Here is a 51,178-nt window from a genome sequence, read left to right as displayed (position 1 = left end):
CTTCGCGAAGTCGGCGTCGGCCGGGATCGTGGGCGCGGTCCGGGCCGGGACGAGCTTGCCGACCGCTTCGCGCGACGCCGTCGCGTCGCGGGTGGAGCTGATCAACTGCCCACCGAGGCCGGCCGCACCGGCCCCCACCACTACCCCGGCCCCGCCGAGCAGGAACGCCCGCCGGGACGTGTCGGTCTTCGCTGAATCGGGCTCTCGCCACACGCGCGGCGCGATCCGGTGCAGCAGCAGGAACACCGCGATGCCCACGACGAAGCGCAATGGCACGCTCACCGGCGTGGACCTCTCCGGCGCCAAACACGACGCGAACACCAACACGACCGGAGCCGCTCACGACGCATCGACAAAGAGCGCACGGTGGTGAGGGCACCAGCCGAAGGGCGGCATCCAAGCCGCTTGCGCGGTCATTCGCGGTGACCCGAGCGGATCTCGATACGTCACCTGGATGGTGTGCCCGGCATTATCCGAATGGCGAGGAACGGACCGCACCGATTTCAGGTCCGTCCGTCGTTGCACTGAAGTCCAATCACGCCTGGTCGCCGAGTGCCGCGAGTCAAGGCTGGTCGCCCACCAGAGTGATTGCCTGCGCCTCGGGAACTCCCAGCATCAGCAGGCTCCTGATCGTCGCCGCTCGGACGCCGAGAGGCCCGTTCGGCAGGTCGCTGTCCGCGATGGCGAACACGACCTGGCTCAACAGGCCCGCCGGCAGGTGCTGTGCGAACACGTCGCTGTCCTGGCCCCGTTTCACCAGGTCGGCGAGGAGCTCGTCGACCGGTCCGAGCAGGCCGTGGATCGCCTCGCCGTACTCGCCGCGGCGCAGCGCCAGCAGCACTCGGTACCGGTGCGCCACCGGCCATAGGCGAGCGATGAATCCGACCCACGTCACATCCGCTTCCACGCCGGAGGCGTTGACCTCGGTGAGCACGCCTGTCATCTCGGTGACAGCCCGTTCCGTGAGTGTCCGGATCAGCTCGAGGCGCGGGGGAAAATGGCCGTAGACCGTGCGACGGACGACCCCGGCAGCGGAGGCGATGTCGCCCATTCCGGCGGCGGGGTTCTCCCCAGCACATCGAGGGCGACGTCGAGAGTGCGATCGCGGGTCTCGGTCATCGACCGGGCACGGGAGGCACGACAGCAGTGTTGCACACTGGTGTGCAGTGAAGTAGATTGCACACCAGTGTGCAACGACGCGTTGCGCCGCGAGGCTCAGGAGAAGAACGCATAGACCGCACCGGCCCTCGTCCGCCCGTTCACCGTCTCGATCCCGGAGCCGGAGATCGACGACCTGAAGCAGCGGCTGGCCAGAAACCCGCTGGCCGGACCCGGAAACCGTGGGCGACTGGTCCCAAGGGGTCCGGGTGGAGAACGCCAGATCCCTGATCGACTACTGGGAACACGACTACGACTGGCGGCGCTTCGAATCCGAGCTCAACCACGTCCCTCAGTTCCTGACCGAGATCGACGGGCTTGACATCCACTTCATCCACGTCAAGTCCGAGAACCCGGCGCCATGCCACTGCTGCTCACACGCGGATGGCCCGGCTCGATCGTCGAGTTCCTGAAACTGATCGGCCCGCTGACCGAGCCGGTGTCCTTCGGCGGAGACGCCGCCGATTCATTCGACGTCGTCATCCCGTCGCTCCCCGGGTTCGGGTTCTCGCAGAAGCCCGCCGAGACCGGGTGGACCGTATCGCGCATCGCCAGCGCTTGGGTCGAGCTGATGAAACGTCTCGGCTACCCGAGATGGGCCGCGCAAGGTGGTGAATGGGGCGCCGTCGTCACCACCGCCCTCGGGGCGGCGTCCAGATCGGACGGTTCCGGAACGAGCAGATCGTGGAGCGCTGGGGCAGCACGGACGAACTGGGCATCATGCGCCAGCTGGGAGTCACGTCCTAGAAGCTGCGCCGGTTCAGAGTTGCCGGTGGAGTCAGCCGCGCAGGGCGTAACGACGTTCCGCATACGCACGTGGGTGACGGTGGCTTCTCGGTCATGTACGCCGTGGCGACACGATCGCGCAGTGCCGGGTGGTCGCGTGGCTGCCGCTGGTGCGCTTGCCGACGTCCGGCGGACACTCCACAGTGGGCGCATGCAGCGGCGAGAATTCACAGCGGCGGAGTTGGAAGAGCTGGACCGGGACGTGGCCGAGCTGGCCTGGCGGTGGGCCCGGCGGTTGACCGGGATACCCGCCGAGCAGGCGCCGTTCGGGCCGGTCGACCCGCGGATCGGCGACGCGGACCGGGCGGGGGCGCACCTGGCCCGGCTCTACGTGCTCACCCGCCTGCGACAGAGTGCCGACGCCCGGTCGGACGCCGACGTCTTCTATGCGGGCCAGGCCGGGGCGGCGTACCCGGACATCGCAGCGGCCCTGGATCTGGGTTAGCCCCGCTAGCTGTTGCGGGTCACGACGTTGGTGACGACTGACGGGCCTGCAAGGAGGGGACGGGTCTTTCAGTGGCAGGACGAGAAGTGCGACCCGCTCCCAGCCGACGGCATCAGCATCTCAGCGCGCACCGTCGGACGGAACCTGCTGCAGCTCGGTCTGAACCGACGCCGGTTTCTCGATTCGACCGGTGGCCTGGAGGCGGTAGCGATGCTACGAGAGCTGAACGCCACGGCGCCCGCACCGATCCCCGACGACGCGCCGTTCGGGTTCGTCCCGGCCCGCTGGCGCGGCTGTCTGGAGACCGCGGCAGCGAACGGCGGCGCGACGCCCTACCGCGCTACTGGGAGCCGGAGATGGGACCCAACCTGGCGGCAGAGCACGGACTGGTGCGCACGGATCGTCAGGTATGTCTGATCTGCCAGATGCCCGGCTCGATCTGTTCCGAGCGTTCACGCATTTCGTCGGCCATGTCGTGTGGCCACTGGGTTTCCTCCGACCAGCGTGCGCCGAGAAAGGTGCCGTGGCGGGCGTGCGCGGACAGCAACACGGTGGCGTACTGATGACGGTTCGCACGCTGGTGAGGTAGGGAGCCGTCAGGGCCACCTCCGAGTTCTGTCCCGCGCAGGTCGGTGTCTCGCAAGATCGCCATGCCAAGGGTGTCCATGTCGCACAACTCGGCATCGGTGAGGTCGGCGCCGGTGAGGTCTGCGCCCTTGACACGGCAGCGGGTCAAGTCAGCGCCACTGAGGTTGGCACCGGTCAGCTTCACGCCCCGCAGGTCCGCCCGGGCCAAGAACGCGCCGTGCATGTCGACGGCGTGCAGATCCTGTTCGCGGAGATCCACACCGGGCAGGGAAATGCGTTCAAGATTCGCGTCGCGGAGGTTCGCGCCGCGCACGGTCGCCCTGGCGAGGTCGGCCGACGAGAGGTTCGTGCGGGTCAGGACCGCGTCGGTCAGGTTGGCTCCGACCGCGTGGACACGCTCGAGGTCCGCGCCGGTCAAGTCGGCGCGGGTCAGGTCAGCTTCGAACAGGTTGGCGGATTCGAGAACGATGTCCCGCAGATCGGCGTCTGACAGGTTGGCCCAACTCAGGCGTGCTCCTTGCAGGAACGCGCCGGTGAGGTGAGCGCGCCGAAGGCGGGCATGCTTCAGCTCCGCTCGAGGTAGGCGCACCTTCGGCCTGATCACCTTCCACCGGAGGCCGGGGCCGACACGTCGCAGGTACATACGCACCCCAGTACAGTACAAGTTCCCCGCCCGCCGCACGGTGCCCGAGCTCGAACTCGCCCTTCTGATGGCGCGCGGCGCCAGGTTCAGCAGCGCCTGGCCGACGTGGTCCATGTCCTGGTTTTCAGCAGTTACCTATCCGCGGTTCCCGATCTCTGAACTGAACCCTGCTCAGCGTCAGCCAGGTATCCTGGTCAGCTGAGCTTGAAGGCGAGGACAAGTCGTTCGGATCCACGTGCGACGACATGCCCCACCGCGCTGTTGCGGTCGTAGCGGCCGCCGAGGTCGCGATTGGCCGACCGCGCGCCACGTTGTCCTTGGCCGTTTCGCTCGGTTCAAGGGGCACCGCAGCGCGGAGACCAGGCCTTCGGCTACAGCGGCAGCGACCGCGTCCGGGTGGAACACCGGCCGGCCTCCGTTGTAGTCGCTGATGAACCCGGTGAGCGGCCGGCAGTGCGCCGAGCGTGGGTTCTCCTTGGCGGCTCTGGACGAAGCCCTCATCATCTTCAGGTGCGGCTGTTCGTCGTGGCGACCGAGCTGGCAGCCGGCGATGTCGACCAGCGGCGCCAACTCATCGACGTCGTGGATATCGAAGAACTGCAGCTTGCGCGCGGCCTCGTTACACCCCGTGCCCGCAGCAGTCCGACGACATCCGCGTAGCCCGCCCGAACGTCACCGCCGGCTCCGGCGCGGTGAAACCTGTCCCCGCAGGCGCAGAGTCAGGCGCGGCGTGAGAACATTGCAGCGTTCCGTCGAGCACATCCACGCCTTTCGGTGAAGCAGAACGCCGTGCTCGACCGGGCAAGTAACGCAGCAGCAAATCCCGACATGTTTGTCAGTTCGTCCGGCCTTGCAGATAGACTCGTGCAGAGCGGTTTCGACGACGATGTGAAACGTGAATTCACTCCCGAGGACAGTTGGTTCGTTCTTTCTCTCGGCACCGAACGTTCGCCGTCGGGCGTGTCGTCGGATTGCCAGTGCGCCACACAGTCCGACTATTGTAGCAATTATTGCCGGTCTGGGCTTGGCTGCACCTAGAAGTCCAGTGGGTGCGGGCACTTCTTGGTTTTCCCGTGCGACGGGTTGTGCCAGCAGCATAGGCCGACCAACAGGCCGACATGCTGGGAGTGGTCGCGTGAAGCGCCAGGACACGAGTGGCGATGCCGCTCACGTCAGCAATGATCAGCTGAGCCACTACGTGACCGCGGATTGTCGTCTCGACCCCACTGAGGTGGTCCAGCTCGAGGACCACCTCAGCAAGTGCTCGGAGTGCCGGAATCGAGTCGCCAGCACCGTCGAACGCGTGTCTCCCGGTACTGCAGACCTTCTGGCTAGCGTCTGGGGCGCGTGGACGCCGCAACCAATCCGGATCGCCACTAACCGCAACTGCGGAGACGCGACGCCTCTTCCAGGCACCGACTCAACTGCGTCCGGAAGAGGCGGTTTGGCGGCACGACGTGTACACCCGTGCGGGAAGGGGCCGTAGCTGCGACCGACGCGCCTCTACCAAAGCGAGACAAGGCATCTTCCCTGGTCAAGCCGGCCCTTGGGGCCTGCTAAACCTCGCCCGCTACGCCCGCTGGCGGTGCCCAGGACAGTCCGTCGACCCGGCCGGCCGCGCGTACTCGCCCTGGCCCTGGCCGGGCTGGTGGTGACGTCCACGGTGGTGCTCGCGGCCGAGGTGGCAGAGGTCGAGCGGCGGCAGCAGGCCCAGGCGCACGACCAGGTCGTTGCGCGGATCCTGCCGCGGACCCCGGCCAGCATGGTGAACTTTCTCGCCGAACGCGCCGCCCGCCCGCCGGACACACGTACACCTGCGCCTCACATCCGCCAGCGACCGCCACACAGTGGTCACCCAAACCCACGGCTGGTCGGCGTTCACCCACACCGACATGCTCACCCGCCTGCCAGGGGTGAACAAAGATCAATTACAGGCGTCGCTGGACAAGCTGGCCGACCACCTCGAACCCCGATGACCGAGTGTCAAAAATCTGAAGCAAAGCACGGCTGAGGAGAGGACCTTCAACGAGCTGCCTCAACTCCGTGCGGTTGGGACGCTGTTCTGCCGGCGGTGAACCGGCCCGGCCGGGCTCGATGATCACTACGGTCCGCTCTCATGGCCACGATCACGACGCGCACCGTCGAGTACCCGGCGAACGGCCTGACGATGGTCGGGCACCTTCCCCTCCCCGCTGGTGTCGACCGCCGACCCGCGGTCCTGATCGGGCCGGAGGTAACGGGGCTGAACGACTTCCGACGCCCTCGGGCCGACGCCCTCGCCGAGCTGGGGTACGTGGCGCTGGCCTTCGACATCCACGGCGGGCGCTGGCTCACCGAGCTCAGGAGATGCTGGCGCGTTGCACCCCGCTGCTGGCCGACCCCGACCGGCTGCGGGGGATCGGCCACGCGACGCTTGACGTGCTGCGCGCCGAAGCACGGACCAACCCTGATCGGGTCGACGCCATCGGTTACGACACCGAAGGCGCGATCGTGCTGGAACTCGGCCGCGCCGGGCTCGCGCTGCACGCGATCGCGACGGTCAATGCGCTGACGACGGGCCGGCCGGGCGAGGCGGCGCGCATCCGTTGCCCGGTGTGGGCGGGGGTCGGGTCGAAGGACCCGATCCAGCCGGCCGCGCAACGGGACGCGTTCGCCGCCAAGATGCAGGCCGCGGGTGTCGACTGGAGCATGGTGATCTACGGCGGCGCCCAGCACGCGTTTCATCACCCGCCGATGCGGCCGACCAGACCGTGCTCCCCGGCGTCGGCCACCGCCCGCAGCACGCGAGGCGGGCCTGGCGCGACATCGTCGCCCTGCTCGCCGACTGCCTGCCCCTACCGGCATAAGCCGGAGTAGCAGTGGCCCACCGTCTACCAATCTGAAATTGAGACGACTACAGCAGGTTCGAAGTATTGGCCCCTCCATCAGTTGACGGCGTTTTGCGCCATCGCTGATCACCGCACACGCTCCGCGCGACCGCCGGACCAGGGTCGGGTCACCCAGGCGCAGAGATCGTCCCGGGCACCGGTGGTCCGGGGGCAGCAGGCGGATCCTGACAGGAGCCCGTGGTGCGCCAGATGAACCGCCGCGAGTAGCCGGGTAAGGCTTATTGTGCCGACGTGCCTCGGAGGAACTGCCGGCTGGGAAGCATGAGGCCGACCAGTGAGAGCGCGATGAACGCGATCTGGTGAACGTGGTCCTTGCCCGGAGGCAGCCCGCCGAGCAGGTGAGCGAGCCAGAACAGTGGATAGAACCAGAGCGCGATCCACGCCCACCGTTCCCGGCGCCGATAGGGCACCAGGGCGAGGAGCCCGCCGAACAGGCCGACCCCGATCGAGGCGAGTCCGTCCGCGCGGTAGAGCAGCGCATCATCCGCCGGCGGCACAATCGCGACGACGATGCCGAAGCCCGCGATCCCCAGACTGACAGCGGCCAGGCTGATCCAGCCGACTCGCAACTCAACGCGCTCACGCCGCATCTGCCTAACCTACCGCCGCCAATCTGAGAACGCGCTGCGACGAGAGCTCGCACCCCAGCCCCGGCGCAACGCCTTTTTCAGGGAGCCGGTCCTCGCGCGGCGGACGACGGTGACCGATCCACTGAAGGTCGTGATGTTCCGGACGAGATGGCACGAACCCGCCTGGTGAACAGTTTCGCTTCGGTGTCGACATCTGGTGGCTTCTTCACTGTCACCGTGTATCAGTTCCGGATCGTTGGTGCAGTAGGCGGCCACAATGGGCCGAAGGGCGGAGCCGACGTCTTCCCAGTGGTCGGAGTCGGTGAACCGGACCCGCAGCGACTCCCGTTTACCGGCTCTCGGCCCGCGGTCCGGGATCACCGTCGCCGGGCACGCCGACGTGGGTGCGGAGGCCGAGGGCAGCAGCCCGACGTACTTGTCGAAGACGTCGCCGAGGTCGTTGCGGACCGGCCTGTAGTCCAGCCGCTGCTGCATGCCACCGAGCTGGAAGCTCTTGCCAGACGATAAGTGCCCGGCCAGGGCGAGGTTGAAGCTCATCCGGCTATCGAGCGCTGCACCGAAGTTCGCCATCGGCGCGGGCGATCGCCGTGGTCGCCGCCGTCCACGGGAACGCCCTGCGGTCGCTCTCTGCCGCGGTTCCGGGCTCGTTTGTGAAGATCCAGCCGGATCACCCTGGAAATCGGTATCCGCCAACGAGAACGATTCGGAGCGCACCCGATCGGGTTCAAGCAGTCGACACCTTTCCAACTGACTTGCAGCGCTGGCGGGCTGCGTCGACACGTTCGCGCGCCGGCCCGGACCAAGCTCGCCGCGGCAGTGCCTCGAACGCTCTGTGAAGAGACAGCTCGGACCTCGCTGCTGAAATTTGTTCATCTTTTGCCGGTAAACTGCCCAGGCTGGAACCACGTCCATGGAAGAATTGCTTGAACGGGTGGCCGGCGGAGACCAGTACGCCTTCGAGCGGTTGTACCGCGAATTCTTCGGTCTCGTCTTCCACACTGTCTTCGCGGTGGTGCAGGACCACGCACAGTCCGAAGAGGTCACTCAGGAGACGTTTCTCGAGCTCTGGGCGACGGCCGCCCGGTTCGACGGAACCCATGGCACGGGTGCGCGCTGGGTCACGATGATCGCGCGACGACGGGCCGTCGACCGGGTCCGGTCGGCCCAGGCGGCACGTGAGCGCGACACCCTGATCGCGCGCCAGGCACTGATCCCGACCGAACCGGACCCCAGCGAGCACGTGCTGGGCGGGGTCGAAGTCCGCCGGATCCGGGACGCTCTGGCCAAGCTGCCACCGGAGCAGCGAACTTTGCTGACGCAGGCCTATGTCGAGGAAGTGACTTACCGCGACATCGCCGTCACATTGGGAGTTTCGGTAAACACTGTGAAGTCACGTGTCCGGCTCGCGTCGGCCAAGCTCCGGATGCTGATCCAGCGCTGAACGCAGTTCATCTCAGGATGCCGGCGACGTTCACGCGATCCGCGCCAAGGTTGACGTAAACACCGGCCCACGCCCGGTCGGCGTCGGACGGCACGGCGCCGTCGCAGTAGTTCTTGCGCCCGTTGGCAGTGTAGTACCGCAGCAGCGGAAGGGTTTCGTCCGTGCGGATCCGATCCGGATCGCGGTAGCGCGCACCGGGCCCGGTCTGCTGGTGCTTCATGCAGCTGATCGACTGGTTGCCCTCGTTGTCGAACACCGGTCCGGGATCGGACGGGGCGGACGAACAAGAGACGACCGAGAAGCAGCAGGCCAAGGCGAGGATCGCGCGCATCGTCATCCGTTTCCCGTCGCGGCGCGGATAGCCAGGCCGAGCCCGACCACCAGCACCAATGTCGCGGTGAGCACCGGCATCCAGCCCGACAACCTGGCCGCCCGGGCACGCAGGCGGTCCATACGGCGCATAGTCTCCAGGCGGTCGCGTAGCCGGACCAGGAGCAGGCCGACGGCGGTCAGGGTGGCGGCCATGCCGAATCCGTAACCGAGGACCAGCAGTACGCCGAACCAGGTCCGGCCGAGCGCGACCGCGCCCAGCAGGACCACGAGTGCCGACGGGCTCGGGACCAACCCACCGGCGACACCCATCCCGATCAGCCCACCACGCCCGAAGCCGTGCCCATGTCCATGTCCATGTCCATGTCCATGTCCATGTCCATGTCCATGTCCATGCCGGTGGTCGTGTCCATGCCCGTGCCCGTGGTCGTGCGCATCGGCGACGGCTCCGGCAGTGACCAGCACCGGTTCCTCCTGGACCCGCTTCGAACGGTTGCGCACAGCGGACACCAGCAGCCAGACGCCGATGCCTGTCACCAACAGTCCACTCGCGACCCCGAGCCAGCCCAGCACGGACTCCCCCGCGAGTGCGCTCGATCCGCTGATGAGCAACCCCAGCACCAGCACCCCGGCGGTGTGGGTCACCGTCACCGTGGCGCCGACGACCAGTGCGTCGCGCGTCGAACCGCGTTTGCCCGCGAGGTAGGCGGCGATCAGCGTCTTGCCATGCCCGGGCAGCGCGGCGTGCGAGGCTCCCAGCACCAGCGACAGCAGCACGGCCAGCAGCCCGACGGCCGGGGTCAGGTCGTCGGCGCCGACGAGATCGGTGAAGGTCCGGGTGACCGTGCCGACCACCGCGTCCAACGGGCCCAGGTGCGGAGCGACGTCGGCCGCCGCGCCACCCCCGATGCCGGGTTCGACGCGCAGGGTGGCCTCGCGGACGTTCAGCGGGTTGGCCAGCAGGTCGTCGGGGTAGGCGCGCAGCTCGTTGCTGACACTGCTGGTCGGCAGCCCGTCGGCCGGGAGCCGGACGCCGTCGCCGACGGCGGTCATCTCGCGCCAGCCGATCCGGTCGGTGCGGAAGTCGTCGCGGATCGCCAGCGTCGCGGCACGGTCCAGCCGGGCGGATGCCGACATCGCGCAGGTGAGCCGGCTGGTCGGGAGCCCGGCTTGGCCCGGCGGGAACTCGAGGGTGCTGGACCGCAGCATCAACGCCACCGGCTGACCGTCGACCGTGACCGGCATGGCCGACATCAGCGCCGCGCAGTCACCGGCGGCGCGGGCACCCGCCTCCACGGCACTGATGACCCCGTCGTGATCGGTGTCGACGGACGACTTGTCCTGCACGGTCGGAATCTCGGCACTGTCCACAACGGACAAAAGATCAATACCGCCGGGACGCAACGTCAGGCCGTCGTAGTGGTTCACAGTGAAGTTCCCGAGCGGATGGGCCTGCGCGGCCGGCGCGGCGAACAGCGCGATCGCCAGCAACCCGAACAGGATGGCCACGAGCCGTTTCATCGAGCCGCCTTGAGCTGGTCGAGCCCCCGCCGGGCGTCCGGCGCGCCAACCGGGGAGAAGTACGGATTGATCTCGAGCGCCTCCGACAGTGCCGCGACAGCATCAGCCTTGCGGCCCAGGCCCGCGAGGACCATGCCGCGGTGGTAGGCGAAGACCGCGCTGCGCCCGCCAAGGGATGCGGCGCGGTCGATGTAGGGCAGCGCCTCGGCGTCCCGGCCGTTGAGGTGCAAGGCCCAGCCGAGCGCGTCGGCGACGAGCACGTTCTGACGGCGTCCCCACTCGGCTTGCGCGTGGCTCAGCGCTGCGGCCTTGTCGCCGCGGCTGGCGGCGACGGCGGAGGCGGTCAGGTCGTCAGTGACGCCGGCCGCGGCGAACAGCCGCTGCTGGCTGTCGAGCACCGCGTACTGCTGTTCGGCTTCCGGTTTGCGCCCAGCGGCGACAAGCAGGTCGGTGTACTCCTGCAGGTACTGCGGCAGCGGCACCCGGCCGACGATGTCACGGTAGCCCGCGACGGCCTCGTCGAGGTGTCCGCGCGCGGCGGCGACCTTGGCCTTGCCCTCCAGAAGCGAGACGTTCTGCGCGTCGACGGCCAGCCCTTGGTCGTACTCGCTCGCGGCGTCGTCAAGCCTGCCGGAGTTGAACGCGAGTTCGCCGAGGTAGTAGCGGCAGAACGCGACGTCGCTCGCACTGGTGGCGTCGGCGACCGCGCGTTGCAGAGCCTGCCGTGCGTCGTCGATGCGGCCGTGCAGTTCCAGGTCGTAGGAGGCACGGGTGAAGGAGGAGACGCCGGGCTTGTGGTCGAGCATCCGCTGGATCGCGTCGGTGGCCGCGTCAGCCTCGCCGAGCTGGGTCAGGGCGTCGGCGAGCACGCCGTAGGCCTCGGCGGTGTCGGGCAGCGCCGCTTCCGCGCGTTCGCCCCAGCTCTTCGCGGCGGCGAAGTCGTGCCGGGCGTTGGCGAGCGCACCCATACCGATCAGGGCCGCGCCGTTACCGTCGGGCTGCTGCTGCAGCGACTTCTCGAGCGCGCCTTGGGCCTTCGGGTAGTAGGCGGGGTCGGCGGTGATCCGGGCCTGTTCGACGTACGCAGTGCCGAGCTGCGCCCAGGTGAGTGGGTCCTGCGGGGTCCGGCGGAGCTTGTCCTGGGCGACGCTGATGCTGTGGGCCAGAGTGTCCTGCGGGACCGAGACCGGCACGGGCCCCGCGGCGGGCGCAGGTTGCCCGGCGGACAAGCTGGCGACGAGCGCCACCGCACCGGCGACCAGGACCACGACCGCCACGACGCGGCGCGAGCGGATGGAACGTTCGGACATCGGGACCTCACGGCCGGGAGCCGGGGGCAGGTGCCGAGCACCTGCCACCGGCATCGGTGGACTTATTCGACCGCGGTTGCGGGACGGCGGCGCAGCATCCACGCGCCGGACCCGAGCAGGACCGCGGCGGCCAGGCCGCCGAGGGCGGGCTTGACCGGGAAAGCGACGCCGGCGGCGGGACCGGCGGCTGCTCCCCCGGACGTGGCACCTCCGCCGACGGCCCCGCCTCCACCGCCACCCCCCGCGTTCACCGCGGAGTTGTGCGGCAGCGCGACGTACGGGAAGGCGCTCCCGAACGGCACGTCGTTGGCGTTGACCTTGTCCCCGGTCGCCAGGGCCGGGACGATGACGCCGGTCTGGGCGGCGCCTTCGAGGGTCTGGACCTCGATGTCGACGACGTCGTCGGTGAGCCGGCGTCCGTTGGGGAAGCCCTGCAGGTCACCGGCGAGCACGCCGAGCCTGTTGGGGTTCGCCGCGACCGGCACCGCGGTGTTGAGCCGCAGCATCTCCGACGGGGTGAACTTCCTGGCGTTGACGTCGGCGTTGTTCAGCTGCGAGTTGAGGTCCGCCTTGATCGGCCCACCGGCCTTGGTGGTGACGCCGGTCAGGAAGATCTCGGCCAGATCGTTGCGCGGTGTCGCAGGCGCCGGGAGCCCGTAGATGGCCTGGATCAGCTTGGGCACCTCGGGGTCGGTGACCCGGCTGACCAGATCCGGGACGTTGTGGTCCTGGTCCGGGGTGAGCGAGTTGAATTTGTCCTTGAGCCCGGCAGGCACCACGACCTCGTTGACCAGCGGGTTGCCCAGACGGGAGACCTGGACGTACGGGCCGAACTGGGTGTCCTTGCCCGGCGTCTTGATGCTCAGGGACTGGCGTTCGGTGTCGCTCCACACCCCGATCACCGGGTTGCGTGTCGCGTTGCCGTTCAGTGCGAGCGCGGATTTGGGGACCTGCAGCGCGATGGTGTTGACGTTGTAGCCGCGCAACGTGTCCTGTCCGACCTCGGACAGGTTGCCGCCGTAGAGCAGGTCGAACACCCGCAGGTCGAGGAAGAAGGGGTCGTCGGCCTGGCCGGCGAAACTCTTGCCGCCGCCGGGCAGGTTCGTCACGGCCTGGTCGCGCAGCGCACCGTAGTTCGGCATCGACGCGGGCCCCGTATTCGACGGTGCGGTCTTGCCCGAGCGCACCAGGTTCTTCGAGCGGCCGTACTTGTCGATAACGTCGAGGTTGTAGCTCTGGCGGAACAGCAGGTTCGGGTCGTCGAGCGAGGTGACCGGGCCGTTGTCGTAGAGGAACGTCGACTTGCCGCGGCGGTCGTCGGTCTTGAACGTCCACCGGTAGGTCAGGTCGGGCTTGGCGTCGCCGTCGCTGTCGATGTTGATGTCGTAGTGGGCGTCGGTGGCCCAGGGGTAGAAGTTCGGGCCGCCGTTGGGCTCCTCGAACGGGTACCAGTTGGCGACCAGCGTGACGGTGTCCGGCTTGTCCGGGCTGACGAAGGCGTAGACGTCGGTGTTGTCGACCGGCGGGTCGCCGGCGATGAGCGGCGCCTCGCGGTGGCTCGAGGCGGCGGCGAGATCGGTGCCCAGGCCGATCAGCGCGCTCGTGAGCACCACACTCCCCACCGCGAGCAGGGAGAGGCCCACACGCCGGGTCCGGCGGGACGGGAGCAGTACAGGCATGCAGCAGACCTTTCGCAGACGGCACCGTCGCCGGTGACGTTCCGGGTCGCTCCCGCCCGATGCGGAAACGGGGCCCTCGCTCGCCCGTTTTCCGGGCAAGCACAAACCATTCGGAGACGTCTGTGATCCGGTTCACTCCCGAACAGGTGAAGATTTCCAGTCTGATTCAGCTGCTTACCTGCTCAGACGAACATGTATTACCGGGCGTTGCTTTTGGTTTGTTCATCTGTCTAGGGTCGCAGGCGTTGCCGCTCAGCTGTGTTCCCCGAACTCGAGGCGGCCATGGACACCATCCCGAATTCCGTCCCTGCCGGGGGCCGCACGCTGTCCCGCCGCGACTGGAGGTCCATCGCGGGGATGGCCGCGGTCATCCTCGCTCTCAACGTGATCGCCTGGGGTGTGCTCGGACTCGTAGTAGCGCCACAGCACTACACGCTGGGATCGACTGGCGTGTTCGGTGCGGGCCTGGGTGTCACGGCGTTCACGCTCGGCATGCGGCACGCTTTCGACGCGGACCACATCGCCGCGATCGACAACACGACCCGCAAGCTCCTCGCCGAGGGAAACCGGCCGCTCTCGGTCGGCTTCTGGTTCTCCCTCGGGCATTCGACCGTCGTTTTCCTGTTGTGCCTGCTGCTGTCACTGGGAATCCGGGCGCTCGCGGGTCAGGTGACCGACGACGGATCGGCGTTGCACCAGGCGACGACGGTGATCGGCACGTCGACCTCCTGCGTCTTCCTGTACTTGATCGCGATCGTCAACCTCGTCGTCCTGGCGAGAATCCTGCGGGCCTTCCGCGACATGCGCCGCGGCGATTTCGACGAGGCCACGTTGGAACTGCAGCTGAACAAGCGGGGATTCATGAACAGAATCCTCGGTAGCGCGACTAAGGCCGTTCACAAGCCCTGGCACATCTACCCGATCGGTGTCCTCTTCGGACTCGGGTTCGACACCGCCACCGAGGTCGGCCTACTCGTCCTCGCCGCCGGTGCCGCAGCGTTTTCCCTGCCGTGGTACGCGATCCTGGTGCTGCCGATCCTGTTCGCGGCCGGGATGACCCTGTTCGACGCGGCGGACGGGTGCTTCATGAACTTCGCTTACGCATGGGCGTTCGCCAAACCGGTGCGGAAGATCTTCTACAACATCACCATCACCGCACTGTCCATCGCGATCGCCCTGATCATCGGTACGATCGAGCTGCTGTCCATCCTCGTACCCAAGCTTGGCATCACTTCCGGCCCGCTCGCGGCCATCGCCGGGGTTGACCTGGACCATGTCGGCTTCGTGATCGTCGGGCTCTTCGTCGTCACGTGGCTGGCAGCGCTCGCGATCTGGCACTTCTGGCACGTCGAGGAGAAGTGGTCACAACCCAGTCCGGACCGCGACGAGGCCTAACGGCTGACCATCGGCGGATGTCGGGCATCAGAGGACTTCAGCCAGTCAGGACGGTGCGTGGATCCAAGTGCAGGTCCCGGCACCGAACTCGTTCACGCCCTGTGGCTATCGCGAACCTCGCGCACCGCGGCGAGTCTGTTGAGCCGTTCCTGCCGCAGCGGGTGTCCGGACGGCGTGGCCGCGACCCCGCGCTCGGCGGCATCCACTGCGAGGTCAATGTCTGCACGATCGCCAGTGCGGTCGTACCGACACCGGTAGGCGGCGCAAAGGTTGTGGAGCGAGATGGCGCGCCCCGCGTCGTCGTCGGGATCAGCAGCGACGGCCTGTTCCCCATAGTGCACCGCGAAGTCCAAGTCGGCCGGGTAGCCGTGGAGCTCGTAGCGCTCGCGGCAGGCCACGCCGATGTTCGTCAGGTGCCCGCCACGGCCCTCGGTCCCTGGGCGGCCCGACGCGACGGCCTGCCGACCCCAATCGATCGCGGCTTCGAGATCCGCCCGGCTCTTGCCTTCCTCGTACCGTCGCCGGTAGACGACGCCGAGCCGGGATTGCCGCTCAGCCAGAGCAGGATCGCCCGGCGGCGTGGCCGCGACCGCGTCGCGGAGGCAGTCGACCGCCTCGTCGATGTCCGTACCGGGCCCGCTGTCGTCGAGCCAGCGTCCCATCAGCAGCCAACCCAGCTCAGCCTGATGGGGTGCATCGGCGGCGCCGGACTTGATGGCGAGCAGCTCGCGGCAGAGCCGGATCGCGCGGTCCCGGCTGGCCCGGCCTCCGATGCCGTCTTCGGCGCAGCCTCGGTGCGCAGTCACCGCCGCCGACTGAGCCGCCGACCGCATTGGGCTACCCGCGGGTAGGCCGGCGATCGCCTGATCCAGCAGGCCAGCCGCCGCCTTCGCATCCGCGGGGGACTTTGCGCGCAGGTACCGCTCGAGGTGGGTCTGCCCGAAGTTGAACTGATACATCGCCCAGTTCGGGTCCTTCCGGGCGACTCCCTCGACGGCCCGCTTCAGCAGGCTGTGGGCACGCTCGAGATCGGTCGGCTCTCCGTTGCGGCGGTAGCGCGTCAAATGCGCGCTGCCGAGGTTGGACAGCCGAGTCAGGTAGCCGGGGCTGCTTCGGGGAGTCCGGGCGAGCGACTCGGTCAGCAGCGCCACCGCCGCGTCGGCGAAGACGCCGCCCGCGTCCGCGTCCGCCCCGAGCATCTCCGCGCCGAGGCCGCCCTGTGCGTCCGGGTCGGCGGCCGGGCCGAGGTACTGGTCGTACCCGGGCGGGACCGCGCCCGGGCGCTCGGCGATCGGTGCCAGGTAAACGATGCCTTCGGCCAGTTCGCGGCGCAGTTGCGGATTCTGCAGCCCAGTCGCGCGGTAGAGATGCAGCCTGCCTAGGACGCGCCGGGCTTCGGTCAGCCGGAGGCTTTCGAGGTGGTCAGGCCGGGTGGAATCGGCGGGCTGGGCGGCCTCCCAGAGGTCGGCGGCTTCGCGGCCGGCGTTGGGGTCCAGCACCTCCGCGGCCGCGCGGTCTTCCCGGCGTTCCGCGATGGCGCGTTCCCAAGCTGTGATGCGCTTGCGGACCTTCTTCAGCGACCGGTCGAAGCTCATGTCTCCCCCTCGTCTTGGCGGCCTACCGTCCCTTGCGGAGCAGGCGGCTGACCCGCTCCCCTTCCTCCATCATCAGCGGGCCCTCGACACCGGCCTCGGCCGCGCCGAGGGCGACGGCGAGCGCCCTGCCGTGCAAGTCCAGGGCGGCTTCCGACAGGGCACCGAGATCCTCGACGGCCGGCCGGGCCCGCGCCCAACCGACCGCACCGACCACAACGCCGACGACCGCGGCCGGCCACCACACGACGCCGAGCAGCAAGTACGGCCAACCCCACGTGCCAACCGCGACCGCGGCCGCGAACGCCGAACTCGCCGCGGTGATCTCGGTGCGGGCGACGTCCGGGAGCACGAGCCACAGCCGGGGCCAGCCGTAGGCCAGGTCGAGGCCGTTGCGGTCGTTCGACACGCTCTCGACGACGTGGATGCGATCCCCCACCCACGTCGGGCGCCCCGGCTGGGCCGGCGCGAACCGAGTGACGCGCGCAGCCGCGTGGTCGATCTCCTCTTGGCCTTCCGAGGTCCGCGTTTCGGCGGGGTGCTCCACTTGCAGGGACCGACGCTTCGCCACCAAGCGCTCCCAGCCTGCCCGGCGGCGACCTACCAGCGGCCGTGCCATCGCCCGCGGCCAGCGACCGAGCCACAGTGCGCGGGTTACCCCCGCCAGCGCCTGGACGGCGAGGCCCGTCCCGGTGACCGCCAGCAGCGCGACGATGACCAGGATCGCCTGCTGGCCCGCGGAAAGCCGACCCACGGCGGACAGCGCGCCGGACACGGCGCCGGCCGCCCGCGCCCCGTCCAGGGAGTGCGCCTGACCGAGGAGACCCGCCAGCCCGGCAGTCGCGGCGAACAAGGCGCCGGGCAGCAACAGGAGGCCGGCCCAGCGGTCGGCGAGCTTCTTCGCCAGCTCTTCGAAGAAGGTCCGCACGGCGTCAGCGGCGTTTCAGCCGGTCGCCGGTCAGCGGGCATCGGGGTGCCGGGCCGGCCGGGTCTGCTGTTTCGAGCCGGTCGCAGGCGCCGTCCGGGCAGGCGAACAGCTCCTCGTCCGCGTGGCCGGCCCCGGCGCCCGGCAGTCCGCTGCTCAGCGATCGCACAGCCTCGTCCGGTGGGGCACCCAGCAGCTGCTCCAGCAGCGAGAGGATCGGGCGGCGTCCGCGGGCCGCCTCCTCAATACGGTCGAGCAGCCGGCCCCGGTCGGCGGGCTGCTGCACGCACTCGCCGCGCAATCCGGGCAGTTCCGCGCAAAACGCGGTCAGCGCGATCCGCTCAGCCGGTTCCACCACGGGACCCCTCCCTCACGCTACGATCACCGATCGTAGCGAGGTGTGCCTGCCCGTGGGGGACAATGTCGTTCGACGACCTGTTCCGCCGTGTCCAGCGGGTCCTCGACGACCACCGCCAGCCGGAAGCGGTACTCGACGAGGCGGTCTTGGCGGACGTCACGCGGTTGCGCGAGCTGGCCCGGCCCGCGGACGCGGCCCCGCTGCAGGAGGGTATTGCCCGCCGACTGGAGACGATCGGCCGGCGCGACCGCCTCACCGTCCATTGGCAACGGTCGGACCCGATACCCGCCCGTCCGGCCGAGGAAACCAACGCCGAAGCCATGCCACAGCGACGTCGCCGGCCCGGTAGCACGCTCGTCCTCGTCGGACTCGCTGCCTTGGCGGTCGCCGTCCACCTCGGACTGCTGGGTGGTGCGCTGGCGGTTTCACCGTGGGCCGGCTGGGGAACCACCATCGTGGTGGCGATCATCCTGGTGAAGGTCATCGTCGTCGGCGTGCATGTGGTCCTGGGGCGAATGGCGTTTCGTCATCGCGGGACTGTCCGGCGTCGCCGACATGGCCACCCCGAGGTGCCCGCAGTGGCGGAGAACCCACACGAGCACACGTCCTGAACTCAGGGGCAGCCGGATAGGGGCGGGTTGGGGATCCTGCCGCGGCAGGATCCCCAACCCGGCTACGCAGCCGGTTGGTCAGCTATGGCCGAGCAGTCCGTTCATCTCGGTGATCTCAGCCTGCTGGCCGCTGATGATCTTCTGGGCCAGCGCCTTGGCGTCGGCGTTGCTGCCCTGGGACAGTTCGGTATTGGCCATGTCGATGGCGCCCTGGTGGTGCTGGACCATCATCTGCAGCCACATCCGGTCGAACTCGGCGCCCTTCATGCCCTGCAGCTTGGTCATGTCGGCGTCGCTCATCATGCCGGGCATCGCGTTGTTACTGCCCATGCCAGGCATCGACTGGCCACTTGTCATGTCCGGCATGGTCATGCCGGTCGCGGCACCCCAGGTGCTCAACCAGCCGGACATCTGCTGGATCTCGGGATCCTGGGCCTTCTGAATGCGGTGGGCCAGGTCGATCACCTTGGCGTTGGTCGTCCTGCCGGCCACCAGCTCGGTCATGTCCACGGCCTGCTGGTGATGCGGGATCATCTGTTGCGCGAACGCGGCATCAGCCTGGTTGTGATCGCCGTGCCTGGCGGGGGACGAAGTCGTGGCCGAACTGCTCATGCTGTTCATGTCATGGCCTGTGGTGGAGCCGCTGCTGCAGCCGGCGAGCACAGTGCCGAGGGTCAGGACGGCCAGCGCCGTCCCGACCAGGGTCTTCCTGGTCATCATCTTGTTTCCTTTGCAAGCTGTTGATAGAGGGACGCGCGGGGTGCGTAGGTGAGCACGCACCGGTCCCTGTCACAGCCGCAGGACACAGAGCGAGGACAACAGATAGCGGATCGGACGGGCGCTAGGTGGCCCACGGCCGTGACTCGCGATCGCAGGGTTGGGATCGCGATGGCCGGCCACGGGATTGGCGCGGCGCCACAGCAACCAACCGAGTGCCAGCCCGGCGAGGGCGACCAGCACGGCCAGGCACAGGTGAAGCAGGTCGTGGCCACTACCGGAGTGGCCTGAGTGGTTCATCGCCTGATCGTGGTCCGGGCGGCAGTCCGTGCCCGTCTCGGCCGTTGCCTGGTCGACCATCAGCGTCGCGGTGGATTCCGCTGGTTCGGACGCCACCTCCGCGGAAATGCCGGCCATCTGCGACCAACTCGGGGGCACACATGCTGTGTGGGTGGTCGCCAGGCTGTGCATCCCGACGACGGCGAACGCCAGCACGGACAGCAGCATCCACCGCAAAGCTGCCGCAGGCGCCGGGAAAACCACCCCTGCACGGTAGGGCCGGCGTAGCGGGCCCGCCAGGCGGGGGTGATCGCTGACGGTCGGCACACCAAGACCAACGGCACGAAGCGCCATCCGGTTCACCTCCTGACCCCTGCCCACGTCGTCTGCGGTCTCAGTGCCTCGTCACGAGTGGTGGTGGCCATGGTCGGCGTGGCGGTCGTCGGGGCGCGCCTCATGACCAGCGTGCTCGGGGTGGTCCTCGTGTTCGCCGTCTCCGGCGTGCTCGTGGGCTCCGTGCTGTTCGTGTCCGCCGTGGTCGTGGTGTGGCATGGCGTCGGGTGATCCGCCCATCATGTGCAGCATGTCCCGGCCTCCGGTGCGGAAGAACCGCACGAGCAGGACGGCGGCGACGATCAGGAAGGCAATGTTGAGCCACGTGGTGTAGTTCCACGAAATGCCTTCGGTCATCACCGTCGCGGAGCGCTGCTTCGGGATGAGGCTGGTGACGCCGAAGAGCAGCTCGACGAGGTAACCGGCGCCGACCATGGCGGCGTAGAAGGTGCCGAGCAGGACCAGGGTCATCCGGGTGCCGTAGTACTTCCGGTAGATGGTCAGGATCGGGAGGATCAGCAGGTCGGCGAAGATCAACGCGACGACGCCGCCGAAGCTGATGCCGCCGTTCCACAGCACCGCGGCGAGCGGGACGTTGCCGATCGAGCAGACGAACGACAGCATCGCCACGATCGGCCCGACGATCGGTCCCCAGAGGGCCGACACGACCGGGTGGTCCGTGAAGAAGAATGCGCGCCAGAACGAGTCCGGCACCCAGGCGCCGATCGCACCGGCGATCAGCAGCCCGATCACTAGGTCGCGCAAGATCGCGGCCCACTCCATGACGAACACGTGCGACACCGAGGTGAAGCCGTCGCGGGAGAACAGACGCCGCCCGAACGAGCCCTCGCCGGAGACCGACATGTCCATCGCGGCGTGACCTTCCATCGACCCGGCCACGCCCTTCTCGGCCTGCTCGCGAGCCTTCGCGATGAGGCGCTTGCGGACGAACAGCCGGAACAGCAGGGCCAGCAGCACGATCATGATCGGGCCGCCGACGAACTCCGCGGCGGTGAACTGCCAGCCCATGAGCAGCGCCATGATGATGCCGAGTTCGACCACCAGGTTGGTCGAGCCGATTTCGAAGGCGATCGCGGCGGTGAAGTCCGCCCCCTTGCGGAACAGCGAGCGCGCGAGCGCCACGGCGGCGTAGGAGCAGGACGACGACGCGGCGCCGAGCAGGGACGCCACGGCAAGCGTGCGCGGCCTGTCATCGCCCATCAACCGGACGATCGTCGACTTGCGCACGATCGCCTGCACCACCGCGGACAGGCCGAACCCGAGGATCAGCGCCCACAGGATCTCCCAAGTCATCGACCCCGCCAGCGCCAGTGCGTGCCCTATCGCGTTCATTCCCATCACCTCTCATACCCCTTAGGGGTATACCACCTTGGTGAAGATAACCCTCATGATCCTCGCCGTCACTGTGACCCACACAACAGGTGCTCCAGGCGCGAGCCGGCAAAGCGGCGCGGCCAACCCCGAACACAAATGTTCGACTTAGGTGGAAGTGGCGCAGGACTCATTTGCTCGCCGGCGAGTCCGCGGAGGAGTGTCGAGCTGACGCGTATGGCGAATGCCATGTGAGCCGTCGACCGAAATGAGTTGGCAGCGCTTGGTCGACTGAGCGTCGCTAGCGAGTGCGACGATCTCGTCTCGTGGATTCAGCTGGCGGTGGCGGACTTGTCGGGCTTGCCTAGTCGTAGGTGCTCGATGTGGTAGACGGCCTCGTCGAGCAGCTGGGCGACGTGGTTGTCGTAGAGGCTGTAGACGATGCTGCGGCCGGAACGAGCGCCGGAAACCAGGCCCAGGTTCCGCAGCAGCCGTAGCTGGTGGGAGACCGCGGACTGTTCCATGCCTACTGCTTCGGCGAGCTCGGTGACCGGGCGGGGCCCCTGACGCAGTTCGGTCAGGATCAGCAGCCGACTGGGCGTGGCCAGGGCTTGCAGGGTCGTCGCGACGTGGGTCGCCGATTCGGCGTCCAGCCGTCCAGTGGGCCGTTCGCGGCCTTCGACCCCGTGTCCCATGGTCGGAAGTGTATCTCAACACACGCATGAAGACGTCTTCATGTGTTCTGTTATGGTCGAGGGGTCGGTCTTCTGATCTGGAGGTTTCTCCGTGCCCTCGACCTTGAGCGCCCCGCCGGTACGCCCGGCCGCGCCGGCCGTCCCGATGCGGCGGACGAGGCTCTTCGCGCTGCTCGAGATGCGCTGGGCCGCAGCAGCGGTGGCGCTGTTCCTGGCCGGCCTGGCCGTGCAACTCTCAGGCGGCCCGGAGTGGTCGTGGTGTGCGCTGTACCTGGCCTGCTACGCGGCCGGCGGCTGGGAGCCGGGCTGGGGCGGGCTACAGGCGCTGCGCGAGAAGACTCTGGACGTCGACCTGCTGATGGTCGCGGCGGCCATCGGGGCCGCTGCGATCGGGCAGGTGCTCGACGGCGCGCTGCTGATCGTCATCTTCGCCACTTCCGGCGCGCTGGAAGCGCTGGCGACCGCGCGGACCGAGGACTCCGTACGCGGCCTGCTGGACCTGGCGCCCGAGACGGCCACCCGGATCACCGGCGACGACGAGGTGAACGTCCCGGCCGTGGAGCTGGCGGTCGGGGACCTGGTGCTGGTGCGCCCAGGCGAGCGGATCCCCGCCGACGGCGCCGTGGTCGCCGGGGCCAGCGAAGTGGACCAAGCGACGATCACCGGCGAGCCGCTGCCGGTCGACAAGGCGATCGGGGACGAAGTGTTCGCCGGGACGCTCAACGGCACCGGCTCGATGCGTGTGCAGGTCGCCCGCCGCGCGAAGGACTCGGTCGTGGCACGCATCGCGACGCTGGTCGAGCAGGCCGGGCGGACCAAGGCGCGCACGCAGCTGTTCATCGAGAAGATCGAACAGCGCTACTCGATCGGGATGGTCGCGGCCACGGTGGCGATCTTCGTGCTGCCGCTGCTGTGGGGCGAGGCGCTGCAGGACTCGCTGCTGCGGGCGATGACTTTCATGATCGTCGCCTCGCCGTGTGCGGTCGTGCTCGCCACCATGCCACCGCTGCTGGCCGCGATCGCCAACGCCGGCCGCCACGGCGTGCTGGCGAAGTCCGCCGTCGTACTCGAACAGCTCGCCGCCACCACCCAGGTCGCGTTCGACAAGACCGGCACCCTCACCCGCGGTACCCCGGAACTCGCCGAGATCCGTGTCCTGCCTGGAGCCGGGCTCGTCAAAGCCGAGGTGCTGCGGCTGGCCGCGGCCGCCGAGCGGCCCAGCGAACACCCGCTGGCCACGGCCGTGGTCGCTGCGGCGCGAGCACACGGTCTGCAGCTGCCGGACGCCGAGGAGTTCAGCGCCCAGCCCGGCCGAGGCGTCTCCGCGCTCGTCGACGAGCACTTCCTGCGCATCGGCTCCCCAGCCGCACTCATGCCCGCCGAACCCGACGCGAACGCCACTGCGGCGGTCGAGGAGATCCAGCGGCGCGGGCAAACCGCGGTGCTCGTGCTGCGTGAGCGGCAGGTCGTGGCCGTGCTGGCCATCACTGACCAGACCCGTCCCGAAGCCGCGGCCGCGGTCACGGCGCTCACGCGGCTCACCGGCACGTCGCCGGTCCTGCTGACCGGTGACAACCACGCCACCGCGACCCGGCTGGCCAGCGAGCTGGGCATCCGCGACGTCCGGGCCGGGCTGCTACCCGAGGACAAGGTGACCGCCGTGCGCGAGCTGGAAGCCGCCGGAGCACGGGTCACGGTGATCGGCGACGGCGTCAACGACGCCCCCGCCCTCGCTGCCGCCCACGCCGGAATCGCCATGGGCGGCGCCGGTTCGGACGTCACCCTGCAGACCGCCGACGCCGTCGTCGTCCGCGACGACCTGAACACCATCCCGGCGCTCATCGCGCTCTCGCGCCGGGCCCGCCGAGTCGTGGTCGCCAACCTCATCATCGCCGCGACGTTCATCACCGTGCTGGTGCTTTGGGACCTCATCGGCACCCTGCCCTTGCCGCTCGGCGTCGCCGGACACGAAGGCTCCACCGTCATCGTCGGCCTCAACGGCCTCCGGCTCCTGCGCTCGGCGGCCTGGCGCCGTGCCGCCAAGGCGCCGAGGCGCTGATCGGCTCGCCGGGCTTGCTCGACGTCAGCTCCGCCACCACCCCACCGTAAGAGGACGGACTCAGCCGATCGGATCCACGCTGTCGCCGGCGAGCAGCAGCTGAGGGACCTGAGTGAAGGACCAGCCCGCGCCGGTTGGCGCCAGAACCCACACGACGTCGAATCGATTGTCCGGCCAGCTCTGCGGAGGCGCGGGACCGACCGTCCCGACAGCCGTGGTGAGCGCGGGGATTTCTTCGTGTTGCCAGCAGATCAAGGTGACGCCGCTGCGGCAGGCGACTTCGGCTGCCAGGGCCGCCTCGCCTCCTTTGGCGAAGGTGGTGGTGACCGGGACGCCGAGCCGGGCCGCCAGGGGGCCGACGGTTTCGCGGGGTCGCTGGCCTTCTCCGCCGGTGCCGCCGGCGGCGTAGATCGCCGTGGGGCGGGCGAGCCCGGCGCGGAGGCTGCCCGCGCCGGGTGCGAACAGTTCCACCAGCGCGCCTGCGCGGGTCCACCCGGCCACGGTCAGCGAGTGCAGGTCGGTGTTGCCGTCGACGTCGATGCCTTGTGGCGCGCCGGAGCCGGCCGGCTTCTCGCCGTGTCTGATGATCATGATCAGGGTGCCGCTCGCCGGCGCGGGCGGCAGCGCGGCGGGCTGAACCTGCTGAGTGGTGCCGCAGCCGCCGGCCAGCAACGCCGTCGATCCGGCGGCAACGCCGAGCAGCGTCCGCCGCGACAGTGGACGGGTACCCATCTCGCTCCTCTCCGGCCACACAGGGCCGAATGTAACAGCTGATACATTGGTACTCGTGACGGAACGATCGGGCAAGTGGCAGGTGCTGGTGGTGCGAGTGCCGGCGGCACCCTCACGGCACCGGGTCGCCGTGTGGCGGGAGCTGCGCCGGATCGGTGCGCTGTCGCTGGGGCAGGGCACCTGGACGGTGCCGGACGTGGCCGGGTTCGCCGAGGGCCTCCGCCGGGTGGTCGCCCTCGCCGAACGCGGCGAAGGTGAGGTGCTGGTGCTCGACGCGGCCGGGCGCAGCGACCGCGACGGCGCGCGGCTGGAGGGGCTGTTCACCGCCGACCGTGAGGACGAGTGGCGGGAGTTCCTGGCCGACTGTGGCAAGTTCGACGCCGAGATCGACAAGGAAATCCGCATCGAGAAGTTCACCATGGCCGAACTGGAAGAGGAGGAACAGAGCCTGGAGCGGCTGCGCCGCTGGCATCGGGAGCTGAAGGTCCGCGACGTGTTCGGCGCCCCGTCGGCGGCCGAGGCCGAGGTGCAGCTCAAACACTGCGCCGACCGGCTCGCCGAGTACACCGAACTGGTTTTCCAAGCCCTGCACCAGATGTGAGCCGAGATTCGACATGAACACCGATACGCAGCTGTTCCTCGTGATCAACGACTTCGCCCGCACGACCCCGTGGCTGCACCCGATCGTCTCGGCCTACGCCGCCTACGGTCTGGTGCTGTTCGCCGCCTTGCTGCTCGCCGGGTGGTGGTCGGCACGCCGTCAAGCGAACCAGTTCCGGATGGCGGCGGCGCTGTGGGCACCGCTGGGCATGCTGCTCGCACTGGGCGTGAACCAACCGCTCTCCGCGCTCGTAGGAGAGCCCCGCCCGTACGCGACACTGCCGAACATCGTGGTTCTCGCGCACCGCAGCCTCGATCCGTCGTTCCCGAGCGATCACGCGGTGATGGCCGGCGCGGTCGCCGGCGGACTGTTCCTGATCAATCGGCGACTCGGAGCGCTCACGGCGCTGGCCGCCGTGCTGATGGCGTTCTCCCGGGTGTACATCGCCGCGCACTACCCGCAGGACGTCATAGCCGGGCTGGCGGTGGGTGCTGCGGTCAGCCTGGCCGGGTTCTGGCTGGTCCGCCACGTGTTGATGTGGCTGGTCGAACTCGCCGAACGCACCCCGCTGCGGCCGGTGCTGACCGCCACACCGCGTCCGACCCTGCCGGTCGCGGGCTGACATGGCCGCAGCGCCGGAGCTGCCGGGAGTGCTGGGAAGCCTGGCGCCGCTGCTAGATCACTACGGGTACCTGGCGATCGCCGGGCTGATCATGCTGGAGGACTTCGGTGTCCCGGCGCCAGGTGAGACGGTGCTGATCGCGGGCGCGGTCTACGCCGGAGCAGGGCATCTCAACATCGCGGTCGTCGTCGTGGTCGCGATCGCCGCGGCAATCGCCGGTGACAACGTCGGGTACCTGATCGGCCGGTTCGGTGGCCGGCGGCTCGTGCTGCGGTTCGGCCGCTACGTCTTCCTGACCGAACGGCGCCTCGACTCCGCGGAGCAGTTCTTCGGCCGCCACGGCGGAAAAGTCGTCGTGGTCGCCCGGTTCGTCGAGGGACTGCGCCAGGCCAACGGGATCATCGCCGGTATCACCGGGATGCCGTGGCGCCGGTTCCTCGCGTTCAACGCGCTCGGGGCCACGCTGTGGGTCGGTGTCTGGGCCGGGCTGGGCGATCTCGCCGGCACCCACATCACCGTCATCTACGAGCAGATCCACCGCTACCAGCTTTACATCCTGATCGCGGTCGCGGTGGGGCTGACCGCGCTGATCATCCGGCACCTGCTGAGGCGCCGGCGTACCGGAGAGGAGCCGCGCGGATGAGCACAGAGTCCCCCGAGCACACCACGGCCGGATCGGCCGCCGCACTGCGGCCGCTGTACGCGGCGGGTTTCGTGACGGCGTTCGGCGCGCACAGCATCGCCGCGAGCCTCGGCGTCTATACCGGCGGCGAGCACGCTTCCCTGCTGACACTGGGGCTGCTGCTGGCGGTTTACGACGGCGCCGAGGTGATCCTCAAGCCGGTGTTCGGGTCGCTGGCCGACCGGATCGGACCGCGCCCGGTGCTGCTCGGCGGGTTGCTCGCGTTCGCCGTCGCGTCGGCCGCGTTCGTGCTCGCGGGAAATCCGGCGGCTGTGGGACTGGCCCGGCTGGGCCAGGGCGCGGCCGCGGCGGCGTTCTCCCCGGCCGCCGGCGCGCTCGTCGCCCGGCTGTCCCCGGCGAAACGGCAAGGCCGCGCCTTCGGCGGCTACGGTGCGTGGAAGAGTGTCGGCTACACCGCAGGCCCGCTGCTCGGTGGCGTGCTGATCACGGTCGGCGGATTCCCGCTGCTGTTCGCCACTCTCGCGGTGCTCGCGCTGGCCGTGACCGGCTGGGCCGTCCTGGTCGTGCCCGCGGCGCCGCCGCTGCCGCGTGCCCGCCAGACCGTGCTCGACCTGGCCCGCCGCCTGGCTTCTCCGAGCTTCCTACGCCCGACCGCCACGCTCGCCGCCACGACCGCGGCGCTGGCCGTCGGGGTGGGGTTCCTGCCGGTGACCGGCGCCGCGGCCGGGCTGACTCCGCTGGTCACCGGCGCGGCCGTGTCGCTGCTGGCGTTGTGCTCGGCTCTGGTGCAGCCGTGGTCCGGCCGCGCCCGCGACGGCGGGCGGCTGCTCGACGGGATCGGCATGGCCGGTGGGCTTTTCCTGGCCGCCGCCGGAATGGCGCTGGCCGCCGTGCTGTCCGGCGTCGCCGGAGTGCTGGTGGCGGCGGTGGCCATCGGGGCGGGGGTCGGACTGGCGACACCGCTCGGGTTCGCGCACCTCGCCGCGCTCACCCCGGCGGAGCGGATCGGGCAGACCATGGGAGCCGCCGAGGTCGGCCGCGAACTCGGCGACGCAGGCGGCCCGCTGCTGGTCGGCGCGATCGCCACCGCGGCCACCCTTGGCGCCGGCTTCCTCGGCCTGGCCGCCCTCTTCGTCCTCGCCGCGCTGGCCGTGCTCGGCGCCCGGACCACGGGAAACGGTGTTCACGGGTGACCCGCCGGACGCTATGTACTACCGTTTGTGTAGTAGTCAACGGACGAAGGATGGGGCCGTGGCAGGGCATCGCAAGACACCGGGCAGCCTGGAGCAGGACGTGCTGAGGGCGCTGGCCGCTGCCGGACGTCCGCTGACCCCGTCCGACGTGCGCGCCGAGATGGACGCGGACCTGGCCTACACGACGGTGATGACGGTGCTGGCCCGCCTGCACGAGAAAGGGGCACTGACCCGGCAACGGGACGGCCGCGCCTACGCCTACCAACTCGCCGATCCGACCGCGGTGACCGCGCACCGGATGCGGCAGCTGCTCGACAGCGAGGGCGATCGAGCGGGAGTCCTGACCCGGTTCATGGGCGAGCTGACGGACGAGGACGAGCAGCTGCTGGCCTCGCTGCTGCACCGCGCGGAAAGACAGGACGAGCGGTGATCGGCGCGGGCGGCCTCGTGCTGGCGGTGGCGGTGCTGTTCGCCGTCGTCGGCCCTACGCTCGGCCAGCGGCTCCCGCCCGCCGTGACCACCCGGATTCTCGTCCCGGCGGCCGTGGTCGTGGCGATGGCGACGGGCGCGGTGTTGGGCATCGCGGCGTTCACCCTGATCGGCCAGATCCCGCAGATCGCCGAGGCGGGACGGTGGTCCGCGCAGGTGGTCCGTGACGCCGACCCGATACCCCACTGATCGCGGTGGTCTGCGGACTGCTCGTGCTGCCCGCGGCCGGGCCACGCGATCGTCCTGCTCGTGCGCCGCCTGGAGGCCATCACCCGGATCCAGGCCGCCTGCCGGGAGCACCCCGGCGACGGCACGCTGATCGTCCTCGACGACGACCTGCCCGACGCGTTCGCCACTCCCGGCCTGCGCGCCCGGATCGTGGCCACCACCGGGCTGATCCGCGCCCTCGACAGCCGGCTGCAATAGGTAGTGCTCGCCCACGAACGCTCTCACGTGATCCACCGGCACGCCTGGTGGATCCTCGCCGCGGATCTCGCCGCCGCCGTGAACCCGTTCCTCACACCGACCGCACGGTCGGTCGCACATGCGGTGGAGCGCTGGGCCGACGAGGAAGCCGCCGCCGAGGTCGCCGACCGGCGGCTGGTCGCCCGCGCCGTCGGCCGAGCCGCCCTACCGCGCCACCGATTTCCGCCCAGCCCCACGCCCACGACCGCGGCAGTCGGCGGGAAAGTGCCCGGGCGGGTCGCCGCGCTGCTGGAACCCGCGCCCGAGCGGCGTCTTGCGTCACGTGGCCCTGCTCGCCGTGCTGGTGCTGGTCCTCGCCGGCGGCAGCGCGCTGGTCTCCGAACGCGGCCGGGAACTGTTCGCCCACGCCAGCATCTCCCAGCAGCACGACTAGGGCGCGTCTGACAAAGGTTGTGGCTGGCGACTGCCATGCTGCCCGGTGTGTCGCGGTTTCAGTTGCTCTCCGATGATCAGTGGGCGTTGATCGAGGACTTGCTTCCGGTCCGCACCGGTAAGCAAGGTAGGCCGTTCTCCGATGCCCGGGCGATGGTCGAGGGGATCATCTACCGGTATCGGTGCGGGATCCCGTGGCGGGATGTGCCGGAGGTGTTCGGGCCCTGGCAAACGAACATCACCCGCCCCACAGGGGGCTGGGTCGAACTACACAGATCTGCTGACCGAGCCGCCTGATCATGCGATCGGTCGCTCCCGCGGTGGCTGGAGCACCAAGGTGCACCACCTCGTCGACGGGAATGGCTGGCCCCTGGTGACGTTGGTCGGGCCTGGCCAAGCCGGGGACGCGCCGATGTTTCCGCACCTGATGCGGTATCTGCACGTCGCTCGCTGCGGACGCGGCCGAGCTCGGACCCGGCCCGACCGCGTCCGCGGCGACAAGGCCTACTCCTCGAGGGCGATCCGCGGGCATCTGCGTGACCGCGGCATCACCGCGGTAATCCCCGAGCCCGCCGACCAGGCCGGACACCGCAAACGCCGCGGTTCCCGGGGCGGGCGGCCACCCGCCTTCGACGCGCTCGACTACCGCGGCCGCAACGTCGTCGAACGCCGCTTCAACCTGCTCAAGCAATGGCGAGGTCAGGCCACTCGCTACGACAAGCTCGCCATCGTCTACCGATCAGCAGTCGTCCTGCATGCCGCGATCACCTGGACCAAAGCATTATCAGACACGCCCTAGTGGTGGCTGAAGAGTGAGATCTGGTTGGGGCTGATTTGGCGGCTGGCGAGCTTGATCGTCACGGTCGGCTCCTCGGGGCTACGAGCTGGCGGGCTTGGCGCCGCCGTTTCCCTCGCCCCTGCTGCCCGTTAGCGCCGGGTGGTGGTGTCAAGGTGAGCGCAGCTCATCGCGTAGCGACGCCGTGAGGCGCCCTTAATACCGCCGCCCCGGTGTCAAAGGATCGCCTGCGAGGAACGGCCCGACCGCTGGAACGTGAGCGTTTTTCTCTTACTGGCAAGTGGTCGAAGTCGCCACTATCGTGGGCTCTGCGTGACGCCCGGTTGCTGATCCAGGTGTGCCCGGGAGCCCGTTCGCCCCCCTCGGCGAATGCGCTCCTGTGAGATCTCCCTGGGTCCAGTACCCCCCTGAATCGGGCGTCACGCCCAAGGTTTCTGGCGTGCTGGGCCGTTCGGCCGTAGCCTGATGATACGTGATACCTGGGCCGCCAGGCAGTGTGACCGCTTGGTCTGGGCGGGGAGCTGCTTTGGCCGCGTTGAAGGGCGTGGGGACGCTGGAGGCGTGCTGTGGGACGGGTCCGGGTGTCACGCGTTCAGTGCGCCAGGCCGGTGGCGGACATACTGTGTGGCAGTGGCACGAGTTGGTGTCGGGCGAGCTTGGCCATCGGTGACGTGGGGTGATGGTCCGTGGTGGAGCCATCGAACGAGGTCAATGACCTTACTGTTGAGTTGGAACACACGCGCGAGGCGCTGTCGACGCAGGCGGTGATTGAGCAGGCGAAGGGCATGCTGCGTGGCATACTTGCCGTGTGAGCGTCAAGCCGACCCGTACACAGGTTACTGTTGCGGCGCTCGGCGCTTGCTCAGTCGGCGCACAGGTCGCAGCGGGAAGCGGCAGCGGCCTGACGTTGTGGCAGGTCATCTGGATGCTGATCGCAATGAGCACGTTCGCGTCCGCAGCACTGTCCACCCCCATCGGCAATCAAAAAAATCCTTTGCTTTAACTCTTAAGAGTCAAAGCAGCAAAGCGCTAAGGCTAGTAACCGACGCTGCCACCCTATTAAAAAAAACTTGTGCGACTGTAACGTCCAGACAGCTAGCAAATCACCAGGCAAAGTTCGACTACCCTACGTAGGCGAACGCCGCATACGGACGCTGGTAGACCGCGCCTGCTACGCTACGTAGCGATAGCGATGCAGCAGCTCCTCCAGCTTGTCTCGTCGCTCGCGATGACCACGTACGACGCGGGGCATCGGTCAAGCGCTGCACGAAGGCTCGCAGCGCCTGGCCAGCCGGCCGGGCTGTCTCCGCGTAGTCGGCCCAAGCCCCCGTCACCTGCGCCCCCTGGCCGGGGGCGACCCTGACGCCCGACGCGCCGGTTCCCGCGCACCTCGCCCTCGCGTTCGCCCAACGGATGGGCGCGACAATGGCGACCAGCGGAATAAGCGCCGGGCCGCTGCGGTAGGAGCCCGGCCGTCCCCATGCCACCGTTCAGCAGGCGCTGCGAGATCGTGCCCGATCTGGGCACTCTCGCCCGGCTCGACGTGGCCATCGGTGTCGATCTTTACCCGGTCTGCCTGTACACCCGATTCATCTCGGTCATTCCGCACAGCATGCAGCGACACTCCACCGAAACAGACACGACTGGGCGGCCCGGGCCGCGGAAAGCTCGACCGCGGCACCTCAATCCGTGCTCAGGCGTGCGGTCTTGTCGCCGCACAACTGCTCGGGGTAATCGGGTTGTTGCAACGCCGCCTGGATGAAGGGCGGGGTTGTGATGGCACGCACCCGGAAGTACCGATGGCTGCCCCCGAGCAGCGCAGATCCAGATCTGTGAGCAGATCCGTGCCGGGCTGGCGGCGAAGCCGGCAGCCCGGGATCGCCCCGACTGAGGGAGCTGGAAGGGCACCGATCACTCCTTGCGGTCACAGCTTGAGCATCGTCGCTTGCCTTCCGCGTGGACAACGGCGCCCTCCGGGCCGGCAAACAAGGCAGCTGCGCGATCTCGGTGGTCGTCGGGAAGCTCTCCTGCACGTCCCCGTCGACGTCCACGTAGTGCGCGCCGGCGGTGTCGGTGCAGGCCGCGCGCACCGCCAGAGGCACATCGGCGAACCGAGAGGTTCACCCGATCAGGTGTCCGGAGTCTGTTACACGCGGACCTACACCGGCGACTCAGAGTTCGGACGACCCTACGGAGAAACCATGCGACCAGGGGCAGCAAACAGCCTGATCTTCGTGCATTCGGCGTTAGCAGTTGCGGCTGCGGCGTGCGCGTTCGTCCTCCTTCGCGCGAACCCGACCAGCCAGACCTTAATCGCGATCAGCGCCTTGGGCGGAGCCACTGGGAGCTGCTTATACCCTCTGCTGACCCCGGCGGTCAACCCCGGCCGGCGTGTCTCCACACAGGACATCCTCTCGCCCCTGCTGTACTTCGCGATCGGGATCGTGATCGGCGCGACCAGTCTCATCCTGGTGCTCGCTCTCCTGATTGGTGACATCTCGGAGCACGCGAGCAACATCGTGAGCAAGACCGGCGCACTGACGTTCGGCGTGCTCGCCGGCACCCTAGGCACCGTGGTGGTCCGCAGCTATCGGAGGGACGCCGCCGCGGCGCCGCCGATCATCGGTGCATTGTCGAGCCTGGACAACCAGCTCGAAAAGCGCGTCCTTGGCCGTCGCGTGGTCAACTACGACGGCACAGTGCTAGCGGGCTGGTACCCGACAGTTCGGACAGCCGGAGCAGAGCAATCGAGCAACTCGAAGGAAACGAACGACCAGTATCTGATCATCGCAAAGATCGTCGTCGCGCTGGTGCCGCGGAAAGTGCTCGACAAGAACGGGAGGCCCTTCCATCATTACCTCCCTGGCCCGCAGCTCAGCGACCGTCGCCTCCGAGGCCGCAACACTGACGCTGGCGACGCGGCTTCACCGAGACCGGCTGCTTCCACGTCCGCCCGGGTTACCGTCCAGGGCGGCGACGACGCGGGAGCCGCGCCGTTCACTGTGACTATGTTCAGCTCCGACCTGGCCATCGTCCCGGTGCGGGCCGAGATCCGAGCGCCGCGGGACGCGGCGGCCGAACCGATCGAGTTCACCGTCCTCCGGACCTCAGAACTGGACGCGGTCCGGTCCGCCAAGTCCGCACCCGAGCCCACCCGGAAAAACAGCGCCCTCATCCTGATCGACCTGTCCCAGGCCGGCACCACCGTCCAGCTGATGGAGTTGGACACATCGGTGTCGCAGCTAGGCCGCGATGACTAGCCCCGATCAGGATCTGATCTTTCATGTGTCGCGACAGCACGGCCAGATCCATCTCGAAGTGTCCGGGAGTGCCGCCAAAGGCGACCAGAGGTCATTTTGGGGCAGCGCCACTGTCCTGACCGAACAGAACGAGGCCATCCGGGAGGACCTGACCAAGTTCAAAACCGCCTTCAACGACCAGCATCACCCGTCATGGGAGCTCATCTGCGCGAAGCTGGGCGAACTCATCCAGACAGGCAGCACCTACCTTGCAGCCGTCTTCGGTGATGACAACGCTCCCTACATCAAACGGCATTTGCGCGCATCCACTGACGCCGCTGTCACCCGGCCTGCGCGGCTCGAGCTGCGCAGCACCGAGGACGCGCGGCTGATGCTCAACTTCATCCCAAGCGGCTACTACTTACCGACTCTAAACCCAGGGCCAGAAGCAGCGAAGGCATTGGCCCGCATGCTCCCGGCCTTCTCGTCGATCGTGCGCCACGTCGTCCTCGGTGCGAACGTCCACGCCCCCAAGGAAGAGCGCGACAGCGGGCTGCTGCCGCAAAATCGCATACTCGTCGCGGACCCGGACCTGCGGATCGCCTTCTTCTGGAACGAAGCAATAGACGGCAGCGACGCCGAGCGCGCCTTCCTGGAAGGTCCCGACACCGGACAGCATGTAGCTCTGGACTGGAACGGACCGTTCCCCGGGGAGCAGACACCGCCAACGCACCTGCCACAGCACCAAGCGGAATACGTCCTCGCCGGCCTACTCGCGGGCCAGTGGAGCCAGACGGACACCGGTAACCCGATTCAGCTGGTCCACGTCTCCGCACACTCGACCACCAGCGGTCCGGGCACCCGGGACCGGTGCCAACTCCAGCTCGGCCGAGCATCTAAGTATCGACGTGCCCGGCGGAAGTCAGGCCGCCGAGTACCGAAGGAGATGGAGTACTACAACATCACCAACGGTCTCCTCCAGACAAGGTGGGAAGCATGCCCTGTCCCGCTTGCCCCCGGCCCGCTCGCCGTCCTGAGCTCCTGCGAGAGCGCCGCACTGTCCACCGCAGGTGCCCTGAGCCTGGCCGGTTCGTTGCTGCGCTTCGGCTACCGCGCCGTCGTCGGCACCGAGACCGTCATCACAGAAAACACGGCAAGCAGGTTCTTCAAAGCCTTCTATACGCGGCTACTCGGGCCAGAACCGGTTAGTGTCGGCGAGGCGCTGCATGACGCCCGGCTGTTTCTGCTGGTGGACACAGTCGCCAGCCCGCTCGGCTGCCTGTTCACTGTGCACGGCGACCCATACTTGACAGTGCAGAAGAGGGGAGCATGACGGTGACGGCAATGTCCGTAGCAGGACTGGTGGTGATCGGAGTCGGTCTGATCCTGGTGCTGACCGGAACCGTGCTCGCGCTGCGAACCCAGCAGACGGCCGACCGCGACAAGGGCCTCGCCAAGACCCTCACGGCACTGGCGAAACTGGCCGACGCCCTGGCCAAGCACCCGACCGGGATCAAGCTAGTGTTCCTCGGCATCGTCCTGATCCTCATCGGCGGCGCGATCGGCAGCGTAGCCGCCCTGTGAAGCGTTACCACCGGAATCCAGTCGAACGTCCGCTGATGCCGCATACGAGGCGTTCGGGAACGCGGCGGCAGTCAAAGAAAGTGCGGCAACTCGTTCTATTTCTGCGCTGCCGCAGGTGGTCCCACGACTGGCAACGCGGCGGTCCCCGGCGGCGATGGCAAACGACACCAAACGCGCAGGTCAAACGTTTGCCGATTAGTGGCCCGCCTGACGCTCGAACCCAGTACATACGGATCAAGGGCTGGGACTGTTCGCTCTCGTTATTAGGACCCAGGCCGGCGCTGGGTGCCCTGGCTGTGGCCCTCGGCTGTCATGGTGGGCATTAGTTCGAGGCGGACATCGCGTCGCGGAGCGCGGTGACGACCACGTGCTGCACGGGGCAACCGACGGTGGCCGACATCGTATCCGGGGCGACGTCGAGTACCCGGCGTTGCACAGCTCTCGGCGGCCGGTAGTTCGGGTGTTGCACGAGCAGCGACTCGACTGAGCCCTCGCCCACCTTCTTGAAGGGGTCGCGGTCGTGGCGTCCCAGTGCACCGGACAGTTCTTGCCGTTGGCCTACTGCCACTCCGGCGCAGCGGTCAGGTCGACCAAGATCTGATCGCCGGCAGCTTGGTCCCGATGGGCGCCGAGGACCCGGAGCACCCCGACGATCGCGTTGACGGCGACGGCCAGCACACGAAGTTGCCGCAGATGCCCAGCACATCGTCGCCCCGAAGGAAGCTCGAAACTTGGAGGAAACAGCCCCTTGTACTACAGGGCTAGGTCTCTGGTACCCAGAGTCGGAGGCATCACCCGAAGTGGCTTCTTCGTGGCCGATGGCTTGATCGTCTTTGCCGATGAGGTTGAACAGGTGTCGGATCTCGGTGGTCGAGGGCGCCTGGCTGCGCCGCAGCGAGCATCCAATGTACGTGTTATTCCACCTCGTCGCGCTGCTCGGGCTACGACGAGGCGAAGTGGCCGGGCTGCAGTGGGCTGACATCGACCTGCGAGCGAGAACGGTGACCGTAGCCCGCCAAGTCCGCCACATCGGCAAGCACCTCGAACTGGCCGCACCGAAAAGCGCCTCCAGCAACCGGGCGATTGCCCCTGGACCACACGACAGCCGCCCTGCTGCAAGGCCTGCGAATCGAGAGGCTGACCGCCCACCCAGGCACCAGCGAACCGGTCGGGTTCCTCTTCCCCGACCACTTCGGCGCTCCGTTGCGGCCGGACTTCCTGACCGTCATCTTCCGCCGACTCAACTCCGCATCAAGGCTTCCGCCGGTACGGCTGCACGACCTCCGCCACGGCGCCGCCAGCCTCTCCCTGGCCGCTGGCAACGACCTGCGCACCGTCCAAGCCCTGCTCGGGCACTCGAGCGTCACGCTGACCGCAGACACCTATGCCACCGTGCTACCCGACCTCGCCCACCACGCTCCCGAAGCCACCGCACGCCTCCTCCACGACGCCACCGCACCCCAGCCCGCACCCCGGCGTCCAATCCAGCGCGCCCGGCCTGGACGCTCCACACGCATCCGGCAACTCCGATAACACGGCAGGACGACATCCCGCTCTCCAGGCGAGCTCCCGGTCGGCCTCTCCGCACTGTCAGCACCGTTGCACTGCTTGTTACTACTACGGCGCCGGGCCTTCCGGCTCAGTCTGCCAGCAAGCTCAGCTCGGACAGCTGCTCCGGACTGCCGGTCAACCCGGTCGTCGAGGCTGTGAACAGCACGATTGCGAATCGTGATTGAACAGCGGGGCGATCGACGCGCACGCTAATTCGGTGACTCGTAGGCGGTAACTCTCGGCATGTTCGACACGACTTTCACCCCGTCAAGGGTAAGTGATCACTATCACTCTCTGTAAACGTTGAGTTACCGGGGAGAGAAGGGGCGACGCTGGTGACGGCGAACGACGTGTTCTTCCAGCGCAAACAGGCCGCTGCTGTGCTGAAGCACGGTGTGCTGATGCGGTATCCGCCGGTATTCGCCACGATGACCGGGTCTACCAGCGACGGAGGGCGCGTCGTCTATCTTGACGGCTACGCGGGTCCTGGACGGTACGAACCCGAAGGTGATGAGGCAGTCGGGGCACCCGGGTCTCCGCTGTTGGCGGTGCGCAGTGCGACGACGATCGCGAAGTGGTCTCGGGACCTCCACTGCATTTTCGTCGAGCGGAAACCTCAGTACGCGGAGAACCTTCGTCAAGTTCTCGCTGACGAAGCTGGCGCAGATCTTAACTATGACGTACTTGATGGAGATGTCCAGGATCGACTCGAGGAGGCACTTGAGATCGCCAGTCAGTCTCCCCTGCTCGCTTTTCTTGATCCTTTCGGGACCGCGCTCCCCTACGAGATGATGACCAGGCAGTTGATGGGTCGCGACAGCGAACTCAAGACGGAAGTGCTTCTGAATCTGAATCTTGAGATGGTGTGGCGCATCGGCGGACTTATCACGGGCCAGGAGAAAGACTCCGAGCAGACTACGTCCGGGAACTCGGCGACCCTCGAACGCATCGATGCGTTTCTCGGCGGGGACTGGTGGAGGGATACGTTCACGGCAGCCAGAGAATCCGGAGAGGCTGGGTCTGCCGCGCGGGCCGCTCAAACGGTAGCGACCGAGTTCCGTCGTCGAGTTCTGGCCGCAACGGGGTTCAAGTCCTTCTCCGTACCTATCCGAAGGCGGCCGCATCACCCGCCATTGTTCCTCCTGATCCTCTTTTTTAGGCATCAGGCGGCTCCTTACCAGTTCAACGAAGCCGCCTCGGGAGCCAATACTGAATGGCGTGAGCACTTTCGCAAGATTGACCTCTCCGAAGATCTAGCGCGGCGGCGTCGCGAAGAGCCTCCCGACCTCTTCGGCGAAGATCTCATCATCTCCATAACCGAGCAAGAGGCACGCGACATCGAGGCCGAACTCGAGAACGGGTGGGTGGCGACGATCGCCTCGAACATCCGGAACATGCTGGACCAGACATCGTCGCTGCGGATCGAAGAGTCGTTCGCTGACATTTACGGCGCAACGCTCGGGCTCGCTCGCGAGAAACACCTTCGACGCGCCTGGGACCAGTTGCATGACACCGGGTTCGTTCATCGACGGGACACGACGCAAAAGATTCGGCGGCAGACGATCAGGCGCAGGGATTAGGCGGAGGCCAGGATGGGCATCTCGTCCCAGAGACGCCCATCCAGCTCGCGGCCGCCGGCCTTTGGCGTCCGGCCGCCCCACTGCTTGTGGAAGAACGGGACGCCCGAGAGCTGGCAGCTGTCTCGGATGTCACGGACCCAGTCGCGGTCCAGCTCGCGTGCGTTCGGCCCTGACTCGCCACCGGTGATGACCCAGCCGATGCCGTCGAGGTTCAGGTTCGGGAGCGGTCCGAGCAACGGCTCACAGGAAAGGAAGCGGACCGCTGCGGGCACACTGCGAAGATCATCGATACGGGATAGCTGCGTGTCGTCTTCGACACTGACTCCCATCCACAGGTTCGGTGGCCAGTCAAGCCGATCCGCGAGCTTACGCAGGCGCGCTGAGCGCTTAGTCAGTACCTGGTAGGTGTGTTGCGGTGTATCGGCGATCACCCCGAAGACCCGTTGCACGAACGTCAGCGGCACACGAGCATGAAAGAGATCGCTCATCGAGTTGACGAAGACGACACGCGGGTTCCTCCAGCGGTAGGGCTGCCGCAACGTGCTCTCGTGCAGCGCCACGCCGAAGCCAGGGCCGGACGTGCGAGGGTCACCGTCGGTCTGGTATTTATCGGCCCCCATCGCCTTGAGCCGCTTGGCCAAGGCAAGTGCATAGCAGTTGTCGCAGCCGGCCGAAACCCGGTCACACCCGGTGGTCGGGTTCCACGTTGCTTCCGTCCACTCGATCGACGACCGGTCACTCATGCTGATCCCTACCCTAGTCGGTTGACTTCTACATTACGGGATACTCGTAACGGATACCGCGTATGCTGACAGCATGTCGGAAGATCGCTTGACGAAGCTGCGCGCACTGTCGCAAGCAGCCTTCGGACAGCGGTATCGCCTTGAGCTGATGCTCGCTGTCGCGGAGTCACCCGACGGCATCGTCTGCCTCACTGACCTCGCCCGTTCGCTCGATATCTCGATCAGCAACCTCCAGCAACCGCTCAAATCACTGGTGACAACTGGCTTGCTGTCCCCGTTGCCAGTGAACGAGTCACGACGGAAGTTCTACATCCGAAATCCCAGCTCAGCGTGGTCATGGGCCGCAGAACTAGCTGGACAAACATATTCACGGGGCGAGCAGGCTGGGCAATTGAAAGCCGAGACGCCGCAGTCCGGACTACGCCGGCCAACCTGACGAGGGCGGTGTCCAGCTCGCACGCGCACCGACACGCCCGCCACAGGGACCGGGCTCAGTCACCACGGCGAGCGGTGAGAGGCCAGCGATGTCGTACTCGTCATCGTTGGTCAGGCCGCAGCCAATCAGGTCGACCCGCTCATGCCGGGGTACGGAGCAGACCCCGATCCGCGACCCGGCAGTCGAGTAGTGGTGGAAAAGCGCAGCGGACAGCTGCGCGCATTTGACCGAGCGAGCACGGGGGCCGCCATACATCTCGATCTTCACCGGCGAAGCACCGGAGGTGTCCACGCCGAGCACAGGAACCCGCCACCGCGAGCCGTTCCGTCACGCACTATGTGCCAAGCCAGCTCCTGCGGCCGATGAGCCGCACTCGGCAGCATCGCGACGACCTCCACCAGCCCGGGTGGAAGCCGCCGCCGCCCCACCGCAAAGCGTCGCGCAGCAACACAACCAGCGCCTCGTCGTCAGCCTCCGACGGCTCATCACCCATCGGCAACCAGCGTTCGTCGTCGGGACATCCGGGAAAGTGGTGAACTACCATGATCCCCACGCACGACGCGGTGTCCGGCTCACCAGAGGCGTCGTCGAGGACGACCCTGCGGCGCTCCACCCGTATACTCACGCGCCGCTCACCGGTCATAGCTGCCCAATCGCTCCCGACGGGGCCAGCATGACGGGCACGTTACCTGCTTACCCCTGGACGGCTGGTTGTGACGGTGTGAACCGACCGCGGATGTCCGTGGTTTGTAACCGCGGTTGGTGGTCGTTTGCTTGATCAATGTCTGTGAGAAGTGACCGCAGTCGGGATCAGAGTCCTGCGAGGAAGAGTGCCCCGGCTGCGATGAGGCCGAGTTCGACGAGCAGGACGAAGACGCGCTCGCTGATCCGGCCCAGGATTTTCTTGCCTGCCCAGGCGCCGAGCAGGGTGGCCGGGGTGAGGGCGAGGCCGAAGAGCAGGACCTGACGGGTGAGCAGGTCGCCGGCGCCGTAGGTGGCGATTTTGGTGAAGTGCATGGTCAGGGCGCTGGCCGCTTCGGTGCCGATGTAGGCGCCGCGAGTCAGGCCGAGGGCGAGGAAGAACGGCGCGGTCAGCGGGCCAACCGGGCCGAGCAGCGCGGACCCGAGGCCGGAGGCGGCTCCGACGAGGGCGAAGGAGGGCTCTGCGGGCGGGCGTGGTTGGCGTTGCCGGCGTCGCCAGACGACGACGCCGATCAGGAACAGGCCCAGGAGTCGCTTGAGCGGGGTGAGCGGGGCGTGGGTGAGCAGCAGGCCGCCGGCGACCGCGCAGGGGATCGCTCCGAGCGCGAACCAGCCGATCAGGGGCCAGCGCAGCTGGCGGCGGTTGAGCCAGACCCGGGACCCGTTGGAGGACAGCTGGATCAGGGTCAGCATGGGGACCGCGACGCGCAGGCCGAACAGCGCGGTGAAGACCGGCAGCAGCAAGACCCCGCCGCCGAACCCGGCGACCGCGGAGAGCAGGGCGAGCAGGAACGCGGCGAGTGAGGCGGCAAGCAGGGTGGGCAGCAGATCGACCAGCACAAGGGCCAGCCTGCCAAGCATCACGCGCCATGAGGGTCGGCGGGGGCGGCGAAACCTCCGTGCCCGGTGGCCAGCAGCTCCTAGCCGGGCGCTGATCGTGCTGGTCGAGGGATGTCAGTTGGTGTTCTGAGCGCGGCGGCTGTGGGCGAGGCGGTAGGAGTCGGTGCCTGTTTCTATGATGTTGCCGCCGAAGGTGAGCCGGTCGACGACGGCCGCGCAAAGCCGCGGATCGGTGAAGGTCTTGGTCCAGCCGCCGAAGCTTTCGTTGGACGCGATCGCGACGGACGCCTTCTCCTCGCGCTCGGTGAGAACCTGGAACAGCAGCTCGGCGCCGCGGCGGTCGAGTTCCATGTAGCCGAGCTCATCGATGCAGAGAAGATCGACACGGCCGTAGCGGGCGATCGTCTTGGTCAGTATCAGGTCGCCGGCGGCCTCGACCAGCTCGGTGACCAGCTTGGTGGCCAGCGTGTATCTCACCCGGAATCCGGCCATCGCGGCCTCGGTGCCCAGCGCAATCAGCAGATGTGACTTGCCGGTGCCGGAGTCACCGATCAGGCAGACCGGCAGGCCTTTGCGGACCCAGTCGCAGGTGGCCAAGGTGTGGATGACCGCCGGGTCGACGTTCGGGTTCTCGTCGAAGTCGAACCCGCGCAACGACTTCTCCCGCGGGAACGCCGCGGCCTTGATCCGGCGCTCGGAACGTCGGCGGGCCCGGTCGTCGCATTCGGCCATCAACAGCTCGGCCAGGAACCCGCGGTAGGACATCTAGTCGCGACCGGCGGCGTCGGCGATGTCGGGGAACTGGCCGCGGATGGTCGGCAGCCGCAGCGCCCGGCAGGCCTGGTCGATGGCGGCGTCGGCGGCCTGCTCGGTCCGCCCGCGGTGGCGTCTGGTAGTCATCAGCGTGTTCCCTTCCTGCGTCGACGGTGGCTGGGCAGTAACTGGTCATAGACCGCGACCGAGGGCAGCGGCCGGGTGTCGGCGGGCAGCTGAGCCAACCGGCGCAGCGCGTCAGCGACGTGACCTCGGCAGCCGGGCTCTGCGCCGGTTCGGGTGCGGTGGTGTCGGCGTCGGCGCTCTTGCGGGCCTCCAGGGCGACCGCGTCGGCGGTGAGCGCACCGGCCGCAGGGCGGCGGCCAGGCCGGCGACGACGTGCTCGTGGGCCAGGCGGCGGTGCAGTAGCAGAACCTCGACCAGCGCGCGGGTGCCCTCGGCCTCGCCGTGGGCCTTGTGGGCCGCGGCCCACCAGGCGTCATGGACTGGGGTGAACTTGCCGGCGGCGCGGGCCTGCTCGAGCGCGGTCGGGCCGGGCAGGGCGCCGGGTTTGCGCAGCAGCGCCTCGAGGTAGTGATCCAGTTCGAGGCGGGTGCCGCCCTTGGCCAGCAGCCGTTCGTGGCGGGCGACATCGGTGCGGCCGTCGAACACGACCAGCTCGGAGGCGTGCAGCAGGACCCGGACCCGGCGGCCGATCAACCGGACCGGGACCGAGTACTGGTTGGTGCGGACGCTGACCAGTGAGTAGCGGTTGACCCGCGGGGTGAACCAGCGGCCGGTCTCGAACGGCTCGCCCGGCAGAGGCCGCAGCAGCGGCGCTTCGATGGTGAACATCTCGCCGATGGTGCGGAGCCGGGTGCCGATGCGACGGGCGTCGTCGGCGAGGTCGTAGCCGTCGATCATGGCGTTGAGCTCGGCCAGCGACTCGACTTCGGGGACCGGGACCAGGTGGTTGCGGCGGAACCAGCCGATCTGGCCTTCGACGCCGCCTTTCTCGTGCGCCCCGGTCAGGCCGGGCTGGCAGTAGAACGGCTCGACGCCCCAGTGGGATCTGAAGGCGACCCAGCGGTCGGTTTCGACCCGGTGCCGGGAGAACCCGATCACCTGGGCGACCGCGGCCTTGAGGTTGTCATACCGGATCTGGCCGGCTGGCCCCACCCAAAGTCCGGAAGGCGTGCTCGTGGCCTTCGAAGAAGGCTTCCTGCCCGCCGGAGGCGAAGGCGCGGCGCACGGATTTGCCGGAGAAGGAACAGCGCAGCGCAAACAGGATGCAGGTGACCTGCTGCCCGCGGAGCCGGACCGCGATCTCGCCGAAGTCGACCTCGGCCTCCATGCTGGGTCGGTGAGCCTGTGGGATGAACGCGGCCGCCGGGCCGCGGCCGGCCGCGGCCCGGATCTCCGGTGCGCGGGCAGCAACATAGGTGCGGACGACCTGATACGACACGTCGGTCAGGCCGTGCTCGTCGATCAACCGGGCGAAGATCCGTTTGACGGTGTGCCGCTGTTTGCGCGGCGCATCCAGGTCTGTGCGCAGGAATTCGTCGATCACCGGCTCGAACGGGTCCAGCTTCGACGGCCGCGGCGGGGGCTTCTTCCGCGGTTCCGGCCAGGCCGAGGCGATCGCTTTGACCACGGTGCGGCGGCCGACGTTGTACTTGCGCTCCAAGGCCCGCCCCGATATCCCCGACCGGGCGTCCCGGCGGATCGCGGCGTAGAGCTCTACTTTCGACTGTGGAGGGGAGGCATCCCGGCTCCCTCGTCTGGAGCACGGGCATCCTCTCACCGCAACCCCCAAGTGCGGTCAAATCTCACGGATACAGACCTGGCGACCACACACGGTGCGGTCACCGACCACGAGCAACTGCGGTCACGTCAGACCGACAAAACCAGACGGCCTAACACAGTCGCAGCACACAGGGAGGTGGTCATCGGTAAGGCTGCGGCACCAGAAGCGAAGCTGGCGCGCGAGTCCGAGCTGTGCCTGGCGACGATCGCGCTGCTGCCGACTATGGCTGCTGGCGCCCGGCCGAGGAGCCGGCCTCGGACACTCCGCATCCGCACACACGAAACGTCGAGCCCGCACAACAAGCACGGTGCGCCGACCAGTCGATGGAAGATCGGTCAACAACCGCGGGTAACGCCTATGCACCTTGGCAAGATTGGCACGAGCCAGATTCGATCCGTTGAAGGGAACCCTCCACAGGGAACCGCCGGACAGGTTGCCCATTCGAAGATCAGCGTCGCTGAGATGACCGCCGACCAGTGGTCGCCACTGTCAACCGTCGGTCCTCACTGACACAGAACGGCCCGCAGGGGAGCCGCTCCGCCAGGATGCGGGGATGCCGCTGAATGCGGGTGGCGATCTCCCGATGGGGGGGAGGAGAGAGATCGCCACCCGCTTCTCAACCGGCGACTCTTCCCTGGGGGGAGGGAGGAAGTGCCGCCGAACCGGAGGCCGTGAGTGGAGAGTGCAGTCGTTCCCCGCAGCACTCTCCACTCACGACGGTGTGGCAAACCCCGACAGGCGCGCACACCCGCCGAGTGCCTGCCCGCGAGCGGGGTCAGGACTCGGCGCGTCAGGGATGGGTGGGCTTGGTGACCGTGGGCACGTTCCGGTGGGTGTCGCCCTGCCCCTCGGTCGGGTGGGGCGGCGGGGTGTGGTCGTTCGTGGCCGACGGCGACTCGGTGCCGTTCGAGCCGTGGCCGGCCTCCTCGGTGAGGGTCTTCGCGCAGTAGGCGTCGACCTTGTCCTTGCCGCCCGCGGTGGTGATCAGGACGGTGAAGGCCGGGCTGTCCAAGGCTTTCCCGTGTTCCGCCTTGTCGCCGGCGGAGTAGGCGTGGCACAGGCCGGCCAGCGAGGGGGACGGTGACCCGCCGGACGCGCCGGTGGTGCCGGTGCTCTTCGCTTCGCCGTGGGAAGACTCGCTCGCCTCGGTGGCCGGCACGCGCGACTTGGCCGAATCGCCGGCACTCGCCGGCGTGCTCGCGGAGTGCGAGTCCGGCGAACCGGGGAAGGTGCCGGACGCCGCCACCGCGGCGACACCTCCAGCGGTCACCGCCGCGGTCGCGGCGGCCGCCACCGCGAACTTGGCTGTGAGCAGTTTCGCCAAGGCGATCTTGATCATCGAACGTCTCCGGGGTCGAGGGACTGGGGCGAGACGAGCGGCCCGGAACGCCGCCACCGCGGCGTGTTCCCCACGCAGTTCAGCCTCACTCGCCGCCCCGGCCGCGGCAGCGAGCAAAGCGTTCAGCGCGTGGTCGCGCCCGCCCGGCGAGCCGTCGAGGAGTTCCTCGGCGGTGCGCCGTTCGAGTCGTCGAGAACGGTGTGTGCTCATCTCACCTCCTTCAGCGTCGACGCCTTCGTTTCTGTCACACCAGCCTCTGACCTGCGACTTTGCCCCGCTTCCGGAGGTGGCAGCCGCTCGGCGAGCGTGCGCAGGCCCCGGTAGGCCGCGGTCCGCACGGCGCCGGGGCGTTTACCCAGCACCTTGGCCGCGGCCGGTGCGTCGAGCCCCATGACGACCCGCAGCAGCACCGCTTCGGCCTGTTCCCGGGGAAGTTCCGCGATCAGGGCGAGCGCCGCGTCGGTGCCGATCGCCTCGACGGCCGACCCCGCGGTGTCCTCACGTCCGGGCACGTCGGAGAACTCCTCGACCCGCTCCACGGCGACCGGACGCCGACGCCGGTTCCGGAGGTGATCGATGGCCCGGTGCCGCGCGATGGTCGCCACCCAGCCGCGGAAGCCGTCCAGCTCGCCGCGGAACTTTCCCAGGTTCCGCGCCACCTGCAGCCAGGCCTCCGACGCGACGTCCTCGGCGTCGTGGCCGACCAGGACCCCCAGGTACCGCAGCAGCCCCGGCTGGACAGCCCGGTACAGCACGCGGAACGCGTCGTCGTCACCGTCCCGCGCGGCTTCCAGCGCGGCCGACGGGCTCAGCACCACGGGCTCCGAGATATTCCACTCCGGATCGTTGCCCGCGGCAGCCCGCCCGTCGCCGTGGCGGATCGACACCAGCGTAGTCACCACCCTTTGCCAACAACCCACATCGCGGACCGCGACATCATGGTTCATGCGGCGCCGCTGCGGAACCCCGGAGAGCATCGGCGATCCTCGCCACACTCACAGCCAAAGCTAGTAACTTCCCGACGCGGTTCCTGATCAACGGTGACCACCAAAGGGTCCTTGGCTCGCCTGGCGCGGCCGCCGGCACGGTCACCGCACCCGTGGCTTCCTGCACCACGTCGAAGGCCCATTCACCGCCCGCGATCGGGTAGTTCCCGTCCGCGCAGGGGATCGATCAACCCGGATATTCGGGATGTACGCCATTCGGCTGATCGGGCTCCGAGCCTGTGACGACGCTGCCCCGTCCCGGCGACTTCCTGTGGAGAACCGGCTCTCGCGGGGACGCACCGATGACGACGAGCCTGGGCCTGCGGGCCGTCGGCGCGGTGGCCGCGCTGCTGCTGGTGCCATTCCTGACCGCCGAAAGCTGCGGCGACGAGCGAACCGGGCCTCCATCGTCGTCGACCCCGGCGGTCGGCGGTGACTCGGCACGCACGAGCGAGACGGCGTCCCATGAAGCAGTCTCATCCGACAGCCGACCCGAACCACGGGTGACGACACCGCTCATCCCGAGCCGACGCAGACCCCTACGACCACGAGCGAAACCGATACCTCTTCGACGACCGAGCCCCCGCCGATCCGGTGACCGGCGCCGCCGGCCCGTGTTCGACGCTGTGGACCCGTGCAACCACCCTGCTATCCCGGACGGGTGCTGATCTCCGCGCTGCTGTACTACTTCGGATGGGTCCGCAGCCAGGCCACCTGGAGCTACTTCGGCGTCGACACCGGCGTGCTCGGCTTCGGCCCCGCCGACTACGCCCTGCGCAGCATCAACTCGGCCTTCCTGCCACTGATCGGCAGCGGGATCGCCGCCCTCACCACGGCCGCCCTGCACCGGACGGTCCTGGCGCCCGCAGCCCGCGCGACACCGGGGACCCGACACCGGCGTCTGGCCGGCGCCGGGATCGGCGCTTGCCGGGCCGCCGGCGTCGCCCTGATCGGGCTCGTCGTGACCGGGTTGCTGCTGCCGGTGACGGTGGGCAACGCGCTCGGCGTGGCGTTGCCGCGGTCGCTGCTCGGCGCGGCCTGTCTGCTCGCCTATGCGGATCACCTGCGTGCGTCCGGCGAACGCCCGGACCGGCGGGTACCACGGAAGTCGCGCGGTCTGCACGGACTGCTGCTGATCGGACTGGCCGTCGTCGGCGTGCTCTGGAGCATCGCCCTCTACGCCCAGAAGACCGGCCTGGGAGTGGCACGCAACATCGCGGCCGGGCTGCCCACCCGGCCCTCCCTCACCCTCTACAGCGTGGAGCGGCTGGCTATCACCGGGCCGGGGGTCACGGTGGGCAAACTGGACCAGGACCGCTCGAAGTACCACTTCCGCTACACCGGACTGGTTTCCCTGAGCCATACCCCCGAGCACTATCTGCTGGTGGCCGCCGCCTGGCGCAAGGGGCGCGACACGGTCTACGTCGTCCCAGCCGGCGACCACATCCGGATCGACATCACGACACGATGACTGTGACCGAGTCGCAGCCCGGAGCTTCACAGCCATGCTCAGCCGAAGCTAACTGTTGCGGGTCATGACGTTGGTGTCGGCTGACCGAGCTGTTCGGCTCACCGGCCATCCGATCACGGCAGCAACTGCCACCGCTCGACGAAGATCATCCAGCGGTGTGTCATGGACGTTCTGGTGGTGCACGCGACCGAGAAAGGCTCGTCCCAACAGGTCGCCGAAGCGATAGAGACAACACTCGTGAGCACACCGAGGAAGTCGACCTTCGCCCGGCGAGGCGGGCCCGCGAATCGCTGGCCGGGCGCGACCTCGTCGTGCTGGGCGATGCGCTGTACTCCGGACGCTGGCATCGCGACGCCCATCGGTTCCTCAAGCAGCACCGCCGGGAGCTCGCCACCGGAGTGCCGGTCGCCGTGTTCGGGATGGGGCCGCGCACCGACGACGAGGACGCCTGGAGCCGCTCTCGCGCGCAGCTCGACCGGGCCGTGGCCAAACGGTCCTGGCTGCATCCGGTCGCCGTCACCGTGTTCGGCGGTGTCGACCCGCCCCGACGCACGAACCGGCAACGACGGGACCTGCGGGACTGGGACGCGATCCGGAACTGGGCCCGGCAGGCGCTGAACCAGACCCTCGCCCTTCGGCCGCCACAATCTTGACGTTCAGCACCGCGCGCCGGAGCTGAACCGGGCTGGTCGCCGGCGTGTCCGGTATCCCCGTGCGCGGGGACGCCGGGCTGGTGCTGCGGGAAGTGTGCGGAAGAACCAGTGCTTGACCAGGACGAGGTAGCCGATGACCATCAGCACCAGCACGAAGATGAACCGGTCTGGCACCGGCGCGAACCCGAGATCGCCGGCGCGCGGCGTGGCGGGTAGTACCGCGGCGGCGGTCACCACGGCGAGGCCGCGGTGAGCAGTGGCACGCTGGGCCGGCTGAGGTAGAACGGGCTGCGCCGGGTCAGGCGGGCAAGCGCCACGGTCGACGCGATTCACGCAAGCAGTCCCACCAGAATCAACCGGTCAACGCTGCTCAGCCGCTCGCATCATGCGCGCGCCCGGGGCCTTGAGTAGGCGATCAGCAACAGTGCTCACCACGCCAGGCCTCACGACCTTCCTTGACGGCGACGGCGGCGATGACGAGGGCGACGAGCGGGTCGGCCCAGTACCAGCCGAAGAGGCTGTTGAGGAGCAGGCCGACGAGCAGCACTCCGGAGAGGTAGGTGCACAGCAGCGTTTGCTTGGAGTCTGCGACGGCGCTGGCGGAGCCGAGTTCGCGGCCGGCGCGACGCTGGGCGTAGGACAGGAACGGCATCACGGCAAGGGAAACGGCGGCGAGCACGATGCCGGCGGTGGAGTGCCAGGCCAGGTCGGCACCGAACAAGGCCCGCACGGATTCGACGGTGACATAGGTGGCGAGGGCGAAGAACGACACCGCGATCACCTTCAGCGCGCTGCGTTCACGGGCCTCGGGGTCCGTGCCGGAGAACTGCCAGGCGACCGCGGCGGCGGAGGCGACCTCGATAACGGAGTCCAGACCGAAGCCGATCAGCGCGGTCGAGGAGGCGATCGTTCCGGCGAAGATCGCGACGACGGCTTCGACGACGTTGTAGGTGATGGTAACCGCGACCAGCAGCCGCACCCGGCGGGAGAGGACCGTGCGCCGTTGCGAGCTCACGGATGGCGCGGTGGTGGTGTCGGGCGCTGCGCAGCAGCCGTCGGAACAGCCATCGGCCGGCACGCCGGCCATCGTCAACGGGAGTTCGCGGCGGTCGGTGTGTTTGCTCATCGGATCGTCCTGGTGCTGGTCGTGGTGGCGGCCACGGGTTCGTCGTCGACGCAGGGTTGTTTGGTATCGACGGCGAGGACGACCTGAACGAGCTCCCGGAGCGCGCGGGCGAGGTGGGCGTCGGCCAGGGCATAGCGGACCTGGCGGCCTTCGTAAGTAGCCACGACCAGGCCACAGCCGCGCAGGCAGGCCAGGTGGTTGGACACGTTCGAGCGACTCAAGCCGAGCTGGTCGGCCAGTTGGCCGGGGTAGCTCACGCCGTCGAGCAGGGCGACCAGGATCTTGCACCGGGTCGGGTCCGCGAGCGCTCGGCCGAGCCGGGCGAGCGCGGCACCGCGAGCTTCACACGTCAGCACGGCCCAAACAGTACATTAGATGCTGACATAACAGCAATCGGTGAACTATCTGGTGGTTTCAACGGGGAGAACCGACAGGGCTGACCCGTTCGGGTCAGGGCAGGTGGCGGTCAGCCCGGCGGAGCAGCGCGCCCAGGACGCCCCTCTGATGCCAGCCCCTGTCGATGACGCGGGCGCGAGCGGAGAGGACGACGGCTCGCAACCGGGCCGCCGTCGTGGGGTGCCGAACGTCCTCGATCTCGGTGGCGCGCCGGTGGAGCCTCCGGGCGCAGCCGGCGCAGACCGCGACCTCAGGGTGGTTGCCGAGGTGAACCAGTTCGTCATCGCGTCGTTCGGCACCGCAACACCAGCACCGTGGCGCAGACGTCGTGGCGTCCTCGTGCGCAGGCTGTGCGGTCATCGCGTGCCTCCGGGTGTCGGCACCCCTCAGAGTGACCCCCGACAGTATCGCCGCCAGAGCACGGACGAGGAGCCGTGAACTATTGCGCCGGGATTGCTGCCTGAGCAACGCGCCGAAGACGGTGCGACCGAACTGCTCGGCCTGGCCGGGTGTCAGAATCTCCCCGACGATCTCGGGTGTGCCCGGGCTCGGATCAGGGCTTGTCCGCGGGTGGCAATCACAGCGTCGGCAGCGAGCATCTCCGGGATACCGAGAGCGTCGATGGCGCACGTCTCGACACGCCGAACACCGGCATCAGCCCGTTCAGGTCCTCGGTACGGGCCGGGGCGCCGGTGGTCGCGAACGCCGCAGGAGGGCCCTCCAGGACCAGGCAGCACTGCCGCGCCTGATCGGTTACGGCGTCCCCGACGTACTCGGGTTCTCGTCGCCGACGGGGGTGCTCAGGACCTGCCGGAGGTCGGTCACGGACGGCGCGCCCTGGACGTGGCCGTCTTCGGCGCGATACAGCCGACAGGACACGCTCGGCGTCAACCCCGGCCCCGCGAACGGATCGACGCCGTCCACCAGCAGAGTCGGCGACCCGGTCATCCCGGCTGCCCCTGCCGCGTCGAGGTCGTCGATCACCTGGCGGTGCCGCGTGACCCCGGACCGGTCACCGAGCGCCTCGTCCAGCCGCTGCTCCAGCAGGGCGACATTCGGGCAGTCGGAGACCTGAAGGATCTCCAGCTTCACCGTGCACCTCCCGGCTCGGACTGCAGTGCGTGCAGCAAGGGGCATCGGCGGTCCGGACGCGAGCGGTCGCACGTCGCCACCAGCTCGGCCGACGACGCCCGCATCCGCTCCGGATCGGCGATCCGGCGTTCCGGACCGGCAACGCGCTCAACAGCCGTGGCTCTGGCCGGTTCGCACCCGTCCGGGCCGCCATCGGCCGGCCGCAGCAGTTCCGCGACCTCATCGAGCGTGAACCCGAGCTCCTGCGCATGCTTCATGAACCGGAGCACAACCACCACCTCGACCAGGTACATCCGATACTCCAACGTCGCCAACGGCGGGCCCGCGAGCCGGGTCAGCGTGCCGTCAACATCACCCGAGCCGCTGTGAAGGAATTATCGCCCGGCGCGCGTCCGCCCGCGCCGCGCGACTATCTCGTAAGTTCGACTATCTCGTAAGTTCGCCCACCGCGATCTTGCCGGTCCGCTCCGGCCAAAGTTGGATGGACCGCAAGGGTTCCGCTGCAGCGAACCCGCCGCCGGCGCGGTCGGCCGCCTCCCGTTCGGCTGCCTCGTCGGCGCTGCGAGCCAGGCGGCGTTCGCGCACGGCCGAGCCGATCTGCGCGGCGCAGCCGGTGAGCACACGCCAATCGGCCGCACTCAGCAACCGGCCTCGCCCGGCCAGCACCAGCGCGTCGGCGGGCGGGACCTCGACGTCGGCATCGTCGAGTCGCTCGGGCGGCTCTGTCGCGCGCCGGCCAGCACGAACCATTGCTGACCAGCACCGCCGGAGCCTGTGCAGGCTACTTCCCGCATCGGGCAGGTCCAGCCGACGGATCCGGCAGGCCCGCGATCTCCTGTCGCTGATCACGGCTGCGGCAACCACCACCCCCGACACGTCAGCCCGGGCCGCTCGCGAGCTGTTCCTCGATCCCGCCACTACAGCCTGCATCCTACTCGCCACCGACGACGACAAACCGGACCACGCGACGCCTGCGCAGCTGCATCCTCCGCGCCGCAGCCGCACTCGACCCCGCCATCGCCGCAAGCTTCGCCGCCGACATGCCCGCCCTGCGCAGGACCGCCCCCGCGAAGAACCCGCCCTCCGCAACGAAATCACCAGCTGGTGGAACCGCACCCTCCAGGTCCTCCGGCGCTAGCCCAAGCTCCTCGACGAACAAATCATGCCTCGCCCCCCGGGGGGTGTCCCTATCTGGTTGTCAAGCCGCGGCGGGGGCTGGTTGGGGGTGTCGGTAGTGGGTGCCGTTGCGGAGCATGGCGTAGATGACGTCG

The 51,178-nt window shown here is 68.5% G+C and carries 58 protein-coding genes and 5 pseudogenes; 32 read left to right on the top strand and 31 right to left on the bottom strand.

Annotated features, from left to right (window positions below; genetic code table 11):
• Together ACWEN0_RS47620 and ACWEN0_RS47615 are read right to left on the bottom strand one after the other, a co-directional pair.
• Window positions 1-282, bottom strand: a pseudogene (locus ACWEN0_RS47620) (molybdopterin-dependent oxidoreductase); the annotation flags it as partial.
• 280 nt (window positions 283-562) lie between these two features.
• On the bottom strand, window positions 563-1,051 hold the full coding sequence (locus tag ACWEN0_RS47615; RefSeq protein WP_451988353.1) for a TetR/AcrR family transcriptional regulator: 489 nt from the start codon (window positions 1,049-1,051) through the stop codon (window positions 563-565).
• A 316-nt stretch (window positions 1,052-1,367) separates the two neighbouring features.
• Between ACWEN0_RS47615 and ACWEN0_RS47610 the strand changes: the two genes are divergently transcribed.
• The 4 genes and pseudogenes from ACWEN0_RS47610 to ACWEN0_RS47595 all read left to right on the top strand — a co-directional run bounded on the left by ACWEN0_RS47610 (window position 1,368) and on the right by ACWEN0_RS47595 (window position 2,389).
• Window positions 1,368-1,571, top strand: a complete 204-nt coding sequence (locus ACWEN0_RS47610) for an epoxide hydrolase N-terminal domain-containing protein (protein ID WP_451988352.1) — start codon at window positions 1,368-1,370, stop codon at window positions 1,569-1,571.
• Window positions 1,520-1,741 (top strand): annotated as a pseudogene (locus ACWEN0_RS47605) (alpha/beta fold hydrolase); the annotation flags it as partial. The gene ACWEN0_RS47610 and the pseudogene ACWEN0_RS47605, both read left to right, overlap by 52 nt.
• Before the next feature lie 32 nt (window positions 1,742-1,773).
• Window positions 1,774-1,905, top strand: a complete 132-nt coding sequence (locus ACWEN0_RS47600) for a hypothetical protein (RefSeq protein WP_451988359.1) — start codon at window positions 1,774-1,776, stop codon at window positions 1,903-1,905.
• A gap of 190 nt (window positions 1,906-2,095) precedes the next feature.
• Window positions 2,096-2,389 (top strand): hypothetical protein, encoded by a 294-nt coding sequence (locus tag ACWEN0_RS47595; protein ID WP_451988358.1) that lies wholly within the window; start codon window positions 2,096-2,098, stop codon window positions 2,387-2,389.
• A 403-nt stretch (window positions 2,390-2,792) separates the two neighbouring features.
• Here the strand turns inward: ACWEN0_RS47595 and ACWEN0_RS47590 are convergent, their stop codons facing one another.
• Window positions 2,793-3,734 (bottom strand): pentapeptide repeat-containing protein, encoded by a 942-nt coding sequence (locus tag ACWEN0_RS47590; RefSeq protein WP_451988351.1) that lies wholly within the window; start codon window positions 3,732-3,734, stop codon window positions 2,793-2,795.
• 396 nt (window positions 3,735-4,130) lie between these two features.
• Between ACWEN0_RS47590 and ACWEN0_RS47585 the strand changes: the two genes are divergently transcribed.
• On the top strand, window positions 4,131-4,280 hold the full coding sequence (locus ACWEN0_RS47585) for a hypothetical protein (protein ID WP_451988350.1): 150 nt from the start codon (window positions 4,131-4,133) through the stop codon (window positions 4,278-4,280).
• A gap of 39 nt (window positions 4,281-4,319) precedes the next feature.
• Entirely contained in the window at window positions 4,320-4,658 is a 339-nt protein-coding gene (locus ACWEN0_RS47580) for a bacteriocin fulvocin C-related protein (RefSeq protein WP_451988357.1), read from the top strand.
• Between the two features lie 532 nt (window positions 4,659-5,190).
• Here the strand turns inward: ACWEN0_RS47580 and ACWEN0_RS47575 are convergent.
• Complete coding sequence (locus ACWEN0_RS47575) at window positions 5,191-5,340, bottom strand: hypothetical protein (RefSeq protein WP_451988349.1); 150 nt, start codon at window positions 5,338-5,340, stop codon at window positions 5,191-5,193.
• Between the two features lie 127 nt (window positions 5,341-5,467).
• On the opposite strand from ACWEN0_RS47575, the gene ACWEN0_RS47570 reads away from it, so the two are divergent.
• The 3 genes and pseudogenes from ACWEN0_RS47570 (at window position 5,468) to ACWEN0_RS47560 (ending at window position 6,476) form a co-directional block, all read left to right on the top strand.
• The gene (locus ACWEN0_RS47570) at window positions 5,468-5,596 is read left to right on the top strand and encodes a hypothetical protein (RefSeq protein WP_451988348.1); all 129 of its coding nucleotides are present in this window, start codon (window positions 5,468-5,470) and stop codon (window positions 5,594-5,596) included.
• A 140-nt stretch (window positions 5,597-5,736) separates the two neighbouring features.
• Window positions 5,737-5,883: pseudogene (locus tag ACWEN0_RS47565) on the top strand (dienelactone hydrolase family protein); the annotation flags it as partial.
• Window positions 5,884-5,966: 83 nt separating this feature from the next.
• A complete protein-coding gene (locus tag ACWEN0_RS47560) occupies window positions 5,967-6,476 on the top strand; it encodes a dienelactone hydrolase family protein (RefSeq protein ID WP_451988347.1) in 510 nt (169 codons plus the stop codon).
• A gap of 250 nt (window positions 6,477-6,726) precedes the next feature.
• Here the strand turns inward: ACWEN0_RS47560 and ACWEN0_RS47555 are convergent, their stop codons facing one another.
• A complete protein-coding gene (locus ACWEN0_RS47555) occupies window positions 6,727-7,098 on the bottom strand; it encodes a hypothetical protein (RefSeq protein WP_451988346.1) in 372 nt (123 codons plus the stop codon).
• Window positions 7,099-7,107: 9 nt separating this feature from the next.
• On the bottom strand, window positions 7,108-7,635 hold the full coding sequence (locus ACWEN0_RS47550) for a hypothetical protein (RefSeq protein WP_451988345.1): 528 nt from the start codon (window positions 7,633-7,635) through the stop codon (window positions 7,108-7,110).
• Between the two features lie 373 nt (window positions 7,636-8,008).
• Here ACWEN0_RS47550 and ACWEN0_RS47545 point away from each other — a divergent pair, with 373 nt between their 5' ends.
• Window positions 8,009-8,539, top strand: a complete 531-nt coding sequence (locus tag ACWEN0_RS47545; RefSeq protein ID WP_451988344.1) for a sigma-70 family RNA polymerase sigma factor — start codon at window positions 8,009-8,011, stop codon at window positions 8,537-8,539.
• 7 nt (window positions 8,540-8,546) lie between these two features.
• Here the strand turns inward: ACWEN0_RS47545 and ACWEN0_RS47540 are convergent, their stop codons facing one another.
• The 4 genes from ACWEN0_RS47540 to ACWEN0_RS47525 all read right to left on the bottom strand — a co-directional run bounded on the left by ACWEN0_RS47540 (window position 8,547) and on the right by ACWEN0_RS47525 (window position 13,379).
• Complete coding sequence (locus ACWEN0_RS47540) at window positions 8,547-8,876, bottom strand: hypothetical protein (RefSeq protein ID WP_451988343.1); 330 nt, start codon at window positions 8,874-8,876, stop codon at window positions 8,547-8,549.
• Window positions 8,873-10,390, bottom strand: a complete 1,518-nt coding sequence (locus tag ACWEN0_RS47535; protein WP_451988342.1) for a nickel/cobalt transporter — start codon at window positions 10,388-10,390, stop codon at window positions 8,873-8,875. The genes ACWEN0_RS47540 and ACWEN0_RS47535 overlap by 4 nt, the downstream gene beginning before the upstream one ends.
• On the bottom strand, window positions 10,387-11,700 hold the full coding sequence (locus ACWEN0_RS47530; RefSeq protein WP_451988341.1) for a tetratricopeptide repeat protein: 1,314 nt from the start codon (window positions 11,698-11,700) through the stop codon (window positions 10,387-10,389). Before ACWEN0_RS47530 ends, ACWEN0_RS47535 begins: the two co-directional genes overlap by 4 nt.
• A gap of 62 nt (window positions 11,701-11,762) precedes the next feature.
• Window positions 11,763-13,379 carry a DUF4331 domain-containing protein gene (locus tag ACWEN0_RS47525; RefSeq protein WP_451988340.1) on the bottom strand — a complete coding sequence of 539 codons (1,617 nt, stop codon included), beginning with the start codon at window positions 13,377-13,379 and terminating at the stop codon, window positions 11,763-11,765.
• Between the two features lie 357 nt (window positions 13,380-13,736).
• On the opposite strand from ACWEN0_RS47525, the gene ACWEN0_RS47520 reads away from it, so the two are divergent.
• On the top strand, window positions 13,737-14,774 hold the full coding sequence (locus ACWEN0_RS47520) for a HoxN/HupN/NixA family nickel/cobalt transporter (RefSeq protein WP_451988356.1): 1,038 nt from the start codon (window positions 13,737-13,739) through the stop codon (window positions 14,772-14,774).
• Window positions 14,775-14,866: 92 nt separating this feature from the next.
• On the opposite strand, the gene ACWEN0_RS47515 is transcribed toward ACWEN0_RS47520, so the two are convergent.
• From ACWEN0_RS47515 to ACWEN0_RS47505, 3 genes are read right to left on the bottom strand one after another with little or no spacing between them, the layout of a single operon-like run.
• On the bottom strand, window positions 14,867-16,369 hold the full coding sequence (locus tag ACWEN0_RS47515) for a hypothetical protein (protein WP_451988339.1): 1,503 nt from the start codon (window positions 16,367-16,369) through the stop codon (window positions 14,867-14,869).
• A 22-nt stretch (window positions 16,370-16,391) separates the two neighbouring features.
• The gene (locus ACWEN0_RS47510; RefSeq protein WP_451988338.1) at window positions 16,392-17,294 is read right to left on the bottom strand and encodes a hypothetical protein; all 903 of its coding nucleotides are present in this window, start codon (window positions 17,292-17,294) and stop codon (window positions 16,392-16,394) included.
• Window positions 17,295-17,298: 4 nt separating this feature from the next.
• Entirely contained in the window at window positions 17,299-17,649 is a 351-nt protein-coding gene (locus tag ACWEN0_RS47505) for a hypothetical protein (RefSeq protein WP_451988337.1), read from the bottom strand.
• A 62-nt stretch (window positions 17,650-17,711) separates the two neighbouring features.
• Here ACWEN0_RS47505 and ACWEN0_RS47500 point away from each other — a divergent pair, with 62 nt between their 5' ends.
• Complete coding sequence (locus tag ACWEN0_RS47500) at window positions 17,712-18,260, top strand: hypothetical protein (RefSeq protein WP_451988336.1); 549 nt, start codon at window positions 17,712-17,714, stop codon at window positions 18,258-18,260.
• Window positions 18,261-18,338: 78 nt separating this feature from the next.
• Here the strand turns inward: ACWEN0_RS47500 and ACWEN0_RS47495 are convergent, their stop codons facing one another.
• From ACWEN0_RS47495 to ACWEN0_RS47480, 4 genes are all read right to left on the bottom strand, one after another.
• A complete protein-coding gene (locus ACWEN0_RS47495) occupies window positions 18,339-18,977 on the bottom strand; it encodes a DUF305 domain-containing protein (RefSeq protein ID WP_451988335.1) in 639 nt (212 codons plus the stop codon).
• A gap of 72 nt (window positions 18,978-19,049) precedes the next feature.
• Entirely contained in the window at window positions 19,050-19,484 is a 435-nt protein-coding gene (locus ACWEN0_RS47490) for a hypothetical protein (protein WP_451988334.1), read from the bottom strand.
• A gap of 177 nt (window positions 19,485-19,661) precedes the next feature.
• On the bottom strand, window positions 19,662-20,942 hold the full coding sequence (locus ACWEN0_RS47485; RefSeq protein WP_451988333.1) for a permease: 1,281 nt from the start codon (window positions 20,940-20,942) through the stop codon (window positions 19,662-19,664).
• Between the two features lie 311 nt (window positions 20,943-21,253).
• Entirely contained in the window at window positions 21,254-21,616 is a 363-nt protein-coding gene (locus ACWEN0_RS47480) for an ArsR/SmtB family transcription factor (protein WP_451988332.1), read from the bottom strand.
• Window positions 21,617-21,761: 145 nt separating this feature from the next.
• On the opposite strand from ACWEN0_RS47480, the gene ACWEN0_RS47475 reads away from it, so the two are divergent.
• A complete protein-coding gene (locus ACWEN0_RS47475) occupies window positions 21,762-23,675 on the top strand; it encodes a heavy metal translocating P-type ATPase (protein ID WP_451988355.1) in 1,914 nt (637 codons plus the stop codon).
• A gap of 60 nt (window positions 23,676-23,735) precedes the next feature.
• Here ACWEN0_RS47475 and ACWEN0_RS47470 read toward each other — a convergent pair whose 3' ends face one another.
• Window positions 23,736-24,407 (bottom strand): hypothetical protein, encoded by a 672-nt coding sequence (locus ACWEN0_RS47470; RefSeq protein ID WP_451988331.1) that lies wholly within the window; start codon window positions 24,405-24,407, stop codon window positions 23,736-23,738.
• 55 nt (window positions 24,408-24,462) lie between these two features.
• Here ACWEN0_RS47470 and ACWEN0_RS47465 point away from each other — a divergent pair, with 55 nt between their 5' ends.
• The 15 genes and pseudogenes from ACWEN0_RS47465 (at window position 24,463) to tcmP (ending at window position 37,563) form a co-directional block, all read left to right on the top strand.
• Window positions 24,463-25,008, top strand: a complete 546-nt coding sequence (locus ACWEN0_RS47465; RefSeq protein ID WP_451988330.1) for a Chromate resistance protein ChrB — start codon at window positions 24,463-24,465, stop codon at window positions 25,006-25,008.
• Window positions 25,009-25,021: 13 nt separating this feature from the next.
• Window positions 25,022-25,630, top strand: coding sequence for a phosphatase PAP2 family protein (locus ACWEN0_RS47460; protein ID WP_451988329.1), 609 nt, complete (start codon window positions 25,022-25,024; stop codon window positions 25,628-25,630).
• Between the two features lies 1 nt (window position 25,631).
• Entirely contained in the window at window positions 25,632-26,273 is a 642-nt protein-coding gene (locus ACWEN0_RS47455; protein WP_451988328.1) for a DedA family protein, read from the top strand.
• Window positions 26,270-27,466, top strand: a complete 1,197-nt coding sequence (locus ACWEN0_RS47450; RefSeq protein WP_451988327.1) for an MFS transporter — start codon at window positions 26,270-26,272, stop codon at window positions 27,464-27,466. The genes ACWEN0_RS47455 and ACWEN0_RS47450 overlap by 4 nt, the downstream gene beginning before the upstream one ends.
• Before the next feature lie 58 nt (window positions 27,467-27,524).
• A complete protein-coding gene (locus tag ACWEN0_RS47445) occupies window positions 27,525-27,896 on the top strand; it encodes a BlaI/MecI/CopY family transcriptional regulator (RefSeq protein ID WP_451988326.1) in 372 nt (123 codons plus the stop codon).
• Window positions 27,893-28,144, top strand: a complete 252-nt coding sequence (locus ACWEN0_RS47440; protein ID WP_451988325.1) for a hypothetical protein — start codon at window positions 27,893-27,895, stop codon at window positions 28,142-28,144. The genes ACWEN0_RS47445 and ACWEN0_RS47440 overlap by 4 nt, the downstream gene beginning before the upstream one ends.
• Before the next feature lie 60 nt (window positions 28,145-28,204).
• A complete protein-coding gene (locus ACWEN0_RS47435) occupies window positions 28,205-28,381 on the top strand; it encodes a hypothetical protein (RefSeq protein WP_451988324.1) in 177 nt (58 codons plus the stop codon).
• Window positions 28,382-28,861: 480 nt separating this feature from the next.
• A pseudogene (locus tag ACWEN0_RS47430) lies at window positions 28,862-29,612 on the top strand (IS5 family transposase).
• A gap of 683 nt (window positions 29,613-30,295) precedes the next feature.
• On the top strand, window positions 30,296-30,421 hold the full coding sequence (locus ACWEN0_RS47425) for a hypothetical protein (RefSeq protein ID WP_451988323.1): 126 nt from the start codon (window positions 30,296-30,298) through the stop codon (window positions 30,419-30,421).
• The gene (locus ACWEN0_RS47420; protein ID WP_451988322.1) at window positions 30,418-30,612 is read left to right on the top strand and encodes a hypothetical protein; all 195 of its coding nucleotides are present in this window, start codon (window positions 30,418-30,420) and stop codon (window positions 30,610-30,612) included. Before ACWEN0_RS47425 ends, ACWEN0_RS47420 begins: the two co-directional genes overlap by 4 nt.
• A 1,198-nt stretch (window positions 30,613-31,810) precedes the next feature.
• Window positions 31,811-32,869 (top strand): hypothetical protein, encoded by a 1,059-nt coding sequence (locus ACWEN0_RS47415; RefSeq protein ID WP_451988321.1) that lies wholly within the window; start codon window positions 31,811-31,813, stop codon window positions 32,867-32,869.
• A complete protein-coding gene (locus ACWEN0_RS47410) occupies window positions 32,862-34,181 on the top strand; it encodes a CHAT domain-containing protein (RefSeq protein ID WP_451988320.1) in 1,320 nt (439 codons plus the stop codon). Before ACWEN0_RS47415 ends, ACWEN0_RS47410 begins: the two co-directional genes overlap by 8 nt.
• Complete coding sequence (locus ACWEN0_RS47405) at window positions 34,178-34,432, top strand: hypothetical protein (RefSeq protein WP_451988319.1); 255 nt, start codon at window positions 34,178-34,180, stop codon at window positions 34,430-34,432. The genes ACWEN0_RS47410 and ACWEN0_RS47405 overlap by 4 nt, the downstream gene beginning before the upstream one ends.
• Before the next feature lie 1,083 nt (window positions 34,433-35,515).
• On the top strand, window positions 35,516-35,965 hold the full coding sequence (locus tag ACWEN0_RS47400; protein ID WP_451988318.1) for a tyrosine-type recombinase/integrase: 450 nt from the start codon (window positions 35,516-35,518) through the stop codon (window positions 35,963-35,965).
• A gap of 353 nt (window positions 35,966-36,318) precedes the next feature.
• A complete protein-coding gene (gene tcmP, locus ACWEN0_RS47395; RefSeq protein WP_451988317.1) occupies window positions 36,319-37,563 on the top strand; it encodes a three-Cys-motif partner protein TcmP in 1,245 nt (414 codons plus the stop codon).
• Here tcmP and ACWEN0_RS47390 read toward each other — a convergent pair.
• Window positions 37,560-38,306, bottom strand: coding sequence for a DUF5131 family protein (locus tag ACWEN0_RS47390; protein ID WP_451988316.1), 747 nt, complete (start codon window positions 38,304-38,306; stop codon window positions 37,560-37,562). The two genes, tcmP and ACWEN0_RS47390, sit on opposite strands and share 4 nt — an antisense overlap.
• A 73-nt stretch (window positions 38,307-38,379) precedes the next feature.
• Between ACWEN0_RS47390 and ACWEN0_RS47385 the strand changes: the two genes are divergently transcribed.
• Window positions 38,380-38,742: a hypothetical protein gene (locus ACWEN0_RS47385; protein ID WP_451988315.1), complete on the top strand. Its 363-nt coding sequence runs from the start codon at window positions 38,380-38,382 to the stop codon at window positions 38,740-38,742.
• 810 nt (window positions 38,743-39,552) lie between these two features.
• On the opposite strand, the gene ACWEN0_RS47380 is transcribed toward ACWEN0_RS47385, so the two are convergent.
• The 7 genes and pseudogenes from ACWEN0_RS47380 to ACWEN0_RS47350 all read right to left on the bottom strand — a co-directional run bounded on the left by ACWEN0_RS47380 (window position 39,553) and on the right by ACWEN0_RS47350 (window position 45,160).
• Window positions 39,553-40,284 (bottom strand): sulfite exporter TauE/SafE family protein, encoded by a 732-nt coding sequence (locus ACWEN0_RS47380; protein ID WP_451988314.1) that lies wholly within the window; start codon window positions 40,282-40,284, stop codon window positions 39,553-39,555.
• A gap of 114 nt (window positions 40,285-40,398) precedes the next feature.
• Window positions 40,399-41,049: an IS21-like element helper ATPase IstB gene (gene istB / locus ACWEN0_RS47375; RefSeq protein WP_451988313.1), complete on the bottom strand. Its 651-nt coding sequence runs from the start codon at window positions 41,047-41,049 to the stop codon at window positions 40,399-40,401.
• Window positions 41,050-41,184, bottom strand: a complete 135-nt coding sequence (locus tag ACWEN0_RS47370; RefSeq protein ID WP_451988312.1) for a hypothetical protein — start codon at window positions 41,182-41,184, stop codon at window positions 41,050-41,052.
• A pseudogene (istA, locus tag ACWEN0_RS47365) lies at window positions 41,184-42,841 on the bottom strand (IS21 family transposase). The gene ACWEN0_RS47370 and the pseudogene istA overlap by 1 nt, the downstream one beginning before the upstream one ends.
• Before the next feature lie 84 nt (window positions 42,842-42,925).
• The gene (locus tag ACWEN0_RS47360) at window positions 42,926-43,285 is read right to left on the bottom strand and encodes a transposase family protein (protein ID WP_451988311.1); all 360 of its coding nucleotides are present in this window, start codon (window positions 43,283-43,285) and stop codon (window positions 42,926-42,928) included.
• 349 nt (window positions 43,286-43,634) lie between these two features.
• A complete protein-coding gene (locus tag ACWEN0_RS47355) occupies window positions 43,635-44,393 on the bottom strand; it encodes a hypothetical protein (protein WP_451988310.1) in 759 nt (252 codons plus the stop codon).
• Window positions 44,390-45,160 carry an RNA polymerase sigma factor gene (locus ACWEN0_RS47350; protein WP_451988309.1) on the bottom strand — a complete coding sequence of 257 codons (771 nt, stop codon included), beginning with the start codon at window positions 45,158-45,160 and terminating at the stop codon, window positions 44,390-44,392. The genes ACWEN0_RS47355 and ACWEN0_RS47350 overlap by 4 nt, the downstream gene beginning before the upstream one ends.
• 670 nt (window positions 45,161-45,830) lie before the next feature.
• Between ACWEN0_RS47350 and ACWEN0_RS47345 the strand changes: the two genes are divergently transcribed.
• Both ACWEN0_RS47345 and ACWEN0_RS47340 read left to right on the top strand, forming a co-directional pair.
• Window positions 45,831-46,640 (top strand): hypothetical protein, encoded by an 810-nt coding sequence (locus ACWEN0_RS47345; protein ID WP_451988308.1) that lies wholly within the window; start codon window positions 45,831-45,833, stop codon window positions 46,638-46,640.
• A 155-nt stretch (window positions 46,641-46,795) separates the two neighbouring features.
• Window positions 46,796-47,293: a flavodoxin domain-containing protein gene (locus tag ACWEN0_RS47340; RefSeq protein WP_451988307.1), complete on the top strand. Its 498-nt coding sequence runs from the start codon at window positions 46,796-46,798 to the stop codon at window positions 47,291-47,293.
• 415 nt (window positions 47,294-47,708) lie between these two features.
• On the opposite strand, the gene ACWEN0_RS47335 is transcribed toward ACWEN0_RS47340, so the two are convergent.
• Window positions 47,709-48,380, bottom strand: coding sequence for a cation transporter (locus tag ACWEN0_RS47335; protein ID WP_451988354.1), 672 nt, complete (start codon window positions 48,378-48,380; stop codon window positions 47,709-47,711).
• 35 nt (window positions 48,381-48,415) lie between these two features.
• The gene (cmtR, locus tag ACWEN0_RS47330) at window positions 48,416-48,775 is read right to left on the bottom strand and encodes a Cd(II)/Pb(II)-sensing metalloregulatory transcriptional regulator CmtR (protein ID WP_451988306.1); all 360 of its coding nucleotides are present in this window, start codon (window positions 48,773-48,775) and stop codon (window positions 48,416-48,418) included.
• A 40-nt stretch (window positions 48,776-48,815) separates the two neighbouring features.
• Between cmtR and ACWEN0_RS47325 the strand changes: the two genes are divergently transcribed.
• The gene (locus tag ACWEN0_RS47325) at window positions 48,816-49,253 is read left to right on the top strand and encodes a hypothetical protein (protein ID WP_451988305.1); all 438 of its coding nucleotides are present in this window, start codon (window positions 48,816-48,818) and stop codon (window positions 49,251-49,253) included.
• A 315-nt stretch (window positions 49,254-49,568) separates the two neighbouring features.
• On the opposite strand, the gene ACWEN0_RS47320 is transcribed toward ACWEN0_RS47325, so the two are convergent.
• From ACWEN0_RS47320 to ACWEN0_RS47310, 3 genes are all read right to left on the bottom strand, one after another.
• Window positions 49,569-49,907 (bottom strand): hypothetical protein, encoded by a 339-nt coding sequence (locus ACWEN0_RS47320; protein WP_451988304.1) that lies wholly within the window; start codon window positions 49,905-49,907, stop codon window positions 49,569-49,571.
• Window positions 49,904-50,200 (bottom strand): MerR family DNA-binding protein, encoded by a 297-nt coding sequence (locus ACWEN0_RS47315; protein WP_451988303.1) that lies wholly within the window; start codon window positions 50,198-50,200, stop codon window positions 49,904-49,906. The genes ACWEN0_RS47320 and ACWEN0_RS47315 overlap by 4 nt, the downstream gene beginning before the upstream one ends.
• A gap of 133 nt (window positions 50,201-50,333) precedes the next feature.
• Window positions 50,334-50,774: a hypothetical protein gene (locus ACWEN0_RS47310; protein ID WP_451988302.1), complete on the bottom strand. Its 441-nt coding sequence runs from the start codon at window positions 50,772-50,774 to the stop codon at window positions 50,334-50,336.
• Window positions 50,775-51,178: the final 404 nt, after the last annotated feature.

The organism is Amycolatopsis sp. NPDC004378, from assembly GCF_053602455.1.
Note: the sequence above shows the minus strand (reverse complement) of the source record. Positions and strands in the feature narration are given on the sequence as shown.

What these genes read in the sequence shown, in the direction of transcription:
- ACWEN0_RS47615 (WP_451988353.1), bottom strand. Translation starts at nt 1,051, where the DNA reads ATGGGCGACATCGCCTCCGCTGCCGGGGTCGTCCGTCGCACGGTCTAC.
- ACWEN0_RS47600 (WP_451988359.1), top strand. Translation starts at nt 1,774, where the DNA reads ATGGGGCGCCGTCGTCACCACCGCCCTCGGGGCGGCGTCCAGATCGGA.
- ACWEN0_RS47595 (WP_451988358.1), top strand. Translation starts at nt 2,096, where the DNA reads ATGCAGCGGCGAGAATTCACAGCGGCGGAGTTGGAAGAGCTGGACCGG.
- ACWEN0_RS47590 (WP_451988351.1), bottom strand. Translation starts at nt 3,734, where the DNA reads ATGGACCACGTCGGCCAGGCGCTGCTGAACCTGGCGCCGCGCGCCATC.
- ACWEN0_RS47560 (WP_451988347.1), top strand. Translation starts at nt 5,967, where the DNA reads ATGCTGGCGCGTTGCACCCCGCTGCTGGCCGACCCCGACCGGCTGCGG.
- ACWEN0_RS47555 (WP_451988346.1), bottom strand. Translation starts at nt 7,098, where the DNA reads ATGCGGCGTGAGCGCGTTGAGTTGCGAGTCGGCTGGATCAGCCTGGCC.
- ACWEN0_RS47550 (WP_451988345.1), bottom strand. Translation starts at nt 7,635, where the DNA reads ATGAGCTTCAACCTCGCCCTGGCCGGGCACTTATCGTCTGGCAAGAGC.
- ACWEN0_RS47545 (WP_451988344.1), top strand. Translation starts at nt 8,009, where the DNA reads ATGGAAGAATTGCTTGAACGGGTGGCCGGCGGAGACCAGTACGCCTTC.
- ACWEN0_RS47540 (WP_451988343.1), bottom strand. Translation starts at nt 8,876, where the DNA reads ATGACGATGCGCGCGATCCTCGCCTTGGCCTGCTGCTTCTCGGTCGTC.
- ACWEN0_RS47535 (WP_451988342.1), bottom strand. Translation starts at nt 10,390, where the DNA reads ATGAAACGGCTCGTGGCCATCCTGTTCGGGTTGCTGGCGATCGCGCTG.
- ACWEN0_RS47530 (WP_451988341.1), bottom strand. Translation starts at nt 11,700, where the DNA reads ATGTCCGAACGTTCCATCCGCTCGCGCCGCGTCGTGGCGGTCGTGGTC.
- ACWEN0_RS47525 (WP_451988340.1), bottom strand. Translation starts at nt 13,379, where the DNA reads ATGCCTGTACTGCTCCCGTCCCGCCGGACCCGGCGTGTGGGCCTCTCC.
- ACWEN0_RS47520 (WP_451988356.1), top strand. Translation starts at nt 13,737, where the DNA reads ATGGCCGCGGTCATCCTCGCTCTCAACGTGATCGCCTGGGGTGTGCTC.
- ACWEN0_RS47515 (WP_451988339.1), bottom strand. Translation starts at nt 16,369, where the DNA reads ATGAGCTTCGACCGGTCGCTGAAGAAGGTCCGCAAGCGCATCACAGCT.
- ACWEN0_RS47500 (WP_451988336.1), top strand. Translation starts at nt 17,712, where the DNA reads ATGTCGTTCGACGACCTGTTCCGCCGTGTCCAGCGGGTCCTCGACGAC.
- ACWEN0_RS47495 (WP_451988335.1), bottom strand. Translation starts at nt 18,977, where the DNA reads ATGACCAGGAAGACCCTGGTCGGGACGGCGCTGGCCGTCCTGACCCTC.
- ACWEN0_RS47490 (WP_451988334.1), bottom strand. Translation starts at nt 19,484, where the DNA reads ATGCTGCTGTCCGTGCTGGCGTTCGCCGTCGTCGGGATGCACAGCCTG.
- ACWEN0_RS47485 (WP_451988333.1), bottom strand. Translation starts at nt 20,942, where the DNA reads ATGAACGCGATAGGGCACGCACTGGCGCTGGCGGGGTCGATGACTTGG.
- ACWEN0_RS47480 (WP_451988332.1), bottom strand. Translation starts at nt 21,616, where the DNA reads ATGGGACACGGGGTCGAAGGCCGCGAACGGCCCACTGGACGGCTGGAC.
- ACWEN0_RS47475 (WP_451988355.1), top strand. Translation starts at nt 21,762, where the DNA reads ATGCGGCGGACGAGGCTCTTCGCGCTGCTCGAGATGCGCTGGGCCGCA.
- ACWEN0_RS47470 (WP_451988331.1), bottom strand. Translation starts at nt 24,407, where the DNA reads ATGGGTACCCGTCCACTGTCGCGGCGGACGCTGCTCGGCGTTGCCGCC.
- ACWEN0_RS47460 (WP_451988329.1), top strand. Translation starts at nt 25,022, where the DNA reads ATGAACACCGATACGCAGCTGTTCCTCGTGATCAACGACTTCGCCCGC.
- ACWEN0_RS47455 (WP_451988328.1), top strand. Translation starts at nt 25,632, where the DNA reads ATGGCCGCAGCGCCGGAGCTGCCGGGAGTGCTGGGAAGCCTGGCGCCG.
- ACWEN0_RS47450 (WP_451988327.1), top strand. Translation starts at nt 26,270, where the DNA reads ATGAGCACAGAGTCCCCCGAGCACACCACGGCCGGATCGGCCGCCGCA.
- ACWEN0_RS47415 (WP_451988321.1), top strand. Translation starts at nt 31,811, where the DNA reads ATGCGACCAGGGGCAGCAAACAGCCTGATCTTCGTGCATTCGGCGTTA.
- ACWEN0_RS47410 (WP_451988320.1), top strand. Translation starts at nt 32,862, where the DNA reads ATGACTAGCCCCGATCAGGATCTGATCTTTCATGTGTCGCGACAGCAC.
- ACWEN0_RS47405 (WP_451988319.1), top strand. Translation starts at nt 34,178, where the DNA reads ATGACGGTGACGGCAATGTCCGTAGCAGGACTGGTGGTGATCGGAGTC.
- ACWEN0_RS47390 (WP_451988316.1), bottom strand. Translation starts at nt 38,306, where the DNA reads ATGAGTGACCGGTCGTCGATCGAGTGGACGGAAGCAACGTGGAACCCG.
- ACWEN0_RS47385 (WP_451988315.1), top strand. Translation starts at nt 38,380, where the DNA reads ATGTCGGAAGATCGCTTGACGAAGCTGCGCGCACTGTCGCAAGCAGCC.
- istB (WP_451988313.1), bottom strand. Translation starts at nt 41,049, where the DNA reads ATGTCCTACCGCGGGTTCCTGGCCGAGCTGTTGATGGCCGAATGCGAC.
- ACWEN0_RS47370 (WP_451988312.1), bottom strand. Translation starts at nt 41,184, where the DNA reads ATGACTACCAGACGCCACCGCGGGCGGACCGAGCAGGCCGCCGACGCC.
- ACWEN0_RS47360 (WP_451988311.1), bottom strand. Translation starts at nt 43,285, where the DNA reads ATGGGCAACCTGTCCGGCGGTTCCCTGTGGAGGGTTCCCTTCAACGGA.
- ACWEN0_RS47355 (WP_451988310.1), bottom strand. Translation starts at nt 44,393, where the DNA reads ATGAGCACACACCGTTCTCGACGACTCGAACGGCGCACCGCCGAGGAA.
- ACWEN0_RS47350 (WP_451988309.1), bottom strand. Translation starts at nt 45,160, where the DNA reads ATGCTCTCCGGGGTTCCGCAGCGGCGCCGCATGAACCATGATGTCGCG.
- ACWEN0_RS47335 (WP_451988354.1), bottom strand. Translation starts at nt 48,380, where the DNA reads ATGGCCGGCGTGCCGGCCGATGGCTGTTCCGACGGCTGCTGCGCAGCG.
- ACWEN0_RS47315 (WP_451988303.1), bottom strand. Translation starts at nt 50,200, where the DNA reads ATGTACCTGGTCGAGGTGGTGGTTGTGCTCCGGTTCATGAAGCATGCG.